A 54,992-nucleotide genomic window follows, 5' to 3' on the forward strand; every position below is an offset into this window, starting at 1 on the left:
CCAGCCGGCCGAGATCGGCCTGAAAGCCTGAAAGCACGGTCGCAAGCATCGGTCCGGCGACGAACAGCAGGGCAAGCACGATGAGGCCGACGTTCAGCACACTTTCGATCCGGCCCACCGAAAGGTAGCGGCGCGATACCACCGGCAGGTTAGCGTCGCCGACCGTGTTGGCGCCCAGCCGCGTGAGCGCGACGACCACGACGAAGGTGAGTGCGATCTGCAGCAGCGTCAGCACCACGGCGCGCGCGGGATCGAAATCGAAGCGCAGCGCCTGGTAGATGGCGACCTCCAGCGTCGTCGCGGCCGGACCGCCGCCCAGCGTCAATATGATGGTGAAGGAGGTGATGCAGAGCATGAAGACCAGCCCGGCAATCCCCGGCAGGGCCGCGCGCAGCACCGGCCATTCGATCAGCCGGAAGGCCGGCCGGGCGCCCATGCCGAGCTGGCTCGCCAGCCGCCACTGGTCGGCGGGAATGGTGCCCAGCGCCTCGAGGAAGAGGCGCGTGGCCAGCGGCAGGTTGAAGAAGACATGCGCGACCAGGATGCCGGAGAGGCCGTAGATCCCCGGCCAATCCCCGCCGCCGAGCCTGGCGAAAGCGCCGGCAAAGTACCCGGCGCGACCATAGAGCGCCAGGATACCGAGCGCGGCGACGATCGCCGGCAAGGCCAGCGGCACGGTAAACAGCTGCAGGATCAGTCGACGGCCGGGAAAGGCCGGATGTCGCGACAGGGCGCGCGCGACCAGCAGCGCCGGCGCGACCGATAAGAGCGTCGACAGAGCCGCTTGCCAGAGCGTGAAGCGGGCGACGCGCAGGAGATAGCCGTCGAAGGCGGCGGCAGCGCCGGAGAGATCCTGCATGCCTTCGAGGGCGAGGCCGGCGAAAGCGCCGCCGATGAGGATGGCGATGGCCGCGAGTGCGGCAATGCCGGCGGTGATGCGGGAGTCAGGGCGCGGCGTGGGTTGCACGCTGCACCCTTTGGGTTCGAGCTAGCGGGCGCCGCGTTCCTTCGCGCCCCTCTCTGGCCTGCCGGCCATCTCCCCCTCTAGGGGGGAGATCAGACGTCACGCGGGCTTTCGCCAATCTCCAATGCCGCAGGATTGAGCAAGGCGCCAAAGCTGCCAAACTCCCCCCTTGAGGGGGAGATGTCCGGCAGGACAGAGAGGGGGGCCTTGGCGCAAGCATCGAAAATCTACTTGCTCATCACAGCCAGCCACTCATCCACCCAGGCCTTGCGGTTGGCGGCGACTTCCTCCGGGCTGAACAGCAAGGTCTTGGTCGGCTTGACCAGTTTGTCGAAGGCCGGGTTGAGCGGCTTGTCGGTCTTGCCCGCCGGGAACATCCAGTTGGTTTCCGGGATGATGTCCTGGAATTTCGGCCCGGTCATGAAGGCGATGAACTTTTGCGCCAGCGGGTTCTTCGCCCCCGTCGTGGTGATGCCGGCCACCTCGATCTGCAGGTACTCGCCTTCCTCGAAGGAGGCTGCCTGGTAGCGCTCGGTGTTCTCGGCCACCATGTGGTAGGCCGGCGATGTGGTGTAGGACAGCACCATCGGCGCCTCGCCCTTGGTGAACAGGCCGTAGGCCTCGCTCCAGCCGGGCGTCACCGTCAGGACCTTCGGCTTGAGCTTGGCCCAGGCTTCCGGCGCCTTGTCGCCATAGACCGATTTCACCCACAGAAGCAGCCCGAGGCCGGGCGTCGAGGTGCGCGGATCCTGGATGACGATCTTGTCCGTGCCGGTACCCTCGACCAGCTCCTTCAGGCTCTTCGGCGGGATTTTTAGCTTCTCCGTGTCATAGACGACGGCGAAATAGCCATAGTCGAAGGGCACGAACGTGTCGTCGCTCCAGCCGCCGGGCACATTGATGCCGGAGACTTCGCCATGCGGCGCGAACAGGCCGCTCGCCTTGGCGTCCGCCGTCAGGTTGGTGTCGAGGCCAAGCACGATATCGGCCTTGGTGCCGGCGCCTTCCAGCTTGACCCGGTTGAGCAAGGCAACGCCATCCGCCACCGAGACGAATTCGAGATCGCAGCCGCATTCGGCCTCGAATTCCTTCTTCACCGCGGGACCGGGACCCCAGTCGGCGGTGAAGCTTTCATAGGTGTAGACGGTGAGCTTGTCCTTCGCCTCGGCGGGCGCAACGCCCGCCAGCAGCGAAACTAAGCCTGTTGCCAGTATCAGACGTGACAATATCGCGCGCATCGGCGCCTCCTTCGTTCGAGTGACAAGGAATTGAGGCGTCGGATGGTCCGAAACGTCTAATCCCTCCGCCGGTACAAACCGGATCAGGTTCAGCGGGTTGGCTTGATCGCCTCTCAGCCGGATCACGTCCGGCACCCCGTTAGAGCGTTTCGACAGATAGGCCCGGCCGAAGCGGCGCGCAAGCGGAAGTTTGCCGGGCAGCTAATGTTCCCCGGCAGCAGGCTCGCAACCGAACCTGGGGCCATCCGGCTTCCGTTTCGCTTGGAGGGCTGGTAAGGGCGACGGCCATGGGCACATTCACCATCCTGCTTGGCGGCGAGCTTATCCGCACGCCCCGGCTCGAACGCCAGATCGAGGGTTCGCGCGTCATCGCCGCCGACGCCGGCATCGGCCATGCACGCATGCTCGGACTGCTGCCGGAGATCTGGGTCGGCGATTTCGACTCGGTGCCGGCGAACCTCCCAAAGGACCTAGCCGCCGTTCCGCGCAAGGTATTCCCGGCCGAGAAGGACATGACCGATGGCGAGCTCGCCATAGCCGAAGCGCTCCAGCGCGGCGCCACCAGCCTGGTGCTGGCCGGAGCCTTCGGCGGCAAGCGCGCCGACCATGCCTTCCTGCATCTGGCGCTCGGGCTTCGGCTCGCCGAAGCGGGTACGACGATACTGCTGACCAGCGGGGCGCAGGAAGGCGTCCCCGTCCTGCCGGGCAGCGCCGGTTTCGACTATGCCGACGGCACCTTGTTTTCGGTGCTCGGCTTCTCCGATCTGTCCGGCCTGACGGTCACGGGCGCCAAATGGCCGCTCGACCGCGTCGAGGTGGCGTTCGGCTCCTCGCTCACTATATCAAACGAGGTCAAAGGGCAGCTTGGCATCGCGCTGGAGCGTGGCCGCGCGCTGCTTCTGGCCCACCCCTACCCTCTTCCTGAAAGCTGACATTTCCAGATGGCGCCGCCACTTCTCAACCTCGACGGCATTAAACTGACCTTCGGCGGCACTCCGCTGCTGGACGGCGCGGCGCTCAGCGCATCCGCCGGCGAGAAGATCGCATTGGTCGGCCGCAACGGCTCGGGCAAGTCGACCCTGCTCAAGATCGCAGCCGGAATGATCGAGCCGCAGGACGGCGAAGTGTTCCGCCAGCCCTCGGCCACGGTCCGCTATCTGCCGCAGATGCCCGACATGGACGGCTTCGCCGACGTGCGCGCCTATGTCGAGGCGGGCCTCGGTCCGGCCGACGATCCGCATCGCGCGACCTATCTGATGGAACATCTCGGGCTGACCGGCGAGGAGCGGCCGAACGACCTTTCCGGCGGCGAGGCGCGCCGCGCCGCCCTTGCCCGCGTGATGGCGCCCGAACCCGACATCCTGCTGCTCGACGAACCGACCAACCATCTCGATCTTTCAGTCATCGAATGGCTGGAAGAGGAGCTTGCCCGAACTTCCTCGGCCGTCATCCTGATCTCGCACGACCGCCGCTTTCTCGAGCGCGTTACGCGCGCCACCGTCTGGCTCGACCGCGGCCAGACGCGGCGACTGGACAAGGGTTTCGCCCATTTCGAGGAATGGCGCGACCAGGTGTTGGAAGAGGAGGAACGCGAGCAGCACAAGCTCGGCCGCCAGATCGTGCGCGAGGAGCACTGGCTGCGCTACGGCGTGACCGCCAGGCGCAAGCGCAACATGCGCCGCCTCGGCGAGTTGCAGACCATGCGCCAGCGTTTCCGCAGCCACCGCGGCGCCGAGGGGACAGCGACCATGGTGGCGAGCGACGCGGCCGAATCCGGCAAGCTGGTGATCGAGGCCAAGGCCATCGACAAGAGCTTTGGCGACCTCACCGTGATCAAGGGTTTCTCGACCCGCATCCAGCGTGGCGACCGCGTCGGCCTGGTCGGCCCGAACGGCGCCGGCAAGACGACGCTTTTGAAGATGCTGACCGGCGAGCTGGCGCCGGACGCCGGCACCGTGCGCCTCGGCGTCAATCTCGAGATCGCGACGCTCGACCAGAAGCGCGAGGCCGTCGACCCGGCCGAGACGCTGGCGCATTACCTGACCGACGGGCGCGGCGAGAACCTCGTCATCAATGGCGAGCAGCGCCATGTCGTTTCCTACATGAAGGACTTCTTGTTCAAACCGGAGCAGGCGCGCACGCCGGTGCGCGAGCTTTCCGGCGGCGAGCGCGCGCGGCTGCTGCTGGCCCGGGTCTTGGCACGGCCGGCGAACTTGCTGGTGCTCGACGAGCCGACCAACGATCTCGACATGGAGACGCTGGAACTGCTGCAGGAACTGGTCGCGGGCTTTGCCGGCACCGTGATCCTGGTCAGCCACGACCGCGACTTTCTCGACCGCACCGTCACCAGCGTGATCGCGCCGGACGGCAACGGCCGCTGGATCGAATATGCCGGCGGCTATTCCGACATGCTGGCGCAGCGCGGCGGTTCCAAGCTGGAGGATCGCAAGGCAAGGTCGAAAACCGAGGCAGGCGAGGCTGGATCGAAAGCCGAACAGCCATCGCCTAAGGGCCCCGCAAGAAAGCTCTCGTTCAAGCAGAAATTCGCGTTGGATTCGCTGCCGAAGAAGATCGAGGCGGTGACGGCCTCTATCTCGCGGCTGGAAAACAACATCGCCGACCCGTCCTTCTACGAGCGCGACCCGACCTCGTTCCAGAAGACCATCGCCGCGCTCGACAAGGAACGCACCACGCTCGCCGCGCTTGAGGAAGAGTGGCTGGAGCTGGAGATGCTGCGGGAGGAGATGGAGGGGTAGCGCTGTCTTCGTTGCAAAAACGGCGGCGTGCGCATAAGATATGCGCATAATGAGGACCCCATCATGCGCAAGATAGCGCCGAACGCAGTCCGCCAACCGGCTAACCTGTCTATCGATTCTCAACTCATGGCGGAAGCCAAGGGGCTCAACGTGAATGTATCGCGTGCCGCGGAGGCCGGCATAGCGGAAGCGGTTGCTGCAGAGAAAACGCGGCTATGGAAGCTTGAAAACCGCGCGACGATGGTCGCCTGGAACGACTATGTCGACAAGCACGGCATCCCGCTCACGGAACATCGGCAATTCTAATGGCGCGCTATGACGTCTTCGCCAGCAGCATCGAAGGCGGCTATCTGCTCGACGTTCAATCCGACCTGCTCGACCACTTCAAGACTCGCGTCGTCGTTCCGCTTCTGCCGCTGACCTCGGCACCTTCGCCAATGCGCAAGCTGCATCCGGTTTTCGAGATCAACGGCCGGAAGATGGTGATGGCCACCCACCTGATTGCCACGGTTGCGGCGACCGAACTGGGTGAAAATCGAACCAATCTTACGAGCCACCACGACGATATCGTCGCTGCGCTCGACATGCTCTTTCAAGGCTTTTAAGGCGCGCCTTTAACTTCACCCCGACGTCTTCGCCGCCCAGGCCTTCAGCGCCTCGTCGAACACTTTTTCGCCCGGGATGCCCTTTTCCATGGTGAGCAGCGCGCGGCGTCCGGTCTTGTAGACCACCGGCACGTCGATCCACGCCTGCCCCCTCAGCAGCGTCAGGTTGGCGTCCTCGTCGGCCTTGGTGTCGTTGAGCGCGACGAGGAAGAAGCCGTCGCCGATCTTGGCCGGGAGGCCGATCAGCGGGCTGCCGGCATCCTGCTCCGAGCTCTTCATGGCGATGCGCAGAAGGCCGTCGACGCCGCCGCCGTCGAAGTCTTTCGGCGTCAGGAAAATCATTTCGATGATGTGGCTGGCCGGCAAGGTCTGGTCGGCGTTGCGCCGGATCGTCATGCGCAGCTGGAGGTTCTTGCCCGGGATCGTCGCCTCGGCGCGGATCGCCGGCTCCGGCGGCAGATCGCCGCCGGGCGATTCCTGCACCAGCGACCAGACGATGCTGCCCGGCTCGGCCGTGCCCTGCTGGGTGCTGGTGCGCTCCTCATAGAAGATCGCCTTCTGGCCGACCGGCACGGTCGCTTCGGCTGTCGCCGGCGCGGGCGCAGCTGGCGTCGTGCCAGCGGCAGGCGGAGTTGTTCCAGCCGCCGGCGGTGTGGTGCCGGCCGCGGGCTGCGTTGCCGCAGCAGTTGCGGGTGGTGTGGCTCCGGCCGCGGGCGGCGTCGGATTGGCGGCGTCGGTCGCCGGCGCAGCCGGCGTTGCTCCCGCGGCAGGTGCCGCGGGCGTTTGCGTGGCCGCAACAGGCGGGGTCGTCGCTGGCGCCGCCGGCGGCCGCGAGGTGAGCGCCGCGACGGATTCGCCTTCGCCGATCGTGGCCTGTCCGCCGGCCGGACCGGGATCGGTCTCCTTGCCCTCGGATGTCAGGCGCTGCGTGAACTTGGTCGTGTCGGCAGTCTCGCCGGTGCCGGACGCAGCCGGCGCCGCCGCCGTCTCAGTCGCCGGCTTGGCCGGAGCCGGCTTGACCAGCGGCTCGGTCGAGACCGTCTTGCTGCCACCGGCGCCAAGGCCGAAGAGCGAGCCGAACGCATTCTTGTTCAGCCATATGCCGTAGCCGCCGCCGGCCAGCACCAGGAGCGCGATGACGGCAGCGATCAAGCCGCCATAGCTGCGCTTGCGCTGCGGCGGCTGTGGCCGCAGGCGCTGGAAGGTATCGGCCGGCTGCTCGTCATTGGCAAAGACGTCGCCGCCGTCATCGGCATCGGCGGCGTCCATGCCGGCAAGGCCGACATCGTCGTCACGCGGCGACGGCATCGGCGGCGGCGGCTTCTGCCAGGCTGGCTCCGCCTTTGGCGCGGCCTGCCAGTTCGGCTCCGTCCTTGCCGTGTTCTGCCAGGCCGGCTCGGTCTTCGCAGGGATTTGCCGCGCCGGCTCCGCCTTCGGCGCGCTTTGCCAGCTTGGCTCCGTCCTGGCGGGCGCGGGCGCCGGCTTGAACGGCTCGGATTTGAACGGATCCGGCTTGGCGGGCTCAGGCGCCGCCGGCTGGCGGGAGTGGCTCGGCTGGTTCTTGTTGCGGTCGATGGAGGAGAAAATATGCTCCAGCTCCGCCAGCGGATCCTCGGCCGGAGGGCGTTTGACGTAGTCGCGCTCGACGGTGGAAATGGCATCTTCCAGCGAGCGCTTCTGCTTGCTGACGACATCGGGCGCCAGCGGCGGAGAATACTCGGCGAGCTTCTTCGCCAGCACCGCGCGGGCACCGTCGTATATCTGCTTGCGCATCTCGAACGAAGGTTCGTCCTTCTTCGCGAGCTGCTTTTTCAGAACACTAACGAAATCTGCCATGCGTCAGGTGACCTGCATTCTTTTCCCGCCGGCCGCAAATCAGCCATAGCGCCGGGAAGGGCTGTGAAACTAGTCTTGAAACGGATCGGTCACAAGTATTGTGTCGTCCCGCTCGGGGCTGGTGGAAAGCAGCGCCACGGGGGCGCCGATCAGCTCCTCGATATAGCGGACATATTTGACGGCCTGCGCCGGCAAATCGTTCCAGCTTCTGGCGCCGGCCGTGGTTCCCTTCCAGCCTTCGAGGGTCTCGTAAATGGGCTCGACCCGCGCTTGCGCGCCCTGGCTGGCCGGCAGGTAGTCGATCGTCTCGCCGTCGAGCCTGTAGCCCGTGCAGACCTTGATCTCGTCCAGCCCGTCGAGCACGTCGAGCTTGGTCAGAGCGATGCCCTTGATGCCGTTGACGGCGACGGCCTGGCGCACCAGCACGGCGTCGAACCAGCCGCAGCGGCGCTTGCGGCCAGTGACCACGCCGAACTCATGGCCGCGCGTGCCGAGGAACTCGCCGATCTCGTTCTTCTGCTCGGTCGGGAACGGTCCCTCGCCGACGCGCGTCGTATAGGCCTTGGTGATGCCGAGCACGTAGCCGATGACGCCGGGGCCGACGCCCGCGCCGGCGGCGGCTTGACCCGCGACCGTGTTGGACGAGGTGACGAAAGGATAGGTGCCGTGGTCGATGTCGAGCAGCGTGCCCTGCGCGCCCTCGAACAGGATGCGCTCGCCGGCGCGACGCCTGTCGTCGAGCACCTTCCAGACGCGGTCCATGTAGGGCAGGATCTCGGCGGCCACCGAGGTCAGCTCCTGCATGATCGCCTCATGCGTCGCTTCCGCATGGCCGAGCCCGCGGCGCAGGGCGTTGTGGTGCGTCAGCAGCCTGTCGACCTTCAACGGGAGCGTTTCCAAATCCGCCAAATCCATCACCCGCACCGCGCGCCTGCCCACCTTGTCCTCATAGGCGGGGCCGATGCCACGGCGGGTCGTGCCAATCTTGGTTCCGGAATTCGAGGCGGCGTCTTCGCGGAATCCGTCCAGCTCCCGGTGCAGCGACAGGATAAGCGCGGTGTTTTCGGCTATTTTCAGGCGCTCCGGCGTGACCTCCACACCCTGTTCCTTGAGCTTCTTGGCTTCGGCGACGAAAGCATGCGGATCGAACACCACGCCATTGCCGATGATCGAAAGCTTGCCCTCCCGCACCACGCCCGAGGGCAGCAGCGACAGCTTGTAGACCTTGCCGTCGACGACCAGCGTATGGCCGGCATTGTGGCCGCCCTGGAAGCGCACGACCACATCGGCCCGTTCCGACAGCCAGTCGACGATCTTGCCCTTGCCTTCGTCGCCCCATTGCGAGCCGACGACCACCACATTGGCCATGTTCTTTTCCCTTGAAATGCCGCGCGGGCGGCCTGAAACGACAGGCCTCTATAGCGTCAAGCGCAGGCCGGCGCGACCCTTTCTTTGCCGCCGAAACCATCCTTGGAGCATACCCCCGAAAGCGGGAGCCGGCTTTCGCGTAAGACCATGCCCCAGCCAGGAGTTGGATCGAAATGACGGCGCCGGCGAAACGTCAACCTGATCCAGGCACAACAAATTCCGGCCTTCGCATCATTTACTTGCCGCCGCCACCACTCTAGGCCGGCCTGAACCCTCGAACATCCTGCGGGGCCGGAACCTCCATGCATCGAGCCGCCTATCTGTTCCTTCTGTCGACCATGCTGTTGTGGGGCGGCAATTCGGTGGCGGGCAAGCTTGCAGTCGGCCATGTCTCGCCGATGACGCTGGTGTTCCTGCGCTGGGTGATGGCGGTGCTGATCCTGCTGCCCGTCGGCTGGCGGACGCTGCGCGAGGATTGGCCCGTAGTGCGCAGCCACTGGAAGCTGCTTGCCGGCCTCGGCGCCTGCGGCTTCACCATCTTCAACGTCATCTTCTACACGGCGCTCAACTACACGACCGCCATCAACGTCTCGATCGAGCAGGCAGCCATTCCGATCGTCATCATCCTGGCCAATTTTGTGCTCTTCAGGCTGCGCGTGCAGCCCCTGCAGATCTTCGGCGTTATCCTCACCATCGTCGGCGTCGCGCTGACCGCCAGCCATGGCGAACTCGGCCAGCTCCTGAAGCTCGACCTCAACTTCGGCGACGCCATCATGCTTGTCGCGGTGCTTTGCTACAGCCTCTATTCGGTGGGGCTGCGGCTCAAGCCGGCAATCCGCTGGCAAAGTTTCATGCTGGCGCTGTCGATCGCCGCGCTGTTGATCTCCCCGCCCTTCTTGCTCTGGGAGGTCGCGTCGGGCCGCGTCATCGTGCCGGACGCGCGTGGATGGGCGCTCACGCTCTATACGGCGCTTGGCGCTTCGGTCGTCTCGCAGGTCCTCTACATCAAGGGCAACGAATTGATCGGCGCCAACCGCGCCGGCCTGTTCATCAACCTGGTGCCGATCTTCGGCACGCTGCTTTCAGTGCTGATCGTCGGCGAGCAGTTTCAGGCCTATCAGGCTTTCGCGCTGGCACTTGTCCTCGGCGGCATTGCGCTTGCCGAATACAGCGGCAGCCGAGCAGTGTTGCAGTCGGGATGATATCTCGCGCCATGCGCAAAGCAGCCGTCAGCAACTTCGATCCATTGACGCCCCGCCCGTTGATGCAGACGGGGCGTTTTTTCATGTCAGTCGAGGATTACTCGCCGCCGACGTCGAAGCGCAGCCGCTTCGCCGAGTCGATCGACTTGTGCGCGCGCACCTGCTCCAGTACTTTTTCCGGGAAGGGCGCGTCGAGATAAAGCAGCGCGATCGCATCGCCGCCCGGCCGGTTACGGCCGAGCTGGAAGTTGGCGATGTTGACGCCGTTCTCGCCGCACACGGTGCCGAGCAGGCCGATGATGCCGGGCGCATCGGCATTGGTGGTGTAGAGCATGTGCTGGCCGACCTCGGCGTCGAGATTGATGCCCTTGATCTGGATGAAGCGCGGCTTGCCGTCGGAGAAGCAGGTGCCGGCGATCGAGCGCGTCCTGTGCTCGGTCGTGACGGTGAGCTTGATGTAGCCGTCGAACACGCCCGACTTGTCGCGCTTGACCTCGGCGACGATGATGCCGCGCTCCTTCACCATGATCGGCGCCGACACCATGTTGACGTCGGAGACCTGCGGCCGGATGAGGCCGGCAAGGGCAGCACTCACCAGCGCGCGCGTGTTCATCGTCGCGGTCGAGCCGTCGAACAGGATCTCGACCTCCTTGATCGGATCCTCGGTGACCTGGCCGACAAAGGCGCCGAGCACTTCGGCGAGCTTGACGAAAGGCTTCAGCCGCGGCGCCTCCTCGGCGGTGATCGAAGGCATGTTGATGGCGTTGGAGACCGCGCCCTTGATCAGGTAGTCGCTCATCTGCTCCGCGACCTGCAGCGCGACATTCTCCTGCGCCTCGGTGGTCGAGGCGCCGAGATGCGGCGTCGCCACGACATTGTCCATGCCGAACAGCGGGTTCTGCTCGGCCGGCTCCACCTCGAACACGTCGATGCCGGCGCCCGCCACCTTGCCGCTCTTCAGCGCCGCGACCAGGTCCGCCTCGACGACCAGTCCGCCGCGGGCGCAGTTGATGATGCGCACGCCGTCCTTCATCTTGGCGATCGCCGCCGCGTTGATGATGTTGCGCGTCTTGTCGGTCAGCGGCGTGTGCAAGGTGATGAAGTCGGCGCGGGCGAAGAGCTCGTCGAGCTCGACCTTCTGGACGCCGAGCTCCTCGGCGCGGCTGTCCGACAGGAACGGGTCGAAGGCGATCACATGCATCTTCAACCCGACGCCGCGCGTGGCGACGATCGAGCCGATATTGCCGCAGCCGATCACGCCCAGCGTCTTGCTGGTGATCTCGACACCCATGAAACGGTTCTTTTCCCACTTGCCCGAATGGGTGGAGGCATTGGCTTCCGGGATTTGCCGCGCCAACGCGAAGATCATGGCGACCGCATGCTCGGCCGTGGTGATCGAATTGCCGAAGGGCGTGTTCATCACGATGATACCCTTGCGGCTGGCGGCCGGGATATCGACATTGTCGACGCCGATACCGGCGCGGCCGACGACCTTGAGCCTGCTGGCGGCATTGATCAGCTTCTCGGTGACCTTGGTCGCCGATCGGATGGCGAGGCCATCATACTGGTCGATCACCTCGAGAAGCTTTTCCTTGTCCTTGCCGAGATCGGGCAGGTAGTCGACCTCGATGCCGCGGTCCTTGAAGATCTGCACGGCGGTGGTGGAAAGTTTATCCGAAACGAGAACGCGGGGCGCCATGGCGGCCTCCTTGAAGGGGATTGGATGTGTCGGAAAAGGTGGCGGCCGGAGGCCGCCACGGATTTCAGGCCGCTGCCTTGAGCGACGCCTTCTGCGTGGCGAAGGCCCAGTCGAGCCAGGGCAGCAGCGCTTCGAGATCGGCGGTCTCGACGGTGGCTCCGCACCAGATGCGCAGGCCGGGCGGCGCATCGCGATAGGAGCCGATGTCGTAGGCGACGCCTTCCTTGTCGAGGGCGGACACGATGCCCTTGGCGAAGGCCGCCTGCCCGTCGGCACCGAGCGCCGACACGTCAGGATCGGTGAAGGAGAGGCACACGGACGTGTTCGAGCGCGTCGCCGGATCGACGGCAAGGTGGCCGAGCCACGCCGACTTGTCGGCGAACCGGTCGAGCACGGCGGCATTGGCGTCCGCTCGGGCAATCAGCGCCTCGAGCCCGCCGATCGACTTCGCCCAGTGGAGCGCGTCGAGATAGTCCTCGACGCACAGCATCGACGGCGTGTTGATGGTCTCGCCCTTGAAGATGCCTTCGATCAGCTTGCCGCCCGAGGTCAGGCGGAAGATCTTCGGCAGCGGCCAGGCCGGCTTGTAGGTCTCCAGCCGGGCGACGGCGCGCGGGCTGATGATCAGCATGCCGTGCGCGCCCTCGCCGCCCAGCACCTTCTGCCAGGAGAAGGTGACCACATCGAGCTTTTCGAAATCGAGCCGTTGCGCGAACGCCGCCGAGGTGGCGTCGCAAATGGTCAGGCCCTTGCGGTTCGCCGGAATGAAATCGCCGTTCGCCACGCGCACGCCGGATGTCGTGCCGTTCCAGGTGAAGACGACGTCGCGGTCGAAATCGACCTGCGTCAGGTCGGGCAGCTGGCCGTAGCCGGCCTCGAACTTGCGCACATCGGCGAGCTTGAGCTGCTTGACGACATCCGTCACCCAGCCGGAGCCGAAGCTTTCCCAGGCGACCATGTCGACGCCGCGCTCGCCGAGCAGCGACCACAGCGCCATCTCGACCGCGCCGGTGTCCGACGCCGGCACGATGCCGATGCGGTAGTCCGCCGGAACCTTGAGGATCTCGCGCGTCAGCTCGATCGCCTGCTCGAGCTTGCTCTTGCCGATCTTGGCGCGGTGTGAGCGCCCGAGCGCGGCCTTCGACAGCGCCTCGACCGACCAGCCGGGGCGTTTTGCGCAGGGACCTGAGGAGAAGTTGGGGTTTGCCGGACGGAGTCCGGGCTTGGTAGGTGTCGTCATCGTGGTCTATCCTTCCAGATAGTGGCCCCTCGTTGGGGAGGGGTGGCCCACGGACGGCGATATGCGCTCAGACCTTCGGCGTCAAGAGCAAAGTTTTTGTCGCGGTCAGGATATTCGCTCACACTACGGGATGTCGGGCAAGCAAAAACGGCGGATCGATCGATCCGCCGTTGGCGATTTTCAGGCTTTGCCGCTCACCAGAGATCGTAGCGCAATCCAAGCTTGACCGTCTGATAATCAATACCCTTATGGATGTTGAAGGCGCCGCCGTCATAGGCGACATATTTGGCGCCCGGCACGGCGAAATACTCGTAACCGAGATCGACAGACACGTTCTTGGTGACCTGGTAGGACAGGCCCCCGCCGATCGAATAGGCGAAACTGAACTTGGCCGCGGTGTCGGTCTGACCTTCGTAACCGGCGGGATCGTCGCAGAAGAATCCGCCGGTACCGGCGGAATTCGTCGCGACTTCCACGCAGTCGCGTGCGCCGATGCTTTTGTAGTATTTGTTGTAAGCGAGACCGATACCGCCGCCGATATAGGGTGTGAGCCCAACATATGTGCCCAGGTCAACATAGCCGTTCGCCATAAGGCTGTAGCCCTTGTTGGAGGCATTGTCGGTGAGGTCGCAGGCCTGAGTGGCCGCGACGGAATTGATGGTCCCGAAACCGTTGTCGACAAGCGTGTGGCCGTTGCAGGTTGCTCCGAGCTTGTCATGCGCTGCGAATTTATTGGTCGGCAGTATCCCACCGTTCAACTCGACCCGGAGATAGTCATTGACGTGATAGCCCATACCGATGCTGCCCGTGAACAGGCTAGCCTCGTCAACAAAGCTATTGAGCGCTCCGTTCGACGTTTCCTCATCCTTGAACGGATGGCTGAAGGCGTAGCCGACGTCGCCGCGCAGGTACCAGCCCGAGCCGACCTCGACCGGCTGATAGTCCGGCGCCTGGTCGGCATAGACCGGCGGATCGTAATCGGCCGAAACCGCCTGTGTCGCCGGCATCAGCACGATTGCGGCGAGCGCCAGTGCGATACGCGATTTTAATGTCATGGTCCCCGGCTCCTGAAGTTGGCGCCAGTCGCGAGCGCGAGCAGAGCTGCCGTTTCAGGAAGCATTGTTAACCATAGTGGTTAAGTGCCGGTTAAGGATAACAGCCAGTTACCGAATTGATTTCGATCGATATTTACCGGCGTTGCATAAAACAAAAAACCGCCCGGCTGATGCCGGGCGGTTTTGAGTTCCAGGATTCAGGAAGCGATTACTTGGTGTAGATCGGTTCTGGCTCCGGCTGATAGGCGACCGGTGCCGCGCAGCCATTGTTGCCGCTGAACTGGTAGCGCAAGCCGCCGCGCACTTCATGGGTGTTGATGCCGTGGTCGAAACCTGGTCCGGAACTGCTCGTATCAAACTCGAACATGCGGCCGCCCTCGATATGTGTGAAGCGGTAACCCGCGTCGAGGATTACCCTGTCGGTCAGACAGTAGGAGGCGCCGGCCATAAGCGCGTAGGCGAAGCGCCAGTTGGACGAGCCAGGATTGGTCTCGGTGGTGTTCGGATCATGGACTGTGTCCCATTTGACGTGTGCACCGCCGATGCCGGCGCCGATATAAGGCGTGATGCCGTGCCAGGTGCCGATGTCGACATAGGCATTGGCGAGCAGCAGCAGGGCGCTCATCTTTGAAACTTCGGTCGACGTTGTAAGCAGATCCGAGGTCTGGCCGTTGAAGTTCGACTTGAACCAGTAATCTGCGGTCAGGTCGGTGCGGAGATAGCTGTTGATCTTATAGCCGACACCACCACCCAGCGAGAAACCGCCCTTCAGATGGCCGAAATCAAAATCGTTGCTGCCGGGTGGCGGCCCATATGTAATATAGTCGATGCCACGCAGGCTCGATTTGTGATAGTCGAGATCGCCGCGGATGTACCAGCCGCCGACATCGATGGGCTGCTGCTCGACCACCGGCGGCGGCGCTTCTTCAACCTGCGGCGCTGGGAGATCGGCCGCGAAGAGCGGCCCGGCCATCCCCCCGAACAGCGCGGCAAGCAATGCCATTCTTGCTGTCTTGAACATTCTGTCACCCCTAAGAAGCCTCGGGACGACACCCGCCCGAAGATGATTGACCTCGGGTTTGGATAATGAATTGCAAAGGTTAAAAGCCGTTTAACCGTACCGATTAACCACGAATCCATACAATTCTAGCTAGAGACCGAGTGCGGCGCGCCGTCCGTGTGGCAAGCGAAAAGCCCGCCGAAGGGCGGGCTCGCATATCGACCTGAGCGTGAAACGGTCAGGCTCGGCGACTTCGCCGTAGCTTTCCGCCCAATTGCGGAAAACAGAGAGATAGAGCGGTTCGGCGTTTGCGTGAAACGATGAAGCGTTCTAGGCGGCGCTGCGGGTGTCCTGAAGGATGCCGACGATGTCGTTGACGACCGCTTCGACCAGTTGCGGGTCGTCGCCCTCGGCCATGACGCGGATGAGCGGCTCGGTGCCCGAGGGCCGGATGACGAGGCGGCCGGACGTGCCGAGCCGGTTGCGCCCTTCCTCGATCGCCGCCTTGACCGGCGCTTCCTCCAGCGGCTTGCCGCCCGAGATGCGGACATTCTTCAGAAGCTGCGGCACCGGCTCGAATTTCTTCGACAGTTCGCTGACCGGGCGGTTCTGCCGCTTGATGCAGGCCAGCACCTGCAGCGCCGAGACGAGGCCGTCGCCGGTGGTCGAGAAATCGGAAAGCACGATATGGCCGGACTGCTCGCCGCCGACATTCAAGCCATGCGCGCGCATATGCTCGACCACGTAGCGGTCGCCGACCTTGGTCCGGTGCAGCTGCAGCTTCATGTCGCCGAGGAAGCGCTCCAGGCCGAGATTGGACATCACCGTGGAGACGACGCCGCCGCCGGCCAGCCTTCCGCTCTGGTGCCAGGATTCGGCGATCAGCGCCATGATCTGGTCGCCGTCGACGATCGCGCCGTTCTCGTCGACGATGACGACGCGGTCGGCGTCGCCGTCGAGCGCGATGCCGATGTCGGCGCGCACCTCGTGCACCTTCTTCTGCAGGCCGGCCGGATGGGTCGAGCCGCATTCCTTGTTGATGTTGAAGCCATTGGGCTCGACATTGATTGCGATGACCTCGGCGCCCAGCTCCCAAAGCGCGGCCGGCGCCACCTTGTAGGCGGCGCCGTTGGCGCAGTCGACGACGATCCTGAGACCCGAAAGCGACATCGAGCGCGGCAGCGTGCGCTTGGCGAATTCGATATAGCGGTCATGCACGCCATCGACGCGCTTGGCCCGGCCGAGCCCGTCGGAATCGGCGAGCGCCAGCTCGATGTCCTTGTCGAGCATGCCCTCGATACGCTCCTCGATCTCGTCGGAGAGCTTGTAGCCGTCGGGCCCGAAGAGCTTGATGCCGTTGTCGTAATAGGGATTGTGCGAGGCCGAGATCATCACGCCGATGTCGGCGCGCAGCGAGCGCACCAGCATGGCGACCGCAGGCGTCGGTATCGGGCCGAGCAGGAACACGTCCATGCCGGCGGCACAAAGGCCCGCCACCATGGCGTTCTCGATCATGTAGCCGGAAAGCCGCGTGTCCTTGCCGAGCACGACGCGATGACGATGATTGCCGCGCTGGAAGGAGAGCCCGGCCGCCATGCCGACGCGCATGGCAATCTCGGCCGTCATCGGAAATTTGTTGGCCCGTCCGCGGATACCGTCGGTGCCGAAATACTGACCTGCCATGTGCCTTACAGTCCCTGTCGGTTTTTCAGCCGCCCGTATTGCCACAATTGGGCCGCATCCGATCATCAAATTTTGTCATTATATATTACCAATCCTTAGAAAATCATTGTCGCGGGCTGTGCAAGTGATTCGACAGCCTGCCACCGCCTTTTACTTGGCGGCTCTGCACCTGCTCAAGCCAGGCTTTTCGGTGCCCTATCCACCGGTTAACCTTGGCTATCGACACGCCGGCAAGCAATTCATCACCTTATCAGGATCAACACACTTTGTGACGGTATCAATGCCGGGAGCATCTGGCGCAGCCGGACATTGAGAGCTATTGATTCGGCATAGGGACACTTAATGGCGGCAGCAAGGGAGAAAACGCCATGCTTATTCATAGACTTGCAGCTTTGACGGGGATCGCCGTCGCAACCTTGTTCCTGGCGGCGCCGGCCAACGCGCTGACCATGGCCGAGTGCAGCACCAAGTATAACGCGGCCAAGGATGCGGGAACGCTCTCTGGCCAGACCTGGAACCAGTTCCGCAAGGCCCAGTGCGGTACCGACGCTTCCGCCGCGACCGACACCAAGGCGACCACTGACGCCAAGGCCGCGACCGATACGAAGGCAGCCGACACCAAGCCCGCCAAGAAGACGAAGGCGGCCGCCGCCGCTTCCGACGACGCGGCCAAGGGCCTGAGCTCCAAGGAATGCAGCGCCAAGTACCAGGCTGCGAAATCCGCCGGCACGCTGAACGGCATGAAGTGGAACGACTTCCGCAAGGCCGAGTGCGGCCCTGGCGCAACCGCGGCGGCCGCCACCGCGCCCGCCACCGACACCAAGCCCGCCAAGACGACCAAGACCTCGACCGCGGCTGCCGACGGCGGCAAGGGCCTGAGCATGGCCGAATGCAGCACCAAATACCAGGCTGCGAAAACGGCGAACACGCTGAAGGGCATGAAGTGGAACGACTTCCGCAAGGCCCAATGCGGTGCCAGCGCCTCGGATGACGACACCGCGCCGGCTCCGACCGAAGCCACCTACACCAGCGAACCGGAAAAGCCGACCGCTGTTGCTCCGAAAGGCGTGACTTTCCCGAAGGCCATCTCGCCGAAATTCGCGACCGAGACCCCGGCCAAGGGCCGCATGCATACCTGCCTCGAGCAGTATTATGCCAACAAGGATGCCAACACGCTGAACGGCCTGAAGTGGATCCAGAAGGGCGGCGGCTTCTACAGCCTCTGCAATGCCAAGCTGAAGAGCTGATCGCCTAGCTTCAATTCCCGGAAAAAGGCCCGCGCATCGCACGATGCGCGGGCCTTTTGTTTGCGGCTCAAGAGAGGAAGCGCGGTCGCTGCCGGTGCCAATCTCCCCCCTCGTGGGGGAGATGTCCGGCAGGACAGAGGGGGGCGTGAAGGATCGCTACTATGCAGTCGTCATTCTAGGGCGGAGCAAGGAGCGGAGCGACGCGCGCAGACCCTAAAGCAGGTCGCGTGAAAAAGGATTCACGCGACCTGCTTTAAGTTTTGATTTTAAGCATGTCTTTGTCCCGAAACCGGGCCCACTTTCGGGAGACATGCTCTAGAACCCATGCCGTGACATTAAGGCTTTGCAGCGGTTACAGAATTCTGCGCCGTTGCGTCCTCCGGCAGCAGTCACGGCATGATCCTAGGTCAAGCCCGAGGATGAACGAAGAGAGGCCGGCGGGACAGCGCCCCCCTCTGCCCTGCCGGGCATCTCCCCCACTTGGGGGGAGATTGGCTGTCGCGCCGGCTTTCGCAAATCGCCAATGTCGCAGGGTGCTATTCGCCGCCCCAAAACAAAAACGCCGCGGTTTGATCCGCGGCGCTTTCCAATCAGTTCGTTTGCAAAAACCTCAGCCTTGCGGCTGCGGCTCCATGCCGCCTTCGGGCTCGGGGCCCTTCTTGCGGCGGCCGCCGGTGCCGGCCTTCGGCACGGCCGAGCCACGGCTGGGCGGGGTGTCGTCGCCGAGGTCGCGGGCGGGCTTGTTGCCCGCGATAAGCTGCTTGATCTCGTCGCCGGACAGCGTCTCGTATTCGAGCAACCCTTCGGCGAGCGCGATCCATTCCTTCTTCTTCTTGGTCAGGATGGCCTTGGCGGTCGAATAGGCGTCGTCGATCAGGCGCCGCACCTCGGCGTCGATGATCTGCGCCGTCTCTTCCGAGATGTTTTGCGTGCGCGCCACCGAATGGCCGAGGAAGACCTCTTCCTGGTTGTCGCCATAGGCGACGTGGCCGAGCTTGTCGGAGAAGCCCCAGCGCGTGACCATGGCGCGCGCCAGCTTGGTCGCCTGCTCGATGTCGGAGGAGGCGCCCGACGTGATGTTCTCCTTGCCGAACTTGAACTCTTCGGCGACGCGGCCGCCCATCATGATCGCAAGCCGCGAGACCATGTATTTGTAGCTCATCGAATAGCGGTCGCCTTCCGGCAACTGCATGACCATGCCCAGCGCGCGGCCGCGCGGGATGATGGTCGCCTTGTGCAGCGGATCGGCCGACGGCACGTTGAGCGCCAGGATCGCGTGGCCGGCCTCGTGATAGGCGGTCAGCTCCTTCTCGGCCTGCGTCATCGCCGACGAGCGGCGCTCCGCACCCATCATGATCTTGTCCTTGGCGTCCTCGAACTCGGCCATGGTGACGAGCCGCTTGTTGCGGCGCGCCGCCATCAGCGCGGATTCGTTGACGAGGTTCATCAGATCGGCGCCGGAAAAGCCCGGCGTGCCGCGCGCAACCACCTTGAGGTCGACATTGGGCGCCAGCGGCACGTTGCGGACATGCACCTTGAGGATCTTCTCGCGGCCGACGATATCGGGGTTCGGCACCACGACCTGGCGGTCGAAGCGGCCGGGCCTCAAGAGCGCCGGGTCGAGCACGTCGGGCCGGTTGGTGGCGGCGATCAGGATGATGCTTTCGTTGGATTCGAAGCCGTCCATCTCGACCAGCAACTGGTTCAGCGTCTGCTCGCGCTCGTCATTGCCGCCGCCGAGGCCGGCGCCACGATGACGGCCGACGGCATCGATTTCGTCGATGAAGATGATGCAGGGCGCGTTCTTCTTGGCCTGGTCGAACATGTCGCGCACGCGGCTTGCGCCGACGCCGACGAACATCTCGACGAAGTCCGAGCCGGAAATGGTGAAGAACGGCACGTTGGCCTCGCCGGCGACGGAGCGGGCGAGCAACGTCTTGCCGGTTCCGGGCGGGCCGACCAGAAGCACGCCGCGCGGGATCTTGCCGCCGAGGCGCTGGAATTTCTGCGGATCGCGCAGGAACTCGACGATCTCCTCGAGGTCTTCCTTGGCTTCGTCGACGCCGGCGACGTCCTGGAAGGTGACGCGGCCATGCGCCTCGGTCAGAAGCTTGGCCTTCGACTTGCCGAAGCCCATCGCTCTTCCGGAGCCGGACTGCATCTGGCGCATGAAGAATATCCACACGCCGAGGATCAGGATCATCGGCAGCCACGAGATCAGGTAGCCGAACAGCGAGTTGGAGCCATCGGTCTCGGGCTTGGCGGTGATGGTGACGTTCTTGTCCTGCAGCCTGGAGACCAGCGACGGATCGCCGGGCGAGTAGGTCTGGAAGCCGTTGGCGTTGTCCGTGTAGTTGCCGAAGATGCGGGCGCCGGCGATGGTCACGCTCTTGACCCGGCCGGAGGCGACATCCTGCAGGAACTGCGAATAGGCGATATCCGTCGTGGCACCGCGCGTCTGGGGCGTCTGGAACAGATTGAACAGGGCGATGAGCAGGACCGCTATGATCGCCCAGAGCGCGAGATTGCGATAATTCGGATTCATCTATTGTCCCGTTGGGGTCCGCGCACGGACCCGCGATGATGGAGGAGCTTGGGCCTAACATAGGGAGACCGCCTCCCCTTGCCAAGCAGAACAGCATGTATCGGTTAAGCTTTCGCCCACCCTCGCTCGCCATCATGGCCGTGGAATGGCGGCGCCGGCGGCAAAGGAGCGCCGACAAGGGCCGCGACGGCGACGGCGGGCGCAAGGTCGAAGGACGGCAGGAAGCGGGCGAAAGGGGCTACCACTGGGACCATCGAGATCGCCTGCGGGCCGGTATCGCCGCCAGTAAAATCAAGGCGTTCGGCTCCGCGCCATAGCGCGGGCTCCGCAGCCAGCGCCGCGCGTGCGACACTTTGCGGAACATCCTCGCTCACGGACGCTTGCCTGGCGGCGGCGGACCCCAGCGGCGCGATCACCAAGCCGCCCGGCCCGTCTTTCAAAGTGATGCGTCGCCGATTGTCCCAAAGCTGGTTATTCGACGGCGGCAGGGCTGCCGGCAGGTTGCGGTTCTCGCGGCGCAGGAAAATGCCGGTCCGGCGCGCGTCGACCACCGTCCGCGACAATGTGGCGCAAAGCGGAGCCGACCGCAGACGGGAAAGCAGCGCGACGCAGCGCGCCTCGTCGGCGAGGAACGACATGCCGCCGACGGCGGCCAAAAGGATGCGCAGCGCATAGAGGGCCGCCTCGCCATCCTGATGCGCGGCAAAACCGCGGTCGAGGCGGATGAGACCCGGAACCGGCCTGTCGGCAAAGGCGTCGATGAGCGTGGCGGCACGGCGGCCGATGTCGAGGCGCTCGAGAGCCGCCTGCTCCGACCGTGCCAGCGCTTCCGCTATCCGTCGCTCGCCATCGCCCTGCCCGAGCTTCGCCCGCACGCGCGGCCGCTCGAACCGGATGTCGATATTGGTCGGGTCCTCGATCCAGCTAATGTCGCGAGCCCGCAGAATTTCGCGCAATACCGCGCGCCTTGTGCCGAGCAGCGGCCGGACGATCCATGTCCGCCAGTCGTGCAGCGTGGCGGGCGCCATGCCGGCGAGGCCTCGGCCATCATCGTCGCGGGCCTGTCGCATCAGCACCGTCTCGGCCTGATCGTCGGCGGTGTGGCCGGTCAGGATCAGCTTGATGCCTTCGGCATCGGCTGCCTCCGCAAGCAGCCTGTAGCGCGCCTCGCGCGCGGCGGCCGGCAGGCCGGTCGTGGGCTTGTCGCCACGCCAGGAAAGAATGCGGTGCGCGATGCCGCGCTCGACGCAGAAACGTTGGACGAGCCTAGCCTCGCTGGCCGAGTCCGGCCTCAGGCCGTGATCGACGGTCACCGCGAGCAGCCTGGCGGCCGGGGCGGTCCGGTCTAGGTGATCCTTGAGGAGAAGGAGAAGGGCGGTAGAGTCGCTGCCGCCGGACACGGCCGCAACGGCGCCGGTCGAAAGGTCTAGGTCAGAGAAAAGGCGGTCGAGAAGGTCAGGTTTGGTATCGGGCGTCAGCACGCCGCCAGCGCCTTTTCCTGCTTGATGCGTTCCTTGAGCGCGCCGGAAACATCGGGATAGCGCTTGCCGATTTCATTGAAGGTGGCGCAGGCCACGTCGTTCTGCTTCAGGCCGACCAGTGAAACGCCGAGCTTGAGCAGCATGTCGGGCGCCTTCTTGGCCTTCGGGTAGTCTTTGCTGGCGGCGAGGAAGACTTCGGCCGCGTCACGGTATTTCTGCTGACCGAGCAGCGACTCGCCCAGCCAGTAATGCGCGTCCGACGCCTTGGCGTCCTTGGGGAAGCGCGAAATATGATCGCGAAAACCCTGCTCGGCGGTCGGATAGTCGCCCGACAGGATGAACTGGTAGGAATTGCGGTAGAGCTCGTCGGGATCGTTGGTCGACGGCAGGGCCGCGACTTGCGTGCCGCCAGCCTTGTTCTTCTTGGCCGGCGTTTCGGCGGAGGGCGCGCTTGCCGTGGCGGCGGGAGCTTGCGCCGGCGCACTGGCCTGCGGGTCGGTCTCGGCGTTGACGACATTGCCGTTCTTGTCGACCTTGATAGTGCCGAAATTCTTCGGCGGCGCGCCGGTGATCAGCTTGCCGGGATCGCCGGTCTGCGATTCCACGATGACGTCGCCGACGCTCTTGCCTGCGCCATTTTCCGCGCCGGTGTCGGCCGGCGCCCGCGTCGCCGGGGCCTGGGCGACGCTGTTGTCGGTTCCGGCGTCGCCGGCGCCGGAATCCCCGGTGCCGGCATCGCCGAGATTGGTGTTGCCACCGTTGCTATTTCCATCCTGGGGCGCGGCTTCCGATTTCTTCGGGCCGGCCGGCTTGGTGCTGCCTTGCGATCCGCCCTCGAGCTGCTGGAAGCGGAACTCGTTGTCTTCCTGCTGCTTGCGCATCTGTTCCTGCATCTGCAGGATCTGGAAGTTGAGCTCCTCGATCTTGCCGTTCATCTGGCGCAACTGGTCCTCCAGACCCGTCATGCCGCCGCTGCTGTCCTGCGCGACCTGCGCCTGTTCCGGCTTCTTCTTGTCGCCGAAGATGCCGAGCGTCGGCAGATGGAAGGTGAACCCGCTGTCGGAGGCCCGCGCGGCGCTGTCGGCCGAGGCGGCAAGGCTCGGGAGGCTTGAAATGAGCAGCAGCGCAAGCGTGCCGCTCAGGACCGTTCTGAAATGCATTCTGTCTCTCGCGATGGGTGTTGGCCTGATGCGCCTTTCCAAATCAAACAGTGGGAGGAAGCGCCCTCGCGCTCATAGCAGGACGCGAGACTTCGGCCAAATTTTGTTTCAAGCCGTTGCAAATGAAAAAGGCGGCCCTGAGGCCGCCTTTCATTTTGGGTTGTTGTATTTTTGCCGCCTGGGGCGCCTGGCGCCCTTGGCGAAAATCGATCAGGAGCCGGCGCCGGAGAGCGTGGTGACGGCGCGGCGGTTCTGCGACCAGCAGGAGATGTCATCGCAGACCGCGACCGGACGCTCCTTGCCGTAGGAGATCGTCTTCAGGCGGCTGGCGGAGACGCCCTTGGAAACCAGGAAGTCGCGCGTGGCGGCGGCGCGGCGGGCGCCCAGCGCCAGATTGTACTCACGCGTGCCGCGCTCGTCGGCATGGCCTTCGATGACGATGGCGTACTGGCGGTACTGGTTCAGCCACTGCGCCTGGCGGCCGAGCGTGGTTTGCGCATCGGCGCGGATCGAAGCGGAATCAGTGTCGAAGAAGATGCGGTCGCCGATGTTGACGGTGAAATCCTGCGCGGAACCCGGCGTCGCGGCGCCGGCGCCATTGAGGCCGAGATCGCCTGGGCTGTTCAGGTTCTTCTTCGAGGCGCAGCCCGTAATGGCAAGCGCTGCCACCAGCGCGATCATCGCCGGGTTGCGGGTAAGTGCTGCGATACGGCCCATGCCGCCTCTCCTTCGCATTCGAGTGATTTCGTTGATCACCCAGTAACCACGTTTGGGTTAACCGGCATTCAAGAAACACGGTTAATTTTTGGTTTCGGCCGCCGTCCGCGGCCGTTGCGCCCGACGCATTTACCAAGGGCGAGATTGCGCGCGGACCGTAGGCAGAAATGCGGCCAAAACATGAAAAAAGGGGGAATTGAGGAACTGGAGAATTGAAGAACTGGAGAAAGAGGTCACTTCAGTGACCCTCTGAGATTCACCAGCATTCCATAGATCTGGTTGTAGGATCGTAGCCACTCATCAAGCTGTGCCTTCGAAATGTACTCAAGGTCGAAGGCGTAGGAGATCCATGTCTCGACCTCGCTACACGACCCCATAGCCATTGAAATGAAGCGGGCGAATTCGGCTTTGGAATGAGGCTGCTTGGCGAAGCCCTCAGCCAAATTGGCGCAGATAGCCTTGCTGGAGCGACGCAACTGATCGGCTAGCGCGTATTGCTCAATCTTCGGAAAGGCCAGCGTGGCTTTGTTAATTTCAAGAGAAACTACGCACGCCCGCTTATAGACCTCCAGGTCCCTGGCGCGTCCAACGTAGCGTCTCTGGCTCTCCATTTCTTCAGTTCTTCAATTCCTCAATTCTCCAGTTCCCCTTCCCTCACTCCAGCAACGGTGACCAGGCCGGGTCCGAAGCGTAGTTCGCCGTCGGAATCGGCTGCTCGTTGCGGCCGGTGAGATCGACCGACACCAGCTTCGGCCCGCCGCCGGAGTCGCGGAAGAACATCAGCACGCGGCCGTTCGGCGCCCAGGTCGGACCCTCCTGCTGGAAGCCGGAGGACAGGATGCGCTCGCCCGAACCGTCGGTTTTCATGACGCCGATCTGGAACTCGCCGCCGCTCTGCTTGGTGAAGGCGATGAGGTCGCCGCGCGGCGACCAGACCGGCGTCGAATAGACGCCATCGCCGAAGGAGATGCGGTGCGGGTTCGAGCCGTCCGCGCCCATCGCGTAGATCTGCGAGCGGCCGCTGCCGCCGCCGCGGTCGGACGTGAAGACGACCTGCGAGCCGTCCGGCGAATAGGAGGGCGAGGTGTCGATGGCGGTCGAGTCGGTCAGCCGCGTCGTTGAACGGCTCCTCAGGTCCATGGCGAAGATGTTGGAATTGCCGTCGTCGCGCAGCAGGCTCATGATCACCTTCTGGCCATCGGGCGAAAAGCGCGGCGCGAACGTCATGCCCGGGAAATTGCCGACCAGTTCGCGCTGTCCGGTTTCGATCTGCAGCAGGTAGACCTTCGGCTGCCCGCTTTCATAGGACATATAGGTGATTTCCTGCCGGTTCGGCGAGAAGCGCGGCGTCAGCACGATGGCGCGGCCGTCCGACAGGTAGCGCACATTGGCGCCGTCCTGATCCATGATGGCCAGCCGCTTCTTGCGCGCGTTCTTGGCGCCGGATTCGTCGACGAAGACGACGCGCGTATCGAAATAGCCCTTCTCGCCGGTGATCTTCTCATAGATCGCATCGGCGATGATATGCGCGACACGGCGTTGATTGGCGTCATTGGCGAAAAACTGCTCGCCGGCCAGCTGCGAGTTGCCGAAGATATCCCACAGCCGGTACTGGGCGCGAATGCGGCCGTCGGCCTCCTTGCTCACGCTGCCGGTGACCAGCGCCTGGGCGTTGATGACCTTCCAGTCTTCATAACGGGGCGCGGCGTCGGGATTCGTGATCTTTTCTACGAAAGCGGCCTTGTCTATCGGCGCGAACAGTCCTGACCGTTTCAGATCGGCTGTCACGATCTCCGATATCTGCGGTCCAAGGCCTCCCTGAAAGTCAGGGATGGCGATCGGCATCGGCTCGACATTGCCTTTGTTGACGTTGAGCTCGAGGGTTGCCCGGGCAGGCAAGGTGGCGACGGAAATTATGCCGACCGCCATCGCGGCGACCATCAGGAGCGGCTTGAGGATGGATTGCATGTCTTCTCGCTTCTCTTGCTGATTTCTCGGACGCTCAGGCTTAAAGACCAAGCATCGCTCTCGGGTCGAAGTTGACGCGAACGTCAGACCATATGTCCTGCTTGCCGGCGGGAACCTGCAGGCCGGCGACATCGCATTTCTGCACGGCGCGAACCGCGCTGGCGTCGAACTGAGGGTTGCCGCTTGATTTCTCGACGGTCGGGCGGCCCTCCAGCTTGCCGGAGGCATTCAGGTTGAAACGGATGACCACGGTGAAGTTCTCGGAACCTTCGAGGCCGACCGGAAGGGTCCAGCAACCGCCGAGTTGGTCCTCCAGCGCCCCCTGCTCCGACTTGGAAAGCTTCTGACCCTGGTCCTTTTCGCCGCCGAGCGAGGCCTGCTGGGTCGAGCGCTTGGCGCCGCCGCCGGACGGCTTCTGCTTATCGAGCAGGGCCGTTATCTCGTCGGCGTTGAATTGCTTTTCATCCGATTTCGGCTTCGACGAGGCCTCCTTGACCGGCTTTTCCGCATCCTTGCGGTCCGGCGCCTTGGCGCTCTCGGCCTGGGCCGGCTGCGGCTTCGGCCGCGCTTCCGGCGCCGGCGCGGAGTCCGGCAGCTTGGCTTCTTCGGTCGGCTGCTGCTGATCGATCGCCTCGGCGACGGCGTCCGGCTTCACCTCTTCCTTCGGGATGGCCGCGGTCGTGTCCTTCGGCGGTGTCGGCGCCGGTTGCTTGGCCGGCGTCGGCTTCGGCTCCGTCTGCTTGACCGGCTCGGGCTTGACCTCTTCCTTCGGTGTCGGCGTCGGCGCGACTTCGGTCGCCGGGGTCGGCTTCGGCTTCTCCTGCGGCTTCGGCACGTCCTCGACCGCCGGCTTCTCGGTCGGCGTCGGCGCGGGCGGCGGCGCCGCCGTCTTCTCGACCGGCTTCGGCTTGGCTTCGTCCGTCACCGGCTTGTCGGTGTCGACGGTGTTCTCGCCGACCTTCTGGGCGTTCGGCACGACATCGGGACGCTTGGTCGGCAGCGGCGCCGGCTTGTCATGCATCACCGACTTCTTGTCGCCCTGCAGCGTCTGCGCGATCGCTTCCATCGGCACGATGTCGACCGCCACCGACTCCACGTCGCTGGCAGGCATGGCCGGCGGCGACGACAGCGTGAACAACCCGAAGGCCAGCGCCACCGCGTGCAATATCACCGATGAGGTAAGACCGGTGCGCATCTTCTCGTCTACTGATCCTGTTCCTGCAGCGAGACCAGGCCGATATTCTTGTACCCGGCGGCCGAAATGCGGGCCATGACTTTCATCGCGGTGCCGTAGTCCGTCGACTTGTCGCCGCGGATGAAGATGCGCTCGTCATAGCCGGTCTTGGAAATCGCCTGCAGCTTGGCCACCAATTCCTCGATCGGGATTTCGGTTTCCTGCAGGAAGATCTTGCCCGCAGCGTCGATCGAAACGGTGATCGGCTGCGTGTCGACATTCATCGCCTTGGCCTGCGTGTCCGGCAGGTCGATCGGTACGCCGACGGTGAGTAGTGGCGCCGCGACCATGAAGATGATCAACAGCACCAGCATCACGTCGACCATCGGCGTGACGTTGATCTCCGACATCAGGGCATGGTGACGGCCACGGCGCCTATGGCCGCGTCCGCCTCGCCCCGAGCCACCTGCGCCAGCAGCAGACATCCCCATGATCGTTCCTCAGGCCTTCTGCGCTACTTTTTCATCGATTTGGCGCGAGAGTATGGCGGAGAACTCATCCGAGAACCCTTCCATGCGCACGCCGAGTTTGTTCGCATCCGATGACAGCTTGTTGTAGGCGATGACCGCCGGGATGGCCGCGAGCAGGCCGATCGCGGTGGCGAGCAGCGCCTCGGCGATACCGGGCGCCACGACCGAAAGGCTGGTGTTCTTCGAGGCGGCGATCGCCTGGAACGACGTCATGATGCCGATGACGGTGCCGAACAGGCCGATGAAGGGCGCGGCCGAGCCGGTGGTGGCGAGGAAGCCAAGGCGTCCTTCCAGCCTTTCCATCTCGCGCGTCAATGCCAGGTCCATGGCCTTGTCGATGCGGGTCTGCAGCGCCAGCGGCGATTTCGCGCCCTTTTCGAAACTCTTCTTCCATTCGCGCATGGCGGCGACGAAGATCGCGCCCATGCCGGTGGTCTTGCGGTCGGCCAGCGTGCGGTAGAGGTCTTCAAGCGATTGCCCGGACCAGAAGACCTGTTCGAAGCGGTTCAGTGCCAACTTCATCCGGCTATAGGCGACGAGCTTGTCGATGATGATGGCCCAGGTCCAGATCGAGGCGCCGAGCAGGCCGATCATGACCAGCTTGACCACCCAGCCGGCCTGCATGAACAGCGCCCAGATCGATAAATGCGCTGCCGGGTCGGCGAGTGCGATGTTTTCCATGACTTAAGTCCTTAAGATTATCCGGGCATCGCTGGCGGCTGGCCCATGGCATCCCTTTGGTCCGATCGCGCGAAGCGTGAAGCTTGCGGGATAAGCCCCGAATGCACCGTTTCACGGCCTTTTCGAGGCAAATATTGGTGAAAGGAAGGCGCACGAATTGCGCCAATCTTCGCCAATTCCTTCATGAACCGTTATGGTTAAGGATGGGTTAGGATGTAAGGCGCGGCGCATTGCCGCGCTTGGCTTGGGCCAGCCCGCGGCCGGCGCCGCGTGGTCAATGGCTTCGAGACGGTGCGGGCAAGCGAAGGCTCAGGCCTTGGCCTTCGGCATAAAAGCGGCAATCCATTCCTTCGGGAAACGCTTCGGGCGGCCGCTTTCGCCGACGATCGCCGCCTCGACTTTCGCCTCAACCAGCACATCACCGCCGCGCTTCAATTGCTGGCCCATGAAGATGCGGGCGCCGGAAATATCGTCAGTGCGCGTGTCGATGGTGAGGATATCGTCCATGCGGGCCGGCGAGCGGAAGTCGATCTCCATGCGCCGGACCACCCAGACGATGCGCTCGCCGTGCTTGCCGTCCAGGAGTTCGGTGTGGTGGACGCCGGTCAGCCTCAGATAGTCGGAGCGGCCGCGTTCGAGGAATTCGAGATAGCGCGCATGGTAGACGACCCCGGAGAAATCGGTGTCGGCATAGTAGACCCGGGCCATCAGCCGATGGCCGAATTCCGTCAGCGCTCCGGAAAGCCCGGCGCTGAGCGCCGCCGATTCACCATGATCGTCCATCGCGCTTTCCTTTTCAGGCCCGAACAGGCACCTAAAGCCCTCGGGCTTTAGGCATTTTTTCTGTGCGTGTCGTTGTCCCAAAAACCGCTGCACACTTTTGGGCGACACGCACTGTTTTCGCGCGGGAACGGGATGGCATTGTTGGGCACGATGATCAAGACCTTGCTGGCGGTGTTGCTTGCGCTCGGCACGCTGGCATTGCCGGCCGGGGCAGCGACCTTCTCGATGAAACGCGGCCTCAATCTCGACCAGTGGGTGACCTGGCCGGCCGAGGACAAATGGGGGGAGCGCCAGGCGATCCTGCCCTATCCGGAGTGGCGCAAATTCCTCAAGGAGGACGACCTCAAGGCGCTCAAGGATGCCGGCCTCGACTTCCTGCGCATGCCGGTGGATCCCGCACCCTTTCTTTCGGACCGGACCGCGGCCCTTCGCGACGACCTCTATGCCAGCGTGCTGGACTCGGCGCGCATGATCAACCGCGCCGGCCTGAAGGTGATCGTCGACCTGCATCTGATCCCCGCTGGCGGCAACCGCAAGACCGGCATGAACGAGGTGATGCACGACCCGGCCGTCTTCGATGCCTATGCCGAGCTGGTGCGCGAGATGGCTCGGACGCTGGCCAAGGAAGACCCCAATCAGGTCGCGCTGGAGTTGATGAACGAGCCGTTGGTCGATTGCGACGCGAACGGCACCAACCTTTGGCCCGGCCGCCAGAAGCAATTGTTCGCGGCCGCCCGCGCCTCCGCCACCAGGCTCACGCTGATCCTGACCGGCGGCTGCTATTCGAATGCGGAGTCGCTGGCTAAAATCGACCCCAGGACGATCGCCGATGACAACATCATCTGGACTTTCCATTCCTACGATCCGTTTCTTTTGACACATCAGGGCGCGACCTGGGCCGGCGATTTCATTCCTTATGTCACCGGCCTGCCCTATCCGCTGACGGCCGTTCCGAAAGCGCAGCTGGACCTGACGCTGGATACGATCCGCGACCGGATCAAGGCCGAGGCGCCCTGGGCGCGGCAGAGCGGCCTGCTCAGCTATCTCGACGAGCAGGTGGCGACGATGGACAGTTCCGAAAAGCTGCTTGGCGTGATGGACGCGCCGTTCGCCACGGTCGACGCCTGGGCGAAGGCCAACGGCGTCAAGCCGCAGGACATCACGCTCGGCGAATTCGGCATGATCCGCAAGGAATATGGCAACGGCTTCGTCATGCCGGCCGCATATCGCGCGGCCTATGTGCGCGACATGATCGCCCGCGCCGAGGCGCACGGCTTTTCGTGGTCGGTGTGGAGCTATGGCGGCGCCTTCGGCGTGGTCGACGCCTTCGACGGCGAGAAGGCCGAGCCGGACGTGATGGATATGATCAGGTCGCTGCGCTGAGGCGCTGGAAGCGGACTATCCCAGATCGATCTGCAGGATTTCCGGCCGCACTCCGAAACGAACCGGGGCGATGCTGAAGCCTAGTCCTCCCGAGACAATCAGATTTCGGTCGTTCTCGACGACATGGCCGTAGGCATAGCGGTTGCCATAGGCAGAGGGCACCACCGGAGAATAGCCGAACAACCGCACTTGTCCGCCATGCGTGTGCCCGGACAAGGTGAGCGAAACCCTCCAGGGCACTTTGGGAAAAATGTCCGGCTCATGCGCCAGCAGGATGATGGGAGCGGTGTCGCCGACCTTGGCCAGCGTGGCGGGAAGATCATCGAGGCCGGTGAGCCCCCTGCGGCCCTCGGCCTTGTTCGGCAACAGCGCAATCTGGTCGGCGAGCCCGGCAATCCAGAAACCCTGGTCGTCCTTTTCAAGGCGCACGACGTCGTTCTCCAGCACCGGAATGCCGACCGCCTCCAGTGCCTTGCGGGAGATGGTCGGCCCCGCCCCGGCTGCCTGCGCCGAGCGATCCTCCCACCAGTCGTGATTGCCGAGGATCGAGAACACGCCGAGCGGCGCCTTGAGCCCGGAGAGCGCTGACGCCCATTCCGACGCGTTCACCCAGCCGGTCACCAGCCGGGTCCCGGCGGGATAGTCGCCAAGCAGCACAATCACGTCCGGCTGCAGTGCATTGGCCTGCTCGGCCAGCGAGGCGACACGCTCCGGCGTCATCCAGGGTCGGCAGGCATGGATGTCGGCCAACGCCACGACGCGCAATTTAAGCCCGGCCGGCCAGTGCGGCGGCGTCAGCGTGTAGCGCTTCACGTGGGTCAGCAGCATCGGCTCGATGCCGACGGCATAAGCGCCAAGCGACACCAGGCTGAAGGCCGAGCCGCCGACAAGGCGCAGGAAGGCGCGTCTGGTGATCATGAATCGGCCCAAGCCCTTGGGATTCTATCAGGAAGCTGCGTTAAAGGCGGCAATTGCGCCCTGAGCTAGGCCAAGGCGCGCAGATTCTGCGCAGACGAGCCGTTGCGCTGCCAAACGGCGAACAAATCTGCGTTACTCTTCCTGGAACAGGCTGATCTGCTGCTGGGCGATATCCTTCGGAGGGTCGAGCCCGAGATGGCGCCAGGCATTGGCGGTCAGCACGCGGCCGCGCGGCGTGCGCTGGATGAAGCCCTGCTGGATGAGATAGGGCTCGATGATATCCTCGATCGCGTCGCGCGGCTCTGAGAGCCCCGCCGCGATCGTCTCGATGCCGACCGGGCCGCCGCCGAAATTGCGCGCGATCATCGACAGGTAACGGCGGTCGAGCGCGTCGAGGCCGAGCGCGTCGACCTCAAGTCTTATCAGCGCCTCGTCGGCGATCTTCCTGTCGACATGCGCGGCACCCGCGACGCTGGCGAAGTCGCGCACCCGGCGCAACAGCCTGCCGGCAATGCGCGGCGTGCCGCGCGCGCGGCGCGCGATCTCCACCGCCCCGTCGTCGCCGAGCGGCATCGACAGGATGCGTGCGCCGCGGCGCACGATCTGCTCCAGCTCCTCGACCGTATAGAAATTGAGCCGCACCGGAATGCCGAACCGGTCGCGCAGCGGATTGGTCAAGAGCCCGAGTCGGGTTGTCGCCGCGACCAGCGTGAAACGGGCGAGGTCGATCTTGACCGAGCGTGCCGCCGGGCCTTCGCCGATGATCAGGTCGAGCTGGAAATCCTCCATCGCCGGATAGAGGATTTCCTCGACCGCCGGATTGAGCCGGTGGATCTCGTCGATGAAGAGGACGTCGCGCTCTTCGAGATTGGTGAGCAGCGCTGCGAGATCGCCCGCCTTCGCGATCACCGGCCCGGAGGTGGAGCGGAAATTGACGCCAAGCTCGCGCGCCATGATCTGTGCCAGCGTCGTCTTGCCCAGTCCGGGCGGCCCGACGAACAGCACATGGTCGAGCGCCTCGCCGCGACCCTTGGCGGCATCGACGAAGACCTTGAGATTGGCTCGCACCGCCGCCTGGCCGACGAACTCGTCGAGCGACTGCGGCCGCAGCGTCTGGTCGGCATCCTCGCCGCGCTTGTCGGGGGCAATGAGGCGGGGCGAAAGGCTCATGCCGCCTTCCTTGCATAGGACCGATGGCGGGACAAGCGCTGCCTCACCGCGCCAGCTCCCTCAGCCCGAAGCGGATCAGCTTGGACGCGTCCGCGCCCTCGCCGGCCGATTTCAGCGCGGCCGCAACCGCATTCGCCGCGATGTCGCGCGAATAGCCGAGATTGACCAGCGCCGAAACCGCGTCCGTGATCGGCGCGGCCGCCACCCCTTCGCCGAGCTCCTGCTTGAGGCCGATCGTTCCGGTGGCCGCGCCCGCATAGGCCGGCGCCTTGCTGCGCAATTCGGTGACGATGCGCTCGGCCACCTTCTTGCCGACGCCGGGCGCGCGGGAAACCATGGCGATGTCGCGCAGCGCGATCGCATTGGCGAGGTCGGCAGGCGCCAGCGTTGACAAAATAGCCAGCGCCACCTTGGCGCCGACGCCCTGCACATTGTTCATCAAGAGGCGAAACCACTCGCGCTCCAACGCGCTCTGGAAACCGTAGAGCCGGATCATGTCCTCGCGCACATAGGTCTCGATGAACAGCACCACCGCCTCGCCGGGCGACGGCAGCGCGGCAAGCGTGCGCGCCGAGCAATGGGCGACATAGCCGACGCCGTGCACATCGACGAGGCAGGAGTCTTCGTCGATCTCGTCCAGCGTGCCTTTCAGCTTGCCGATCATGGCCTGGCCTTCATGGATGTGTTTCCGGAGAGACGATTTCGAGGTGTGGGAAATAGCTGCGATAGCGAGGCGCGTCGCGCGTCAAGAGGCGGTGACCGGCGACGGCCGCATGAGCGCCAATGAAAAAATCCGGCAAGGTCCGCTCCCGAACACCGCCGGCCCGCCGATAACGGGAATGTGCCACCCCAGCCAGGAATGCGGCTTCCCAGGGCAAAAACTCGCGATCCATTTCAAGTCTCTCGGCTGCTTTCCTCAGCATTGCTTCGGAAGCGACCAGAGGAGCAAGCTCGGACCAGACGATGCTGTTGATGACCAGCGCGCCATCGCGTCGGCAGGAGACGATCGCCGACGCGGACCATTCCGTCAGCGGCCCAGCCGGACCCCAGACATCAATGAGCACGTTTGTGTCAATTAACGTCGAGATTTTCACGCGGTCCCCTCAACCACTCCATATACTCGTCCGTCGTCATGCCGCCCAAATCCAGCGTCCCCTCCATCTTGTCGAGGATCTCCTTGAATTTGCGGGCAGCTTCCTCCTCCGAAATGTTTTCGTTGACGGCGACAAGCCGGGCGCCCTCGTCGGTGGCCACGAACTGGACCTCCGAACCCGGGCCTATGCCCAGGTGATCCCTTATTTGTTTGGGGATCGTGACTTGCCCTTTGGTGGTCACACGCATGGTAATACCTCCGAGGTATTACTTACCGGGCAAATGAGAACAAGTCAAGAACAAGCTACCAGAGCAGCCATCCGATAGGCCGCACTCGGGCGGTGATGCGCATGGCAGATGGCGATGGCCAGAGCGTCCGCGGCATCGTCCGTGTCGAAGACAGCCTTCGGCATCAGCACCTTCACCATCATGTGGATCTGCTTCTTCTCGCCGTGGCCGACGCCGATCACCGCCTTCTTGACGGCGTTGGGGGCGTATTCGGCGACCACCAGCCCGGCGCGCGCCGGCACCAGCATGGCGATGCCGCGCGCCTGGCCGAGCTTCAGCGTCGCGGTCGCATCCTTGTTGACGAAAGTCTGCTCGACCGCTGCCTCATGCGGCATGGCCTGGTGCAGCACCTCGGCCAAGCCGTCATGCAGCTGGCAGAGCCTTGTCGCCAGCGGTGCCTTTTCGTCGGACCGCACCGTGCCGGACGCGACGAAGCGCAGCGAATTGCCGACGCTGTCGATAATACCCCAACCGGTGCGCCTCAGCCCCGGATCGATGCCGATGATGCGAATCGCTTCCCCCATGCGCCAAGTTTAGCCTCGGCGGCAAGCGATGCCAGCGAAATGTGAACAAACCGGAAACGATCGCGATCCAATGGGCATCCTGGTCCGGCGTTCGCGGCCGGCATTGTCCAATCTCGGCTGGTGGCACTGCACCGAAGTTTTGACCGGTCGGCCCTATTTGCATCGGCAGGTGGCATACGTTCGTTGGAGATTGGCCGAAACGCCCTTGGCGATCGTCATTCTAGGGCGGAGCGACGCGCAGCGGCGCGCAGACCCTAGAATCCATGCCGTTACCTTCGCCAAGGCGTGCAACGGAGCAGAATTCTGCACCGCAGCGACGCTTCCAAGTCATGGCATGGATTCTAGGGTCTGCGCCGCGTCGCTTCGCTCCTTGCTCCGCCATAGAATGACGAGGTAGGGCGGCTTCGACCAATCTCCAGCGTTGCGCTGATTGATGGAAAATCTTGCACCAAGACAAACGGCAACCTTTCAAAATCCCTGTGTCGAGGTTCTAGTTCGTCACGCGACGGATGGCTTTCGACAGCCGCGTGAGGAATACCGGCCTGGACGATGCGACCAGCTTCCAGGACAGGACTGCATTGCCCATGCGCCGCGGGAGAATTCCGATGCAGAGGAACCAGACCGCCAGCGCAGCCCGCCGACGCCAGGATGCGTTCATTTCCAGACTGGCGGCGGCGCCCGCTCTTGCCAGTCCCAGCCGGGAGTCGGTCGTGACCGGATGCTGAGGCTCGTCGACACAGATCGAAGCCAATCGCTCTTCGAGATGGACCGGATCGCGAAGGCCGGCATCCGGCGATACGGTGAGACCGATCTCGGCGGCTCGGCCGGACAAGGCCTCAAGGCGCCGGAAATCATGCTCCACGCGCCAGCGCGCCCGCTCGGCAAGCTTTTCGGCAAAGACCGAATGGTTGGAGCCGTGGATGCGGTAGGCGCCGAGGCAAGTGTCGATGGATTTCACCTCCCCGTGCAGCGGCGCGAGCGTCGCGAGATAGCCATCGGCGCCCTGCCGGAAATCGCTTTCGGGCATGGGCATTATCGTTTCCAGCGCCTCGCGGTCGAACGCCAGCCCGCTTGTCACCGTCGTATGGTACCGCCCCTTTCGCAACAATTCCGGCACGACATCGCCAGAGTCGAACGGCTGTTCCGGAGGTGGGAAGACATCCTTGATACGCTCGTCCTCATCGACGAGATGCAACCTGAACTGCGCCTGGGCGACATCCGAGTCCCACTCGTCCAGAACCTCGGAGACGGCGTTCGGATAGAGGTAATCGTCAGCGTCGAGGAAAAGAACGATCTCCCCGGTGCTCGCCTCGAACCCGGTATTGAACGCGGCGGCATGGCCGCCATTCCTGTGCCTCAGGCACGGGCGGATCCTGTCGCCGTAGGATTCGATGACGGCCACCGACGCATCCGTCGATGCGTCGTCGACGACCACGACCTCGACATTTCGGTGGTCCTGCTCCAACGCGCTGTCGATGGCGCGTCCCAGGAACTGGTCGTAGTTATAATTGGGGATGATGATCGATACCGGGATGCGGTCCAATGGCGAATGCACGGGATCAAGCCTCGCAATCTGCTTTGGTCACAGTGACGGTGATTTTCCTGCAGAACCGGCTCGGGTCGACCCGGCTGCGGCGAACGGCCCCAACTAGGGTCTCATCTCGTCAAGGCAAGGCTGATCTTTCTCGCGAAGGCCGGAATGGCCTTCAAATGCTATGACGGCCGCCCGCAATATCGAAGAACGGCCGGAAGCGCAGGCGTTCGACTTGCGGCCAAACGGCTCGCCAAATCGTGGCTCGGTTTAAAGCATGTCTCCCGAAAGTGGGCCCGGTTTCGGGACAAAGACATGCTTAAAATCAAACACTTAAAGCAGGTCGCGTGAATCCTTTTTCACGCGACCTGCTTTAGGATGCTATTGTTGCAAACGCGGTTTCAGCCGCGCGCGAACGCCGTGTTCAAAAGGCTGATCTGGTCGGAAACCGGGTTGGCCCGCCGGCTGGGCGCGTGCGTGTCGTTGATGACGCCGCCATAGATTTCCTCGTCCATGCGCCGCACCAGCGCCTGCAGGCGCAGCGAGCGCGTCACGAGGTCCAGAAAATCCTTGGGCAGCTCGTTCCAGCCAAGCGCCTCGTCATGCGCCGACGCCGTGTCGAGCCGCACCTTGGATTTCTCCGAGGCCACCTGGTCGCGCGTCATCTCGCCGGAATTCGCCGCACGCTGCAGCAGCAGCCAGGAGGCGACCTGCATGAGCCTTGTGGTCAGCCGCATCGATTCGGCCGCGTAGAGCGTCGCCGCCGTGCGCGACAATTTCTTGGCCTCGAGCCTGCCCTTGCCATCGAGATATTCGGCGGCCTGCTCGACCAGCCCCATGCCTTCCTGGTAGAGCGGCTTGAAGGATTGGGAGAAAACCCGGCGCTCCGCCAGTTTAATGGTTTTCGCGCCCTTCGAAGGCTCGTTCATCGATACGCCCCTGCACTGCCGCAAGCCGATTCGGCAATCCTCGCCGACGTGGCCCGCACCCTAAATGACTGAGGCTTGAAAATGCGCTTCGATGCCCATGAAGGCAAGCGCATGTTTAACAAACGGTTAACGCCGGCCTCGTTCCAGCCATCCGCAAGCGGATGGCGCCAGCCCGCCGCCCGCGGACAAAAAAAGAGCCGCGGATAAGGCGGCTCTCAGGAGTTTAACAGGGAGGCGTCAAACAAAGTGGCTCCAACCACTCGGTAAGAATCCAGCAAAACTGGATGCGCATAGTAAACACCCGTAAAGCTTAATGAACCCTTAACACGGCGACGATTTTTTAAGCGACCGCGCTTTCCTGTGCCGGAACAGGACAGCCGGCTTCGCCGCCCGGGATCGTCTGAAAACCGGACCTTCGAACGCCGAACCCGGTCACCGAAACATGTTGGCCGCCGCCGCGACATCGTTCCGAAACACGCGCCACGCAAAAGCCCGCTCCTCTGAAGCGGCGCGCGGATCCGCGCCGCTCGAAACCAGGCGGGATATCCGGGAGCAAATCATGGATTGGTATTCGATCGTCAAATTCCTTCACGTCGTTTCGGCCGTTTTGTGGGTCGGCGGCGGCTTCGTGCTGTTCCTGCTCGGCGTGCTGGCCGAGCGTGCCGGCAACATCGAGGACAAGCTGCAGGCAATGCGCGCCAGCGGACAGCTCGGCGGCAGGTTCTTCGCGCCGATGTCGATGCTGACGCTGGCCTTCGGCCTCATCATGTGCGGCTTCTGGGTCGGCTTTACCGAGCTGTGGATCGTCATCGGCCTCGTCGGCTACGCCACCACCTTCTCGATCGGCATGCTCGTCTTCAAGCCGACCGGCGAGCGCATGGGCGCCATGGTCGCCGAGCAGGGCGTGACGCCGGCGGTTCTTGCCATCGGCCAGCGCATGATGAAATGGGCGCGCCTCGATTATGCGGTGATGCTGGTGATCATCGCCGACATGGTGCTGAAGCCCACTTTGCACGACATCGGTATTCTTGCCGGCATGGCGATGGTGGTTGCGCTGGGCGCCGCGCTCGCCTTCGGCGGCGGCCGCCAGATGGTGCCGAGCGCCGCTTGAATCCTTCTGGTGAGGCTGGCCCGGCGGCCGGCCTCACCAGAAACCGGCAATGCCATCCCACAACAGCTTGACGGCGACCACCGCGACGGTCGCGTAGGTGAATGGGTAGAATATCTCAGGCCGCATGCGGCGCACCAGCCACGCGCCGGCAATGGTGGAGAGCGGCGCCAGCGGCATCAGCACCGCCGAGGCGGTCAAATTGGTGGTGTCGAACTGGCCGAGCGCGAAATAGGGGATCAGCTTCAGCGCATTGGTGGCGGCAAAGAAGATCGCCGCTGTTCCCGACAGCACTTTCGGGTCGAGCCGGATCGGCAGCGCATAGACCTGGAAGGGCGGACCGCCGACATGGGCGACGAAGCTGGTGAAGCCTGCGACCGCGCCCCAGAAGGCCGCCGCGATGCGGTTCGGCTCCGCCGCATGGCCGGCGCCGTGGCGGAACTGCAAATATAGCCAGCGCAGCACGAACACCAGCGCGACCGCGCCGACGATCAGCCGCACCATCTCCTCGGTGACCAAGGCCGCGGTCAGCCAGCCAAGTCCGATGCCGATGACGGCGCCGGGCATCATGTCGACCAGCATCTTGCGGTCGTAGACGCCCCACCAGGTCCACACGGAAACTATATCCATCAGGCACAGGATCGGCAGCAGGATGGCGGCCGCCTGAACCGGCGGAATGGTCAGCGCCATGAGCGGCACGCCGACGAAACCGACGGCGCCGCCGAAGCCGCCCTTGGACAGGCCGACAAGGATCACCGCCGGAATGGCGGCGGCATAGAACCACGGATCGCTGAGCAGGCCTGACATCGGCAAGGGAAGGTTGGAGAAGGCGGGGGGCCAGCCATAGCGCAGAATGGCGCCGCCGGGATAGTCATTAATGCCGGCATCCGCTATTGCCGAGCCGGCATCGACGGCCGCCGCGCTGTCAGGGCCGTTTTCGATCGGCTCGCTGTCTCGAGGTATGGAAATGAGCGCCATCAGCATCCGCAAGGCTCGCGAAGCGGACGTGGCGGCAATCGTCGCGATGCTTGCCGACGATGCGCTCGGCCAGGCCCGCGAAGACGCCGGGCTGCCGCTGTCGCGAGCCTATCTCGACGCCTTCGCGGCGATAGACGGCGATCCGAACCAGTTCCTCGCGGTGATGACCGACGGCGACGACGTCATCGGCACGCTGCAGATCACCTTTATCGCCGGACTGTCGCTGCGCGGCGCCCGTCGCGGCCTGATCGAGGCGGTGCGCGTCGCGTCGAGCCGGCGCGGCGAAGGGCTGGGACAGGACCTGTTCGAATGGGCGATCGACAAATGCCGCGAGCGGGGCTGCCGGGTCGTCCAGCTGACGACCAACAAGAGCCGGACCGACGCGCATCGCTTCTATGAGCGCCTTGGCTTCAAGGCCAGCCACGTCGGCTACAAGCTTGAACTCTAATGCATGTCGCCCAGAAGTGCGCAGCGGTTCTGGGATAACGACATGCATCAAAACAAAGACCTAAAGCGCGTCGCCTGAATCCGTTTCAGTACGGCGCGCTTTAGGCCAGCGTCCGGCCGTTCAACGCCGCGCCTGAACAAGCAGGAACATCGGCCGTTCCAGCTCCTCGGCGAGTTCCGGCCGGGCGGCGATCTGCTCGTCCGTCGGGCAAAATTCCTCGACATGCCCGATGCTGAATCCGGCCTGGATCAGCAAATTGAGCGTGGTGCCGATGGTGCGGTGATATTTCACGACGCCCTTGGTGAACCAGTCGGTGCTGCGCGGCCCCTCCACCAGATACCGGTCGACCGGCCATGTCTTCCTGCCCATGGCATCGACCGACCAGCCCGGATCGGTCGGAGCCATATAGATCGGATGTTCCGTTGAGAAGACGAAGGCTCCGCCGGGCACCAGGGCCTGATGGACGGTCGCGAACAGGCGCGCTGCATCGCCGACATAATGCAGCGCAAGCGAACTGTAGGCGAGATTGAAACGCGCCTTCGGCAGACTGAGCTCATCGAGGTCGGCGCGCTGATAGGTGACGCCGCCGTCGGAGCCGGCGGCGCGTGCGCGGGCAAGCATCTTTTCCGAGAGGTCGAGGCCTAGGACTTCTCTTGCGCCATGCGAGCGCGCCCAGCGGCAGAACCAGCCGAACCCGCAGCCGAGATCGACAATGCTTGCGCCATCGACGTCGGGCAGCATGGCGCGCAGCGCCGGCCATTCGGGCGCTCCCTCCAGGCCCTCGACCGAGCGGCCGAGGCGGCTATAGCCATCGAAGAAATCCGGACGGTCGTAGATATTTTGCGCCATGTGCCTGTCCTCGCGGCCCGTTGCCGGCCGCCTGCAAGTCCGGAAGCCGAGATTTGCATTGGTGCCGAAACACCACTTATGCAATGAATGAACCGGCGGAAAGTGGCGGGTGGCTGCGTGGAAAATCAACTCTTTCAAGGCCGGCTGTTGCCGCATGAACGCATCTTGTGGAGTGGGACGCCCGCGCAGGGACTGCTGTTCTCCAGTCGCGACGTCTTTCTGATCCCGTTCAGCCTGCTCTGGTGCGGCTTTGCGATTTTCTGGACCTATTCGGCGACGAGGCAAGGCGCGCCACTGTTCTTTGACGCCTGGGGAGCGATGTTCGTCTGCGTCGGCCTCTTCATGGTTTTCGGCAGGTTCATATTCGACGCCTGGCTGAGGCGGCGGATATGCTACGCCGTCACCAACAAGCGTATCCTGATCCTGCGCGGCGCCCCGTCCGCCAACTTCACCTCGATCGATCTCGAACGCATTCCCGACGTCCAGTTGACCGGCGAAACGGCGACGAAGGGGACCTTGCGCTTCGGAGCCGCCATGTCGGCATATCCATTCTCACGGATGAACGGGTGGTTTCCGGCTCTGGATCCGGTCCCGCAGTTTCTCGGAATCGAACAGCCGCAGCGCGTGTTGGATCTCATCATGAAGACCCGGCGCGACGATGCTCGTGCGGACCGGTCTCCGTCCGCCGCATAGCCGACTGTTCAAGCCGCCCCCTTTGCTCTATGCCGCAATGCAACCATGTTCGCCCGGCATAGGCGAAACCGGGATCGAAGGCCAATGAACGATATAAACCCGCCCAACCGCTGCCGCATCGTGCTGATCGCGCCGCCGCTCGTGTCGGCGGAGCAGATCTGCGCGGCGTTCGAGGGCGGCGACGTCGCCTCGCTGATCCTGCCGGACAACGGCATGGACGATGCCTCTTTCCAGACCTTCGCCGAGAGGATCGTGCCGATAGCGCAGGCCTCCGGCGTCGCCGTCATCATTGCCGGCGACAGCCGCATCGCCGGGCGCGTCCAGGCCGACGGCATCCATGTCGAAGTCAAGCCCGGTGAGCTCGCCGAGACGATCGAGCGGGTGGCCGGCAAGATGATGGTCGGCGTCGGCGGCGCCAAGACCCGCGACGAAGCGCTGGATCTCGGCGAAGCGCGGCCAGACTACATGTTCTTCGGCCGCTTCGGCTACGACAACAAGCCGGAGCCGCATCACCGCAACCTCGCCCTCGGCGAATGGTGGGCGGAAATGATCTCGATCCCTTGCATCGTCATGGCCGGCTCCGAGCTTGCCTCCGTCGAGACGGTGGCCGCGACCGGCGCCGAGTTCGTGGCGCTGTCCAGCGCCGTCTTTGCCGACGCGCGCGACCCGCGGGCGGCGATCGCCGCCGCCAACGCGCTGCTCGATCAAACCGCGCCGCGCTTCGAGAGCTGACATGCGCCTGCGTGTCCTTCCTCTGGTTGTCCTGGCCGGCTTGTTTGCGCAGGCCGCGACGGCGGCTCAGACCGTCCCGCTGCCGCAGCCGCGGCCGGATGCCGGCTCTCCAGACGCCGGCACACCGAATACGGTCACGCCCAACGCAGGCACGCCCAACGCAGGCACGCCGGACGCCGCCGCACCGGAGGCCGGCGCGCCTGACGCGAGCAGGTTCGGCGGCGCTCCCCATATCGACAAGCCGATCCAGAACACCTTGCCGCAGCCGGCCACCATGACGCCGCCATCGGCCGACGCCGTCAATCCCGACCGCTTCGGCGCCAAGCAGCCGGACGCCGCCTATGGCGCCTTCCAGCGCGGGCTCTACAAGACCGCCTACAACCTTGCCATGGACCGCGCCAAGAACGGCGATCCGGCGGCCGAGACGCTGGTGGCCGAAATCCTGTCGCGCGGGCTGGGCGTGCCGCTCAATCCGGCCGAGGCCAGCAAGTGGTATGCGCTGGCCGCCGAGCAGGGCGTGCCGGAGGCGCAGTTCCAATATGCGCTGATGCTGCTCGACGGCCGCTATGCGAAGAAGGACGAAAAGGGCGCCTTCGCGCTGATGCAGGCCTCGGCCGAGGCCGGCAACCGGCTTGCGCAGTTCAACTTCGCCCAGTTGCTCGTCCAGCAGGATCCCGGCGACGGCGGCCTTGTGAAGGCCGCCGTCTATTATGAGCGCGCCGCCGCCACCGGCCTTGCCGACGCCCAATATGCGATGGCGCAGCTCTACGCCAACGGCGCCGGCGGCAAGCCGCATGACGACGCCCAGGCGCGTCTTCTGCTGGCGCAAGCCGCGCGGCAGAATTACGACACCGCGCAGGTCGACCTCGCCGCCTGGATGATCGAGGGACGCGGCGGCCCGCGCGACCTGAAATCGGGCTTTGCCTGGATGAAGCGGGCGGCGCAAGGCGGCAATGTCGCGGCCCAGAACCGCCTCGCCAAGCTCTATATGGGCGGCATCGGCACCGATCCGGACCTGATCCTGGCCGGCGCCTGGTACATCGTCGCCCGCCGCGCCGGCCTGATCGACCCGCAGATGGACGATTTCCTGCAGGGCCTCGACGACGACCAGACCAAGCAGGCGCTGCAGAAGGCAAATCGCCTGCCTTGACGCATAGCGCCACGGACGGCATGTCCGGCCTCCCTTGCCTGCCTCCCTTGCTACTATGCGCAATTTGTGGTCTTGGAGGCGCCAAAGCGCGCCCCGCGCCAGAAAAATCTCATTCCGGATCAGTTCATCATGGCCAAGATCAGTGGCAACGAAATCCGTCCCGGCTATGTCATCGAGAACGATGGCGGGCTGTGGGTGGCGGTCAAGACCAACACCGTCAAGCCGGGCAAGGGCGGCGCCTACAATCAGGTCGAGCTGAAGAACCTGATCAACGGCACCAAGCTCAACGAGCGCTTCCGCTCGGCCGAGACCGTCGAGCAGATCCGGCTCGACCTGAAGGATTTTTCGTTCCTCTACGAGCAGGGCGACGCGCTGGTCTTCATGGACACCGAAAGCTACGAGCAGCTCGAGCTGGCGAAGGACTTCGTCGGCGAGCGCGCCGCCTTCCTGCAGGACGGCATGATGGTGACGGTGCAGCTTTACGAGGAGCGGCCGATCGGCATTTCGCTGCCCGACCAGGTGACGCTGACCATTACCGAGGCCGACCCGGTTGTGCGGGGCCAGACGGCCGCCTCCTCCTACAAGCCGGCGGTGCTGGAGAACGGCATCCGCGTTCTCGTGCCGCCCTTCATTTCGGCCGGCGAGCGCATCATCGTCGACACCAACGAAATCACCTACGTGCGCCGCGCGGATTAACGGCAAAAAAGCAGGAAGAAAAAAATGGCGCGTTCCGCTCTCCTCAACGTCATGGTCCAGGCCGCGATGAAGGCCGGCCGCTCGCTGTCGCGCGACTTCGGCGAGGTGCAGAATTTGCAGGTCTCGATGAAGGGGCCGGGCGACTATGTCAGCCAGGCCGACCGCAAGGCCGAAGAGATCGTCTTCACCGAGCTTTCCAAGGCGCGGCCGGGCTACGCCTTCCTGATGGAAGAACGCGGCGCGGTCGAAGGCGAGGACGCCCAGCACCGCTGGATCGTCGACCCGCTCGACGGCACTACCAATTTCCTGCACGGCATCCCGCTCTTCTCCGTGTCGATCGCCCTCGAGCGCCAGGGCCAGGTCGTCGCCGGCGTCGTCTACAATCCGGCGATGGACGAGCTCTACACGGCCGAGCGCGGCGGCGGCGCCTTCATGAACGACCGGCGACTGCGCGTCGCCGGGCGCTCCAAGCTGACCGACGCGGTGATCGGCTGCGGCGTGCCGCATCTCGGTCGCGGCCAGCACGGCAATTTCCTGATCGAGCTGCGCAACGTCATGGCCGAAGTCTCCGGCGTGCGCCGCCTGGGTTCCGCCGCGCTCGATCTCGCCTATGTCGCGGCCGGACGCATGGATGGTTTCTGGGAAACCGGCCTGTCGTCCTGGGACATCGCGGCGGGCATCCTTCTGGTGCGCGAAGCCGGCGGCTTCGTCTCCGACATGGATGGCGCGCAGGACATGCTGGACAATGGCGAGGTCGTCGCCGGCAACGAGCTCATCCAGCGCGCGCTGCTCAAGACCGTGAAGAAGCCATTGGCTGCTCGCTGACTGACTATGGCGTCCTTCGCGCGTCGAAAGGACGCGCGCCTTTAGTCGCAAAACCGCAACCGAAGCTTGAAATACTGGTCCGCAAGCGCCCAGATTAGGCGTTGCAGGATCATCGATGAACGACGCGCGCCCAGATACAACGCTTGAAATCCCCTTTGTCGGGCGCTGGCACTATTCGCGTGCCGAAATGATCGCCGACGGCATCGTCCACGCGGTCGGCATCGTGCTGGCGATCGCGGCCGGCTCCGCCTTCCTGGCCTTGGCCGCCTTCCATTCCGGCCCGGGCGAATATATCGCCGCGGTGTTCTACGTGGTGTCGCTGCTCACCGTGCTCTCGGTTTCGCTGGCCTATAATCTGTGGCCGGTGTCATGGCCGGCGAAATGGATCCTGCGCCGCTTCGACCATGCCGCGATCTATCTGCTGATCGCCGCCACCTACACGCCCTTCCTCGCCCAGCTCGACAACTCGCCGCTGGCGCTGCCCATGATCGTCGTCGTATGGAGCGCCGCAGCGGCCGGTATCGCCATCAAGATGTTCGTGCCCGGCCGCTACGACCGGCTGGCCATCGTCTTCTATCTCGCCATCGGCTGGAGCGGCGTCGTGCTCGCCGGACCCTTGGTCGAGACGCTGCCGACGACATCGGTAGCGCTGCTCATCGCCGGCGGCATCGTCTATTCCTGTGGCGTCATCTTCTTCGCCTGGAAGGGCCTGCGCTTCCACAATGCCGTCTGGCACGGCTTCGTCGTCACCGGCGCCGGCCTTCATTTGGCCGCCATGGTCGATTGCCTTGTCGTCAACCGGTTCTAGAGCATGAGCTAGGCCTGTGGCGCGGGCCTGTCAGGCCATATTGCCAAGCGCCATTCAATTTGGTCACAATTCCGTTTAGAGTCGCGGCAATTCTGCGGCGGTGGCATCGGAAACGGGGCACGGATGGCTTTTCTCAGATCCTTCGGCAGGCGATCGGACGTCCTGGTCTATGATCCGCACAAGCTGTCGAGCCCGCAGGTCTTCCTGCTCACCATGGTGATCTTCCTGATCATCGTCGCTTTCATCGCCGCCATCCTCACCCGCCAGATATCGACCGCCTTCTCCAGCAATCCGGGCCTCAACGGACTGATCGTCGGCGTGCTGGCGGTTGGCATCCTGCTTGCCTTCGTCCAGGTCGGACGGCTGTTCCGCGAGGTGCGCTGGGTCAATTCCTTCCGCGCCGGCTCCGAGACCACCGAGCCGGTTCTTTTGGCGCCGATGAAGGCGATGATCGGCCGTTCGTCCTCGATGGCCTTCTCGACCTCGTCGATGCGCACGATGCTGGATTCCATCGCCACGCGCCTCGACGAAAGCCGCGACACCTCGCGCTATCTGGTCGGCCTGCTCGTGTTCCTCGGCCTGCTCGGCACCTTCTGGGGCCTGCTCAACACCATCGCCTCGATCCGCGAGACGATCGAGGCGCTGGACCCGGGCAGCGGCGATGCCGCCGCCGTCCTCGACGCGCTGAAACAGGGCCTGTCGGCGCCGCTCGCCGGCATGGGCACCGCGTTTTCGTCCTCGTTGTTCGGCCTTTCCGGCTCGCTTGTGCTGGGCTTCCTCGACCTGCAGGCCGGCCGCGCCCAGACCCGCTTCTACACCGAACTGGAGAACTGGCTGTCCTCTGTCACCGATCTGTCGTCCGACATCGTGGTCTCCGACACGTCGAAGACAACCGAATCCTCCGAGGACATCCGCCTGCTGTCGGAGCGGCTGCGCAGCCTGCAGGAGAATGGCGGCGGCTCCAATCCGCGCGTCGCCACCGCCATGGCCAATCTTGCCGACGGCATCTCGGGGCTGGTGAAGAACATGCGCTCCGAGCAGCAGATCATGCGCGACTGGGTCGAGGCCCAGTCCGACGAACAGAAGGCCATGCGCAACACGCTGGAAAAGATCGCCGACGCGCTGAAGAAGCAAGGGGTCCACTGACGTGGCGCTGGCAAGACGGCGCGCCGACCGCCGCATCGACTACTGGCCTGGCTTCGTCGACGCGCTGTCGACGCTGCTCTTGGCCATCATGTTCCTGCTCACGGTCTTCGTGCTGGCGCAATTCCTGCTCAGCCGCGAGATTTCCGGCAAGGACACGGTGCTGAACCGCCTCAACTCGCAGATCAACGAGCTGACCCAGTTGCTGGCGCTGGAGCGCTCGAACAGCCAGGACAAGGAAGACTCGCTCGCCAATTTGCAGGCTTCGCTGTCGGCGTCGGAAGCGGAAAAGAGCCGCCTCGAACAGTTGCTGGCGCAAGGCGCCGGCGCCGGCGACGCGGCCAACAAGCGCGCCGACCAGCTTACCGGCGAGCTCAGCAACCAGCGCCAGATCAGCCAGCAGGCGCTGAGCCAGGTCGAGATCCTCAACCAGCAGATAGCGGCCCTTCGCAAGCAGATCGGCGCGCTGGAGGACGCGCTCAACGTCTCCGAGCAGCGCGACCACGACTCCAACACCAAGATCGCCGATCTCGGCCGCCGCCTGAATGTAGCACTTGCGCAGCGCGTCCAGGAGCTCAACCGCTACCGTTCCGACTTCTTCGGCCGGCTGCGCGAGATCCTCGCCGACCGCGAGAACATCCGCATCGTCGGCGACCGTTTCGTCTTCCAGTCGGAGGTGCTGTTCCCAACCGGCTCCGACGAGATCAACGACGCCGGCAAGGTCGAGATGAAGAAGCTCGCCGACGCCATCATCGAATTGCAGAAGGAAATCCCGCCCGAGATCAGCTGGGTGCTGCGCGTCGACGGCCACACCGACAACAAGCCGCTGTCAGGCACCGGCCGCTATCGCGACAACTGGGAACTGTCGACCGCGCGCGCGACGTCCGTCGTGAAGTTCCTGATCGAGAACGGCGTGCCGGCCAACCGGCTGGTAGCCGCCGGCTTCGGCGAGTTCCAGCCGCTCGACCCGGCCGACACCGATGAGGCGCGCGGCAAGAACCGCCGCATTGAACTGAAGCTCACAGAACGGTGACCCATTATCACAGAAAGTCACGGGAAGTTGTTCGTCGGCTGAATACTTAGCGCGACAAGTCCTGGCGGCAAGGCCTGAAAACATTATCTTTTTTTAATTACACATCGCGAATCGACGCACCTAATTTGCTACGCAGGGCCGGGGACCGCCGGCGATGCCTCCCATCGCGACGCGACGGAACCGGACGGCCCGGAAAGGTCGGAAGGCAATGCGGCAGGACCGCTTCCTTCCCTGCAGGAGGATGCGCCGCCATGCGCGCTTCAACATCTCTCAAGACTGTAACCCTGGCTGCCGCGCTGATCGCGGCCCCGCTCGCCGGCGCCTATGCGGCCGGACATCACAAGGGGCTTCTCGACGCGACCGCTCCAACCGATTTCACCGGCCCGCGCGTGACCAGCCTTATCGATCAGGTCCAGGGCGTGGATCAGGGCATCACCGACGCCCGGCAGGCAAACAACATCTCCGCTTCGGAAGCGCAGCAACTGCATATGCGCGCCGCGCATATCAGCCAGGCCGCGGAACATGTCGCGGCTTCGGATCACGGCAGGATCCCGTCCGCGCAATACCATGAGTTGCTGCGCCGTCTCGACAATGTCGACCAAAGGCTGATGAACGACACCGGCAGCGGCTTCATGATGGGCGACGGCGACGATGGCGGGAATTACCCGAACGGTTAAAGCAGGCCGCGTGAAAAAGAATTCACGCGACCTGCTTTAAGTTTTTGATTTTAAGCATGTCTTTGTCCCGAAACCGGGCCCACTTTCGGGAGACATGCTTAGAGCATTTGCTCTGATCACACAGGAAGGGACCAACTGGCGCCCGCGGGACCTGGCCCCGAGGGCGTCCTTTTTCGATCGCATACCCGTTTCGATCACAGGCCGAGCCAAAGCGCGACGATGGCGAGCACCGCCGGCACCGTCTGGATGAAGAGGATCTTGCGGCCGACGGTCGCCGCGCCATAGAGGCCGGCGACGGCGACGCAGAGCAGGAAGAACATCTTGACCTGGAACCCGCCGGCGCCGAGATAGAGACCCCAGATCAGGCCCGCGGCGAGAAAGCCGTTATAGAGCCCCTGGTTGGCGGCAAGCACCTTCGAGGCGCTGGCGAATTCCGGCGTCAGTCCAAACGCCTTGCGGCCGCGCGGCGTGTCCCACAACACCATCTCAAGATAGACGATATAGCAGTGGATCAGTGCCACCAGCCCGACCAGGATATTGCCGACCATTGTCCCCTCCAGCAGTTTGTTGAAGGCATTGATCACGCAGTAGGCTCGCAAGGCAAGACGGCTGACCCCATCGCGACCGGACAGGGTTGCCAAGCTCGGCGCCTTGGTATCTTTTCGCGCCAGCCAAATTGACCTCGGGATCCATCATGTCTTTCCAGAAACTCGACCAACTCGGCCACAAGCTCGAAGCGCTGGAGCATGCCTTGGCCATCCTCGGCGCCGACGAGGCGACCCATATGGCGGTCGGCGGCGGCGAGAAGCGCGCCGAGGCGATGTCCTCGCTTGCCGGCATGCTGCACGCCCAGGCGACCGCGCCGGAGATCGGCGACTGGATTGCCGCCGCCGAAGCCGAGCCGCTGGGCGAAGAGCAGCAGGCGGCGGTGCGGGAACTGCGCCGCCAATACACCAACCTCACCTGCCTGCCGGTCGAATTCGTCGAGCGCCAGACGGTGGCGCGCATGCGTTCCGAGCAGCTCTGGCGCGACCTGCGCGCCAAGAACGACTGGGCCGGCTTCCTGCCGGCGCTGGAAGGCGTCGTGGCCCTGGTGCGCGAGGAAGCAGCACTGCGCGCCGACGCGGTCGGCCTCGCCCCCTATGACGCGCTGATGGAGCAGTATGACCCCGGCAACCGCGCCGCCGACATCACCCCGGTGTTCGCCGAACTGAAGGCCTTCCTCAAGGATTTCCTGCCGCGCGCGCTGGCCGTGCAGGATGCGCGGTTGGCGAAACATCCGTTGAAACCGCTGTCGGGCAGCTATGCCGTCGACCGCCAGCGCGAGCTCGGCCTGGCCATGATGGCGGCGGTCGGCTTCGACCTCACCCATGGCTCGCTCTCGGTGTCGCACCATCCCTTCTGCGGCGGCGTGCCGACCGACGTGCGCATCACCACCCGCTACAAGACCTCCGACTTCCTGTCGGCGCTGATGGGAGTGCTGCACGAGACCGGCCACGCGCTCTACGAGCAGAACCTGCCGAAAGCCTGGTCGCATTGGCCGCTGGGCAAGGCGCGCGGCATGGCCGTGCATGAGAGCCAGAGCCTGTTCGTCGAAAAGCAGATCGGCCGCAACCCGGCCTTCTGGCGCTGGGCGCTGCCGGTGGTCGAAAAGCATCTCGGCGAAGCCTGGTCGCTCGACGACATCCTGCCGCATGTCCACCATGTCGAGCGCGGCCTGATCCGCGTCGACGCCGACGAGGTCACCTATCCGTTGCATGTCATCCTGCGCTACGAACTCGAGCAGGAGCTCGTGTCCGGCCGGCTGGAGGTCGCCGACCTGCCGGAGGCCTGGGACGCCAAGATGCGCGACTATCTCGGCCTCTCGACCATCGACAACCCGGCCGACGGTCCGATGCAGGACGTGCACTGGCCGGGCGCCGCCTTCGGCTATTTCCCTTCCTACACGCTCGGCGCCATGATGGCGGCGCAGCAATGGGCGGCTTTGATCAGGGAGCACCCCTCCGCCGACGAGGACCTCGCCAAGGGCGATTTCAGCGCCGTCAACGAGTGGCGTCGCGCAAAGATCTGGTCGCAGGGCTCGCGCTGGTCGACGCCGGACCTGCTCGAGCGCGCCACCGGCGAAAAGCTCAATGCCACTTACTTCACGCAGCACCTGCGCAGGCGCTACGGCAATTGACGCGTAGCGGTTTAAAACCGGCCGGGTGCGGCGTGGCTACTCCGCCGCGCCCCGGAAGGCGCCGGCGCCGGTCTCGAACTGCAGCTTGGCGAGCCGGGCGTAGATGCCGCCCTTGGCGACCAGGCTCTGATGCGTGCCTTCCTCGACGATGCGCCCGCCTTCCATGACCAGGATGCGGTCGGCCTTCAGCACCGTCGCCAGCCGGTGGGCGATGACGATGGTGGTGCGGCCGCGCATCAGCCGCTCAAGCCCCCTTTGCACCAGTGTCTCGCTTTCGGCGTCGAGCGCCGAGGTCGCTTCGTCGAGCAGCAGGATCGGCGCGTCGCGCAGGATGGCGCGGGCGATCGCGATGCGCTGGCGCTGGCCGCCGGACAGCGTCACGCCGCGCTCGCCGACCTGGCTGTCATAGCCCTTGTCGAGCCGGGCGATGAATTCGTCGGCAAGGGCCGCCTTGGCCGCGGCCTCGATCTCGGCGTCGCTGGCGCCTTGCCTGCCGAAGCCGATATTGTCGCGCACGCTCGCCGCGAAGACGGTGACGTCCTGCGGCACGATCGCGATGCGCTGGCGGACGGCCGCCGGATCGGCCTCGCGCACATCGACGCCGTCGATGACGACGCGGCCGCTCTCCGGATCGTAGAAGCGCAGGATCAGCGAGAAGACGGTGCTCTTGCCCGCGCCCGAGGGCCCGACGATCGCCACCGTCTCGCCCGGTTTCACCTGGAAGCTCAGGCCATGCACCGCGGCACGGTCCGGCCGCGCCGGATAGGAGAAGGAGACGTCGTCGAAGCTGATCGCGCCCTTGGCCGTGGCCGGCAGCGGTTGAGGATCGGCAGGCGGCTGGATGGCCGGTTTCTCGGCCAGGATCTCCGTCAGCCGCTCGGCGGCGCCCGCCGCCTGCGACAGCTCGCTCCACACCTCCGACAGCGCGCCGAGCGCGCCGGCGGCAAATACCGAATAGAGCAGGAACTGCCCGAGCGTGCCGGGTGACAGGGTGCCGGCAAGCACGTCGCGCGACCCGAACCACAGCACCGCGACCACCGAGGAGAAGATCATGAATATGGCGAAGAAGGTGAGGAACGAGCGCGCGAACACCGAGGCCCGCGCGGCCTCGAAGGCGGCGTCGACGGCGCCAGCGAAGCGGCCGGTGACCAGCTTCTCGTTGGTGAAGGCCTGCAGCGTGCGCACCGCGCCGATCTGCTCGCTGGCATAGGCGGTTGCTTCGGCGAGCGTATCCTGCGCTTGCCGGGACTTGCGCCGCACCGAACGGCCGAAGGCGACCAGCGGCAGCACGATCACCGGGATGGCCGCAATCACCAGGCCCGACAGCTTCGGGCTGGTGACGACCATCATCGCCACCGCGCCGAGGCCAAGGATGACATTGCGCAGCGCGACCGAGGCGGTGGCGCCGACCGCCGACTTCACCTGCGTGGTATCGGCTGCAAGCCGCGAGACGATCTCGCCCGAATGCGCCTTGTCGAAAAAGGCGGGCGACAGCGTCGTGACATGCGAGAAGACGTCGCGGCGGATATCGGCCACGACCCGCTCGCCGAGCGTGATGACGAAATAGTAGCGGCTGGCCGAAGCCGCCGCCAGCAAAGCCGCCATCACCACGAGCGCTGCGAAATACTCAGCAATGAAGGTGGAACTCGCTGCTTCGAAACCGTGATCTATCATGCGCCGCACGGCCATCGGCAACGCAAGCGTGGTCACCGCGGCCACGATCAGCGAGATGATCGCGCCGACCGCCAGTTTCCGGTAGCGGATGATATAGGGGAAAAGGTTTCTCAGCGGCCGGACCGAGCGCCTGCGCTGGTCTCCACTGGCACCGATCTCCGCCATGAGCGTTTCCTCTGGCCGCTTGTCAATACCGCGCTTCAATATGCGCTTGCCGCGGCCTTGTGATTCAATTCCGGCTGATGTATAGGCTCGCCGACCGTTTTAGAAGCCGTGGCTTTTCATTAGCTGCGGCTTCGAGTTTTAAAAAGGGGCGCATCGACGCAGGCCATAGGCCCGTCAGCAGCGCCGGCAGCCAGGAAACACGACAATGAAGGCCGATATCCATCCCGACTACCACACCATCAAGGTCGTCATGACCGATGGCACCGAGTACCAGACCCGTTCGACCTGGGGCAAGGAAGGCGACACGATGAACCTCGACATCGACCCGACCACGCACCCGGCCTGGACCGGCGGCCAGCAGACCCTGCTCGACCGCGGCGGCCGCCTGTCGAAGTTCAAGAAGCGTTTCGAGGGTTTCGGCCTCTAAGCCGGATACATCGGCAGATTTTGAAAAACCCGCCTTCGAGGCGGGTTTTTTGTTGGCCGCATTCCTACCTTCTCCCCGTTTCACGGGGAGAAGGTGCCCAACGGGCGGATGAGGGGCAGCGCTAACCTCCACCGTTAGCCAGAGAATTCCGATTTGCAATTCGGTGACAGTGCACTTTTCGGCGACGCCTACGTCATAGGCTGGCGCTGCCCCTCACCTGCCTGCCGGCATCCTCTCCCCGTATAGTGACGGGGAGAGGGGCGCTCCCGCCGGCGATTTCGCCAATCGCCTTAGCCCCTACTCCCCCACCAACTCCCTCAGCGCCATGCGCTTGTAGGCTTCGACCAGCCTGTCGCCCTCTTCCCGATCGACCGAGATCGCCAGCCGCACGGCGGCCTCGCCCATCTGCCACACCAGAAATGCCGTCGTCTCCAGTTGGACCGGATCGGCATCGGGCCGCAGCCGCTTCAGCACCGCCACCAGGAATTCGGCATTGGCCCGGCTGTCGGCCAGTTCGAGCGCGCGCAGCGCCTTGTCGGCCTGCGTGCCGGACCAGACATCGCGTATCACAGGCTCGGCCAGAAACAGCTGGTAATAGATGTCGACCAACTCTGAAAACGCGCTCTTAAAGCCCTCGGCGTCCTCGACATCTTTTAGCGCGGCCGAAATACAGGCCTGGCTTTCGGCGGTGTAGCGCTCGGCCAGCGCCCAGACGATCGCCCGCTTGTCCGGGAAGAACTGGTAGAGCGAGCCGATCGACACCCCTGCCTTTTCCGCCACCTCGCCCATGCGCATGGCATCGCTGCCCTGCTCGGCAATCAGTGCCGAGGCTGCCGCGAGCATCCGCTCCACCCGCTCGCGGCTGCGCTGCTGCGCAGGCGACCGGCGCGGCGAAGCAATGCCCACCTGATCGGCCTTCGCGGCGACTTTTTCGTCCATGGCTCCCTCCGGGCAATTTCTCGAAAACTGGCTTGACTCACAAAATACGAGGGTTTATCACGTTTTGCAAATGTGAGGATTTATCACATTTTGAAAACAAACCGGCATCTGGAGCAACCGAGATGATGAAACTTCTTCCCACCCTCACCTTCATCGCCGCGATCGGCGCCGGCGTCGTCGGCGGCGTCTTCTTCGCATTCTCGAATTTCGTCATGGCGGCGCTTGCCCGGCTGCCCGTCCCGAGCGGCATCGCGGCGATGAACTCGATCAACATCACGGTGATCACGCCGACCTTCATGACCGCGCTGTTCGGCACCGGCCTCATCTGCCTGGTGTTGATTGCCGCCGTTCTCTTCGGCTGGAGCCAGTCGGGCTCATACTGGCTGCTTGCCGGCGCGGTGATCTATTTCGTCGGCAATCCGATCGTGACCATGGTCTTCAACGTTCCGCTCAACGACGCCTTGGCCGCCGTCGATCCGCAAAGCGCCAACGGCGCCGCCGTGTGGGCGAACCATCTGAACCAGTGGGTGATGTGGAACCACGTCCGCACCGTCACCGCGATCGTGGCGATGGCTTGCTTCATCATGGCATTGATCTGAGGACAGCAGCCCGCAAATGCAAAAAGATCCCACCTCAGGCGGGATCTTTCTTATGATCCCTGCGGTCGGCATGGCCGAGATCCCGCTCCGGGTCGATGACGTCGCGGACCAGTTGCTTGAGCTTTGCCGCATCCGGAAAACCGCCGTCGCGCTTGCGCTCCCAGATGAGCTGATCGTTGCAGGAAATGGTGAAGATGCCGCCGGTGCCCGGCACCAGCGTCACCTCGCCGAGATCGGTGCCGAAGGTCGAAAGCAGCTCCTGCGCCATCCAGCCGGCACGCAACAGCCACTGGCATTGCGTGCAGTAGGTGATGCGGATGGTGGGAAGCGGCTTCTCGCTCATATCGGATTGAGCTTTGCTCATATCCCGACTTGGCTCAAGCCGCGCTGAGCTTGGCCATAGTCTCGTCGTCGACCTCGAAATTGGCGTAGACGCTCTGCACGTCGTCATCGTCCTCGAGAGTGGCGACCAGCTTCATCAGCGACTGCGCCCGCTCCTCGTCGACCGGGACGTTGTTCTGCGGCTGCCAGATCGGCTTGACCGATTCCGCCTCGCCGAGCGCGGCTTCGAGCGACTTCGACACTTCGCCGAGATTTTCGAAGCCGCAATAGATGGTGTGGCCTTCCTCGTCCGACTCGACATCGTCCGCGCCGGCCTCGATCGCCGCTTCCATAACCTTGTCGGCGCTGCCGGCCGAGGCCGGATAGTAGATTTCGCCGACGCGGTTCCACATGAAGGACACCGAGCCGGTTTCGCCGAGCGCCCCGCCAGCCTTGGTGAAGGCGGCGCGCACATTGGAGGCCGAGCGGTTGCGGTTGTCGGTCAGCGCCTCGACAATCAGCGCGACGCCGCCGGGACCGTAGCCCTCGTAGCGCACCGCCTCATAGTTTTCGCCGTCGCCCGCGGACGCCTTGTTGATGGCGCGCTGGATGTTGTCCTTCGGCATCGACACCGCCTTGGCGTTCTGCACCGCAAGGCGCAGCCTGGGGTTCATCGCCGGGTCCGGCGTGCCGGTCTTGGCGGCGACGGTGATTTCGCGCGCCAGCTTGGAAAACATTTTCGACCGCACCGCGTCCTGACGACCCTTGCGATGCATGATGT

The 54,992-nt window shown here is 64.3% G+C and carries 55 protein-coding genes and 1 riboswitch (2 of these 56 only partly in view); of the genes, 21 read left to right on the forward strand and 34 right to left on the reverse strand.

The annotated features are described in order from the left end of the window. Both thiP and thiB read right to left on the reverse strand, forming a co-directional pair. Positions 1 to 967: the 5' portion of a thiamine/thiamine pyrophosphate ABC transporter permease gene (gene thiP / locus WDX12_RS06690; RefSeq protein WP_434724332.1), read on the reverse strand. 656 nt of this gene lie to the left of the window's left edge; 967 of the gene's 1,623 nt are visible here — the first part of the coding sequence; it begins with the start codon at positions 965 to 967; its stop codon lies beyond the left edge, outside the window. Positions 968 to 1,191: 224 nt separating this feature from the next. Further along, on the reverse strand, positions 1,192 to 2,202 hold the full coding sequence (thiB, locus tag WDX12_RS06695; RefSeq protein ID WP_434724333.1) for a thiamine ABC transporter substrate binding subunit: 1,011 nt from the start codon (positions 2,200 to 2,202) through the stop codon (positions 1,192 to 1,194). 43 nt (positions 2,203 to 2,245) lie between these two features. After that, a riboswitch (TPP riboswitch) is annotated at positions 2,246 to 2,351 on the reverse strand. A 138-nt stretch (positions 2,352 to 2,489) separates the two neighbouring features. Here thiB and WDX12_RS06700 point away from each other — a divergent pair. The 4 genes from WDX12_RS06700 (at position 2,490) to WDX12_RS06715 (ending at position 5,563) form a co-directional block, all read left to right on the forward strand. Then, positions 2,490 to 3,134 carry a thiamine diphosphokinase gene (locus WDX12_RS06700; RefSeq protein ID WP_320296465.1) on the forward strand — a complete coding sequence of 215 codons (645 nt, stop codon included), beginning with the start codon at positions 2,490 to 2,492 and terminating at the stop codon, positions 3,132 to 3,134. 9 nt (positions 3,135 to 3,143) lie between these two features. After that, complete coding sequence (locus WDX12_RS06705; RefSeq protein ID WP_434724334.1) at positions 3,144 to 4,958, forward strand: ABC-F family ATP-binding cassette domain-containing protein; 1,815 nt, start codon at positions 3,144 to 3,146, stop codon at positions 4,956 to 4,958. A gap of 63 nt (positions 4,959 to 5,021) precedes the next feature. Beyond that, entirely contained in the window at positions 5,022 to 5,264 is a 243-nt protein-coding gene (locus WDX12_RS06710; RefSeq protein WP_434724335.1) for a type II toxin-antitoxin system CcdA family antitoxin, read from the forward strand. Further along, positions 5,264 to 5,563: a CcdB family protein gene (locus tag WDX12_RS06715; protein ID WP_320215543.1), complete on the forward strand. Its 300-nt coding sequence runs from the start codon at positions 5,264 to 5,266 to the stop codon at positions 5,561 to 5,563. Before WDX12_RS06710 ends, WDX12_RS06715 begins: the two co-directional genes overlap by 1 nt. Before the next feature lie 15 nt (positions 5,564 to 5,578). On the opposite strand, the gene WDX12_RS06720 is transcribed toward WDX12_RS06715, so the two are convergent. Next, a complete protein-coding gene (locus tag WDX12_RS06720) occupies positions 5,579 to 7,399 on the reverse strand; it encodes a hypothetical protein (protein ID WP_434724336.1) in 1,821 nt (606 codons plus the stop codon). A gap of 69 nt (positions 7,400 to 7,468) precedes the next feature. Further along, complete coding sequence (locus tag WDX12_RS06725) at positions 7,469 to 8,767, reverse strand: adenylosuccinate synthase (protein ID WP_434724337.1); 1,299 nt, start codon at positions 8,765 to 8,767, stop codon at positions 7,469 to 7,471. 302 nt (positions 8,768 to 9,069) lie between these two features. Here WDX12_RS06725 and WDX12_RS06730 point away from each other — a divergent pair, with 302 nt between their 5' ends. Next, entirely contained in the window at positions 9,070 to 9,969 is a 900-nt protein-coding gene (locus WDX12_RS06730; protein ID WP_434724338.1) for a DMT family transporter, read from the forward strand. A gap of 97 nt (positions 9,970 to 10,066) precedes the next feature. On the opposite strand, the gene serA is transcribed toward WDX12_RS06730, so the two are convergent. The 5 genes from serA to glmM form a co-directional block, all read right to left on the reverse strand. Continuing rightward, complete coding sequence (serA, locus tag WDX12_RS06735; protein WP_320296458.1) at positions 10,067 to 11,668, reverse strand: phosphoglycerate dehydrogenase; 1,602 nt, start codon at positions 11,666 to 11,668, stop codon at positions 10,067 to 10,069. 64 nt (positions 11,669 to 11,732) lie between these two features. Next, positions 11,733 to 12,908: a phosphoserine transaminase gene (locus WDX12_RS06740; RefSeq protein ID WP_434724339.1), complete on the reverse strand. Its 1,176-nt coding sequence runs from the start codon at positions 12,906 to 12,908 to the stop codon at positions 11,733 to 11,735. A 194-nt stretch (positions 12,909 to 13,102) separates the two neighbouring features. Then, positions 13,103 to 13,963, reverse strand: coding sequence for an outer membrane protein (locus WDX12_RS06745; RefSeq protein ID WP_434724340.1), 861 nt, complete (start codon positions 13,961 to 13,963; stop codon positions 13,103 to 13,105). 208 nt (positions 13,964 to 14,171) lie between these two features. Then, positions 14,172 to 14,984: an outer membrane protein gene (locus WDX12_RS06750; RefSeq protein ID WP_434724341.1), complete on the reverse strand. Its 813-nt coding sequence runs from the start codon at positions 14,982 to 14,984 to the stop codon at positions 14,172 to 14,174. 309 nt (positions 14,985 to 15,293) lie between these two features. Further along, complete coding sequence (gene glmM / locus WDX12_RS06755; RefSeq protein ID WP_320296454.1) at positions 15,294 to 16,646, reverse strand: phosphoglucosamine mutase; 1,353 nt, start codon at positions 16,644 to 16,646, stop codon at positions 15,294 to 15,296. Between the two features lie 368 nt (positions 16,647 to 17,014). Here glmM and WDX12_RS06760 point away from each other — a divergent pair, with 368 nt between their 5' ends. Then, a complete protein-coding gene (locus WDX12_RS06760) occupies positions 17,015 to 17,893 on the forward strand; it encodes a hypothetical protein (RefSeq protein WP_434724342.1) in 879 nt (292 codons plus the stop codon). Between the two features lie 610 nt (positions 17,894 to 18,503). On the opposite strand, the gene ftsH is transcribed toward WDX12_RS06760, so the two are convergent. The 10 genes from ftsH to ybgC form a co-directional block, all read right to left on the reverse strand. Next, a complete protein-coding gene (gene ftsH, locus WDX12_RS06765; protein WP_320296452.1) occupies positions 18,504 to 20,438 on the reverse strand; it encodes an ATP-dependent zinc metalloprotease FtsH in 1,935 nt (644 codons plus the stop codon). A gap of 104 nt (positions 20,439 to 20,542) precedes the next feature. Beyond that, complete coding sequence (gene tilS / locus WDX12_RS06770; protein ID WP_434724343.1) at positions 20,543 to 21,919, reverse strand: tRNA lysidine(34) synthetase TilS; 1,377 nt, start codon at positions 21,917 to 21,919, stop codon at positions 20,543 to 20,545. Further along, entirely contained in the window at positions 21,913 to 23,079 is a 1,167-nt protein-coding gene (ybgF, locus tag WDX12_RS06775) for a tol-pal system protein YbgF (protein WP_434724344.1), read from the reverse strand. Before ybgF ends, tilS begins: the two co-directional genes overlap by 7 nt. A gap of 210 nt (positions 23,080 to 23,289) precedes the next feature. Further along, on the reverse strand, positions 23,290 to 23,796 hold the full coding sequence (gene pal, locus WDX12_RS06780; RefSeq protein ID WP_434724345.1) for a peptidoglycan-associated lipoprotein Pal: 507 nt from the start codon (positions 23,794 to 23,796) through the stop codon (positions 23,290 to 23,292). 233 nt (positions 23,797 to 24,029) lie between these two features. After that, the gene (locus tag WDX12_RS06785) at positions 24,030 to 24,407 is read right to left on the reverse strand and encodes a four helix bundle protein (RefSeq protein WP_434724346.1); all 378 of its coding nucleotides are present in this window, start codon (positions 24,405 to 24,407) and stop codon (positions 24,030 to 24,032) included. Positions 24,408 to 24,450: 43 nt separating this feature from the next. After that, positions 24,451 to 25,764: a Tol-Pal system beta propeller repeat protein TolB gene (gene tolB, locus WDX12_RS06790; protein WP_320296447.1), complete on the reverse strand. Its 1,314-nt coding sequence runs from the start codon at positions 25,762 to 25,764 to the stop codon at positions 24,451 to 24,453. A 40-nt stretch (positions 25,765 to 25,804) separates the two neighbouring features. Beyond that, positions 25,805 to 26,959 carry a TonB family protein gene (locus WDX12_RS06795; protein WP_320296446.1) on the reverse strand — a complete coding sequence of 385 codons (1,155 nt, stop codon included), beginning with the start codon at positions 26,957 to 26,959 and terminating at the stop codon, positions 25,805 to 25,807. A gap of 8 nt (positions 26,960 to 26,967) precedes the next feature. Beyond that, positions 26,968 to 27,429 carry a protein TolR gene (tolR, locus tag WDX12_RS06800; protein ID WP_040991690.1) on the reverse strand — a complete coding sequence of 154 codons (462 nt, stop codon included), beginning with the start codon at positions 27,427 to 27,429 and terminating at the stop codon, positions 26,968 to 26,970. 9 nt (positions 27,430 to 27,438) lie between these two features. After that, positions 27,439 to 28,149 carry a protein TolQ gene (tolQ, locus tag WDX12_RS06805; protein WP_320296444.1) on the reverse strand — a complete coding sequence of 237 codons (711 nt, stop codon included), beginning with the start codon at positions 28,147 to 28,149 and terminating at the stop codon, positions 27,439 to 27,441. A 309-nt stretch (positions 28,150 to 28,458) separates the two neighbouring features. Continuing rightward, complete coding sequence (ybgC, locus tag WDX12_RS06810; RefSeq protein WP_434724347.1) at positions 28,459 to 28,932, reverse strand: tol-pal system-associated acyl-CoA thioesterase; 474 nt, start codon at positions 28,930 to 28,932, stop codon at positions 28,459 to 28,461. Between the two features lie 132 nt (positions 28,933 to 29,064). Here ybgC and WDX12_RS06815 point away from each other — a divergent pair, with 132 nt between their 5' ends. Next, positions 29,065 to 30,315: a glycoside hydrolase family 5 protein gene (locus WDX12_RS06815; protein WP_434724348.1), complete on the forward strand. Its 1,251-nt coding sequence runs from the start codon at positions 29,065 to 29,067 to the stop codon at positions 30,313 to 30,315. Between the two features lie 15 nt (positions 30,316 to 30,330). On the opposite strand, the gene WDX12_RS06820 is transcribed toward WDX12_RS06815, so the two are convergent. The 8 genes from WDX12_RS06820 to WDX12_RS06855 form a co-directional block, all read right to left on the reverse strand. Beyond that, positions 30,331 to 31,233: a metallophosphoesterase gene (locus WDX12_RS06820; RefSeq protein ID WP_434724349.1), complete on the reverse strand. Its 903-nt coding sequence runs from the start codon at positions 31,231 to 31,233 to the stop codon at positions 30,331 to 30,333. Positions 31,234 to 31,365: 132 nt separating this feature from the next. Beyond that, entirely contained in the window at positions 31,366 to 32,403 is a 1,038-nt protein-coding gene (gene ruvB, locus WDX12_RS06825; protein WP_320296440.1) for a Holliday junction branch migration DNA helicase RuvB, read from the reverse strand. 43 nt (positions 32,404 to 32,446) lie between these two features. Next, complete coding sequence (gene ruvA, locus WDX12_RS06830) at positions 32,447 to 33,067, reverse strand: Holliday junction branch migration protein RuvA (protein ID WP_320296439.1); 621 nt, start codon at positions 33,065 to 33,067, stop codon at positions 32,447 to 32,449. A gap of 10 nt (positions 33,068 to 33,077) precedes the next feature. After that, positions 33,078 to 33,497: a type II toxin-antitoxin system VapC family toxin gene (locus WDX12_RS06835; RefSeq protein ID WP_434724350.1), complete on the reverse strand. Its 420-nt coding sequence runs from the start codon at positions 33,495 to 33,497 to the stop codon at positions 33,078 to 33,080. Next, complete coding sequence (locus WDX12_RS06840) at positions 33,475 to 33,744, reverse strand: AbrB/MazE/SpoVT family DNA-binding domain-containing protein (protein ID WP_320296437.1); 270 nt, start codon at positions 33,742 to 33,744, stop codon at positions 33,475 to 33,477. Before WDX12_RS06840 ends, WDX12_RS06835 begins: the two co-directional genes overlap by 23 nt. Positions 33,745 to 33,788: 44 nt before the next feature. Next, on the reverse strand, positions 33,789 to 34,307 hold the full coding sequence (gene ruvC, locus WDX12_RS06845) for a crossover junction endodeoxyribonuclease RuvC (RefSeq protein WP_434724351.1): 519 nt from the start codon (positions 34,305 to 34,307) through the stop codon (positions 33,789 to 33,791). A 490-nt stretch (positions 34,308 to 34,797) separates the two neighbouring features. Next, the gene (locus WDX12_RS06850; RefSeq protein ID WP_434724352.1) at positions 34,798 to 35,862 is read right to left on the reverse strand and encodes a glycosyltransferase family 2 protein; all 1,065 of its coding nucleotides are present in this window, start codon (positions 35,860 to 35,862) and stop codon (positions 34,798 to 34,800) included. Between the two features lie 377 nt (positions 35,863 to 36,239). Then, positions 36,240 to 36,767: a DUF1465 family protein gene (locus WDX12_RS06855; protein ID WP_320296434.1), complete on the reverse strand. Its 528-nt coding sequence runs from the start codon at positions 36,765 to 36,767 to the stop codon at positions 36,240 to 36,242. Positions 36,768 to 37,326: 559 nt separating this feature from the next. Between WDX12_RS06855 and WDX12_RS06860 the strand changes: the two genes are divergently transcribed. Further along, the gene (locus tag WDX12_RS06860) at positions 37,327 to 37,878 is read left to right on the forward strand and encodes a DUF2269 family protein (protein WP_320296433.1); all 552 of its coding nucleotides are present in this window, start codon (positions 37,327 to 37,329) and stop codon (positions 37,876 to 37,878) included. A gap of 33 nt (positions 37,879 to 37,911) precedes the next feature. Here the strand turns inward: WDX12_RS06860 and WDX12_RS06865 are convergent, their stop codons facing one another. Next, on the reverse strand, positions 37,912 to 38,682 hold the full coding sequence (locus tag WDX12_RS06865) for a sulfite exporter TauE/SafE family protein (protein WP_434725579.1): 771 nt from the start codon (positions 38,680 to 38,682) through the stop codon (positions 37,912 to 37,914). Between the two features lie 160 nt (positions 38,683 to 38,842). Here WDX12_RS06865 and WDX12_RS06870 point away from each other — a divergent pair, with 160 nt between their 5' ends. Then, entirely contained in the window at positions 38,843 to 39,301 is a 459-nt protein-coding gene (locus tag WDX12_RS06870; RefSeq protein WP_434724353.1) for a GNAT family N-acetyltransferase, read from the forward strand. Between the two features lie 120 nt (positions 39,302 to 39,421). Here WDX12_RS06870 and WDX12_RS06875 read toward each other — a convergent pair whose 3' ends face one another. Next, positions 39,422 to 40,150, reverse strand: a complete 729-nt coding sequence (locus tag WDX12_RS06875) for a class I SAM-dependent methyltransferase (protein WP_434724354.1) — start codon at positions 40,148 to 40,150, stop codon at positions 39,422 to 39,424. Between the two features lie 102 nt (positions 40,151 to 40,252). Between WDX12_RS06875 and WDX12_RS06880 the strand changes: the two genes are divergently transcribed. The 9 genes from WDX12_RS06880 to WDX12_RS06920 all read left to right on the forward strand — a co-directional run bounded on the left by WDX12_RS06880 (position 40,253) and on the right by WDX12_RS06920 (position 47,907). After that, positions 40,253 to 40,843 (forward strand): PH domain-containing protein, encoded by a 591-nt coding sequence (locus tag WDX12_RS06880; RefSeq protein WP_434724355.1) that lies wholly within the window; start codon positions 40,253 to 40,255, stop codon positions 40,841 to 40,843. A gap of 84 nt (positions 40,844 to 40,927) precedes the next feature. Next, positions 40,928 to 41,575 carry a thiamine phosphate synthase gene (locus WDX12_RS06885; RefSeq protein WP_320296429.1) on the forward strand — a complete coding sequence of 216 codons (648 nt, stop codon included), beginning with the start codon at positions 40,928 to 40,930 and terminating at the stop codon, positions 41,573 to 41,575. Between the two features lies 1 nt (position 41,576). After that, positions 41,577 to 42,725, forward strand: coding sequence for a sel1 repeat family protein (locus WDX12_RS06890; protein WP_434724356.1), 1,149 nt, complete (start codon positions 41,577 to 41,579; stop codon positions 42,723 to 42,725). Between the two features lie 129 nt (positions 42,726 to 42,854). Beyond that, positions 42,855 to 43,421, forward strand: coding sequence for an elongation factor P (efp, locus tag WDX12_RS06895; RefSeq protein ID WP_434724357.1), 567 nt, complete (start codon positions 42,855 to 42,857; stop codon positions 43,419 to 43,421). Positions 43,422 to 43,445: 24 nt separating this feature from the next. Then, positions 43,446 to 44,246, forward strand: coding sequence for an inositol monophosphatase family protein (locus tag WDX12_RS06900; RefSeq protein WP_320296426.1), 801 nt, complete (start codon positions 43,446 to 43,448; stop codon positions 44,244 to 44,246). Positions 44,247 to 44,361: 115 nt separating this feature from the next. Then, complete coding sequence (gene trhA, locus WDX12_RS06905) at positions 44,362 to 45,054, forward strand: PAQR family membrane homeostasis protein TrhA (RefSeq protein ID WP_434724358.1); 693 nt, start codon at positions 44,362 to 44,364, stop codon at positions 45,052 to 45,054. A gap of 123 nt (positions 45,055 to 45,177) precedes the next feature. Further along, positions 45,178 to 46,200 carry a MotA/TolQ/ExbB proton channel family protein gene (locus WDX12_RS06910; RefSeq protein WP_320296424.1) on the forward strand — a complete coding sequence of 341 codons (1,023 nt, stop codon included), beginning with the start codon at positions 45,178 to 45,180 and terminating at the stop codon, positions 46,198 to 46,200. A 1-nt stretch (position 46,201) separates the two neighbouring features. After that, entirely contained in the window at positions 46,202 to 47,230 is a 1,029-nt protein-coding gene (locus WDX12_RS06915) for a peptidoglycan -binding protein (RefSeq protein ID WP_320296423.1), read from the forward strand. 251 nt (positions 47,231 to 47,481) lie between these two features. Next, positions 47,482 to 47,907 carry a hypothetical protein gene (locus WDX12_RS06920; protein ID WP_320296422.1) on the forward strand — a complete coding sequence of 142 codons (426 nt, stop codon included), beginning with the start codon at positions 47,482 to 47,484 and terminating at the stop codon, positions 47,905 to 47,907. Positions 47,908 to 48,101: 194 nt separating this feature from the next. Here the strand turns inward: WDX12_RS06920 and WDX12_RS06925 are convergent, their stop codons facing one another. Further along, positions 48,102 to 48,455 carry a DUF1304 domain-containing protein gene (locus tag WDX12_RS06925; RefSeq protein WP_320296766.1) on the reverse strand — a complete coding sequence of 118 codons (354 nt, stop codon included), beginning with the start codon at positions 48,453 to 48,455 and terminating at the stop codon, positions 48,102 to 48,104. Positions 48,456 to 48,601: 146 nt separating this feature from the next. Between WDX12_RS06925 and WDX12_RS06930 the strand changes: the two genes are divergently transcribed. Further along, positions 48,602 to 50,086, forward strand: a complete 1,485-nt coding sequence (locus tag WDX12_RS06930; protein WP_434724359.1) for a carboxypeptidase M32 — start codon at positions 48,602 to 48,604, stop codon at positions 50,084 to 50,086. 36 nt (positions 50,087 to 50,122) lie between these two features. Here the strand turns inward: WDX12_RS06930 and WDX12_RS06935 are convergent, their stop codons facing one another. After that, positions 50,123 to 51,925 (reverse strand): ABC transporter transmembrane domain-containing protein, encoded by a 1,803-nt coding sequence (locus WDX12_RS06935; RefSeq protein ID WP_434724360.1) that lies wholly within the window; start codon positions 51,923 to 51,925, stop codon positions 50,123 to 50,125. Positions 51,926 to 52,130: 205 nt separating this feature from the next. On the opposite strand from WDX12_RS06935, the gene rpmE reads away from it, so the two are divergent. Beyond that, positions 52,131 to 52,352 (forward strand): 50S ribosomal protein L31, encoded by a 222-nt coding sequence (rpmE, locus tag WDX12_RS06940; protein WP_027166741.1) that lies wholly within the window; start codon positions 52,131 to 52,133, stop codon positions 52,350 to 52,352. A gap of 297 nt (positions 52,353 to 52,649) precedes the next feature. Here the strand turns inward: rpmE and WDX12_RS06945 are convergent, their stop codons facing one another. Next, the gene (locus WDX12_RS06945; protein WP_434724361.1) at positions 52,650 to 53,291 is read right to left on the reverse strand and encodes a TetR/AcrR family transcriptional regulator; all 642 of its coding nucleotides are present in this window, start codon (positions 53,289 to 53,291) and stop codon (positions 52,650 to 52,652) included. Positions 53,292 to 53,413: 122 nt separating this feature from the next. Between WDX12_RS06945 and WDX12_RS06950 the strand changes: the two genes are divergently transcribed. After that, on the forward strand, positions 53,414 to 53,890 hold the full coding sequence (locus WDX12_RS06950) for a DUF1772 domain-containing protein (protein ID WP_434724362.1): 477 nt from the start codon (positions 53,414 to 53,416) through the stop codon (positions 53,888 to 53,890). A 34-nt stretch (positions 53,891 to 53,924) separates the two neighbouring features. On the opposite strand, the gene WDX12_RS06955 is transcribed toward WDX12_RS06950, so the two are convergent. Next, the gene (locus tag WDX12_RS06955; RefSeq protein WP_434725580.1) at positions 53,925 to 54,233 is read right to left on the reverse strand and encodes a SelT/SelW/SelH family protein; all 309 of its coding nucleotides are present in this window, start codon (positions 54,231 to 54,233) and stop codon (positions 53,925 to 53,927) included. 34 nt (positions 54,234 to 54,267) lie between these two features. Then, positions 54,268 to 54,992, reverse strand: partial view of a YebC/PmpR family DNA-binding transcriptional regulator gene (locus WDX12_RS06960; protein ID WP_073984984.1) — the 3' portion only. Its footprint extends 25 nt past the window's final position; 725 of the gene's 750 nt are visible here — the last part of the coding sequence; its start codon lies beyond the right edge, outside the window — the gene reads right to left on this strand; its stop codon occupies positions 54,268 to 54,270.

The sequence above is a fragment of the Mesorhizobium sp. RIZ17 genome (assembly GCF_051127865.1).
Classification (GTDB): Bacteria; Pseudomonadota; Alphaproteobacteria; order Rhizobiales; family Rhizobiaceae; genus Mesorhizobium; species Mesorhizobium humile.

Excerpts from the sequence above, each read along its gene's own strand:
- thiB (WP_434724333.1), bottom strand. The coding sequence starts at position 2,202 with ATGCGCGCGATATTGTCACGTCTGATACTGGCAACAGGCTTAGTTTCG.
- WDX12_RS06700 (WP_320296465.1), top strand. The coding sequence starts at position 2,490 with ATGGGCACATTCACCATCCTGCTTGGCGGCGAGCTTATCCGCACGCCC.
- WDX12_RS06705 (WP_434724334.1), top strand. The coding sequence starts at position 3,144 with ATGGCGCCGCCACTTCTCAACCTCGACGGCATTAAACTGACCTTCGGC.
- WDX12_RS06710 (WP_434724335.1), top strand. The coding sequence starts at position 5,022 with ATGCGCAAGATAGCGCCGAACGCAGTCCGCCAACCGGCTAACCTGTCT.
- WDX12_RS06715 (WP_320215543.1), top strand. The coding sequence starts at position 5,264 with ATGGCGCGCTATGACGTCTTCGCCAGCAGCATCGAAGGCGGCTATCTG.
- WDX12_RS06720 (WP_434724336.1), bottom strand. The coding sequence starts at position 7,399 with ATGGCAGATTTCGTTAGTGTTCTGAAAAAGCAGCTCGCGAAGAAGGAC.
- WDX12_RS06725 (WP_434724337.1), bottom strand. The coding sequence starts at position 8,767 with ATGGCCAATGTGGTGGTCGTCGGCTCGCAATGGGGCGACGAAGGCAAG.
- WDX12_RS06730 (WP_434724338.1), top strand. The coding sequence starts at position 9,070 with ATGCATCGAGCCGCCTATCTGTTCCTTCTGTCGACCATGCTGTTGTGG.
- serA (WP_320296458.1), bottom strand. The coding sequence starts at position 11,668 with ATGGCGCCCCGCGTTCTCGTTTCGGATAAACTTTCCACCACCGCCGTG.
- WDX12_RS06740 (WP_434724339.1), bottom strand. The coding sequence starts at position 12,908 with ATGACGACACCTACCAAGCCCGGACTCCGTCCGGCAAACCCCAACTTC.
- WDX12_RS06745 (WP_434724340.1), bottom strand. The coding sequence starts at position 13,963 with ATGACATTAAAATCGCGTATCGCACTGGCGCTCGCCGCAATCGTGCTG.
- WDX12_RS06750 (WP_434724341.1), bottom strand. The coding sequence starts at position 14,984 with ATGTTCAAGACAGCAAGAATGGCATTGCTTGCCGCGCTGTTCGGGGGG.
- glmM (WP_320296454.1), bottom strand. The coding sequence starts at position 16,646 with ATGGCAGGTCAGTATTTCGGCACCGACGGTATCCGCGGACGGGCCAAC.
- WDX12_RS06760 (WP_434724342.1), top strand. The coding sequence starts at position 17,015 with ATGCTTATTCATAGACTTGCAGCTTTGACGGGGATCGCCGTCGCAACC.
- ftsH (WP_320296452.1), bottom strand. The coding sequence starts at position 20,438 with ATGAATCCGAATTATCGCAATCTCGCGCTCTGGGCGATCATAGCGGTC.
- ybgF (WP_434724344.1), bottom strand. The coding sequence starts at position 23,079 with ATGCATTTCAGAACGGTCCTGAGCGGCACGCTTGCGCTGCTGCTCATT.
- pal (WP_434724345.1), bottom strand. The coding sequence starts at position 23,796 with ATGGGCCGTATCGCAGCACTTACCCGCAACCCGGCGATGATCGCGCTG.
- WDX12_RS06785 (WP_434724346.1), bottom strand. The coding sequence starts at position 24,407 with ATGGAGAGCCAGAGACGCTACGTTGGACGCGCCAGGGACCTGGAGGTC.
- tolB (WP_320296447.1), bottom strand. The coding sequence starts at position 25,764 with ATGCAATCCATCCTCAAGCCGCTCCTGATGGTCGCCGCGATGGCGGTC.
- WDX12_RS06795 (WP_320296446.1), bottom strand. The coding sequence starts at position 26,959 with ATGCGCACCGGTCTTACCTCATCGGTGATATTGCACGCGGTGGCGCTG.
- tolR (WP_040991690.1), bottom strand. The coding sequence starts at position 27,429 with ATGGGGATGTCTGCTGCTGGCGCAGGTGGCTCGGGGCGAGGCGGACGC.
- tolQ (WP_320296444.1), bottom strand. The coding sequence starts at position 28,149 with ATGGAAAACATCGCACTCGCCGACCCGGCAGCGCATTTATCGATCTGG.
- ybgC (WP_434724347.1), bottom strand. The coding sequence starts at position 28,932 with ATGGACGATCATGGTGAATCGGCGGCGCTCAGCGCCGGGCTTTCCGGA.
- WDX12_RS06815 (WP_434724348.1), top strand. The coding sequence starts at position 29,065 with ATGGCATTGTTGGGCACGATGATCAAGACCTTGCTGGCGGTGTTGCTT.
- WDX12_RS06820 (WP_434724349.1), bottom strand. The coding sequence starts at position 31,233 with ATGATCACCAGACGCGCCTTCCTGCGCCTTGTCGGCGGCTCGGCCTTC.
- ruvB (WP_320296440.1), bottom strand. The coding sequence starts at position 32,403 with ATGAGCCTTTCGCCCCGCCTCATTGCCCCCGACAAGCGCGGCGAGGAT.
- ruvA (WP_320296439.1), bottom strand. The coding sequence starts at position 33,067 with ATGATCGGCAAGCTGAAAGGCACGCTGGACGAGATCGACGAAGACTCC.
- WDX12_RS06840 (WP_320296437.1), bottom strand. The coding sequence starts at position 33,744 with ATGCGTGTGACCACCAAAGGGCAAGTCACGATCCCCAAACAAATAAGG.
- ruvC (WP_434724351.1), bottom strand. The coding sequence starts at position 34,307 with ATGGGGGAAGCGATTCGCATCATCGGCATCGATCCGGGGCTGAGGCGC.
- WDX12_RS06855 (WP_320296434.1), bottom strand. The coding sequence starts at position 36,767 with ATGAACGAGCCTTCGAAGGGCGCGAAAACCATTAAACTGGCGGAGCGC.
- WDX12_RS06860 (WP_320296433.1), top strand. The coding sequence starts at position 37,327 with ATGGATTGGTATTCGATCGTCAAATTCCTTCACGTCGTTTCGGCCGTT.
- WDX12_RS06865 (WP_434725579.1), bottom strand. The coding sequence starts at position 38,682 with ATGTCAGGCCTGCTCAGCGATCCGTGGTTCTATGCCGCCGCCATTCCG.
- WDX12_RS06870 (WP_434724353.1), top strand. The coding sequence starts at position 38,843 with ATGAGCGCCATCAGCATCCGCAAGGCTCGCGAAGCGGACGTGGCGGCA.
- WDX12_RS06875 (WP_434724354.1), bottom strand. The coding sequence starts at position 40,150 with ATGGCGCAAAATATCTACGACCGTCCGGATTTCTTCGATGGCTATAGC.
- WDX12_RS06885 (WP_320296429.1), top strand. The coding sequence starts at position 40,928 with ATGAACGATATAAACCCGCCCAACCGCTGCCGCATCGTGCTGATCGCG.
- WDX12_RS06890 (WP_434724356.1), top strand. The coding sequence starts at position 41,577 with ATGCGCCTGCGTGTCCTTCCTCTGGTTGTCCTGGCCGGCTTGTTTGCG.
- efp (WP_434724357.1), top strand. The coding sequence starts at position 42,855 with ATGGCCAAGATCAGTGGCAACGAAATCCGTCCCGGCTATGTCATCGAG.
- WDX12_RS06900 (WP_320296426.1), top strand. The coding sequence starts at position 43,446 with ATGGCGCGTTCCGCTCTCCTCAACGTCATGGTCCAGGCCGCGATGAAG.
- trhA (WP_434724358.1), top strand. The coding sequence starts at position 44,362 with ATGAACGACGCGCGCCCAGATACAACGCTTGAAATCCCCTTTGTCGGG.
- WDX12_RS06910 (WP_320296424.1), top strand. The coding sequence starts at position 45,178 with ATGGCTTTTCTCAGATCCTTCGGCAGGCGATCGGACGTCCTGGTCTAT.
- WDX12_RS06920 (WP_320296422.1), top strand. The coding sequence starts at position 47,482 with ATGCGCGCTTCAACATCTCTCAAGACTGTAACCCTGGCTGCCGCGCTG.
- WDX12_RS06925 (WP_320296766.1), bottom strand. The coding sequence starts at position 48,455 with ATGGTCGGCAATATCCTGGTCGGGCTGGTGGCACTGATCCACTGCTAT.
- WDX12_RS06930 (WP_434724359.1), top strand. The coding sequence starts at position 48,602 with ATGTCTTTCCAGAAACTCGACCAACTCGGCCACAAGCTCGAAGCGCTG.
- WDX12_RS06935 (WP_434724360.1), bottom strand. The coding sequence starts at position 51,925 with ATGGCGGAGATCGGTGCCAGTGGAGACCAGCGCAGGCGCTCGGTCCGG.
- rpmE (WP_027166741.1), top strand. The coding sequence starts at position 52,131 with ATGAAGGCCGATATCCATCCCGACTACCACACCATCAAGGTCGTCATG.
- WDX12_RS06945 (WP_434724361.1), bottom strand. The coding sequence starts at position 53,291 with ATGGACGAAAAAGTCGCCGCGAAGGCCGATCAGGTGGGCATTGCTTCG.
- WDX12_RS06950 (WP_434724362.1), top strand. The coding sequence starts at position 53,414 with ATGATGAAACTTCTTCCCACCCTCACCTTCATCGCCGCGATCGGCGCC.
- WDX12_RS06955 (WP_434725580.1), bottom strand. The coding sequence starts at position 54,233 with ATGAGCGAGAAGCCGCTTCCCACCATCCGCATCACCTACTGCACGCAA.